General features: G+C 35.7%; 51 protein-coding genes, 3 pseudogenes, 2 riboswitches and 2 other annotated features (2 of these 58 running past the window's edge). Of the genes and pseudogenes, 20 read left to right on the forward strand and 34 right to left on the reverse strand.

Features of this window, described 5'->3' with window-relative positions; all coding sequences use genetic code 11:
- From MKY94_RS13675 to MKY94_RS13690, 4 genes are all read left to right on the forward strand, one after another.
- Positions 1-1,024 carry the 3' portion of an FtsK/SpoIIIE domain-containing protein gene (locus MKY94_RS13675; RefSeq protein WP_342577218.1) on the forward strand. The gene continues 284 nt to the left of window position 1, outside the view, so 1,024 of the gene's 1,308 nt are visible here — the last part of the coding sequence; the start codon falls outside the window, past its left edge; it ends in the stop codon at positions 1,022-1,024.
- The gene (locus tag MKY94_RS13680) at positions 954-1,556 is read left to right on the forward strand and encodes a replication-relaxation family protein (protein WP_342577219.1); all 603 of its coding nucleotides are present in this window, start codon (positions 954-956) and stop codon (positions 1,554-1,556) included. Before MKY94_RS13675 ends, MKY94_RS13680 begins: the two co-directional genes overlap by 71 nt.
- A 15-nt stretch (positions 1,557-1,571) precedes the next feature.
- On the forward strand, positions 1,572-2,114 hold the full coding sequence (locus MKY94_RS13685) for a hypothetical protein (protein ID WP_342577220.1): 543 nt from the start codon (positions 1,572-1,574) through the stop codon (positions 2,112-2,114).
- 136 nt (positions 2,115-2,250) lie between these two features.
- Positions 2,251-3,033 (forward strand): DUF559 domain-containing protein, encoded by a 783-nt coding sequence (locus tag MKY94_RS13690; protein ID WP_342577221.1) that lies wholly within the window; start codon positions 2,251-2,253, stop codon positions 3,031-3,033.
- Between the two features lie 564 nt (positions 3,034-3,597).
- Here the strand turns inward: MKY94_RS13690 and MKY94_RS13695 are convergent.
- From MKY94_RS13695 to MKY94_RS13710, 4 genes are all read right to left on the reverse strand, one after another.
- Entirely contained in the window at positions 3,598-4,797 is a 1,200-nt protein-coding gene (locus tag MKY94_RS13695; protein WP_342577222.1) for a hypothetical protein, read from the reverse strand.
- 13 nt (positions 4,798-4,810) lie between these two features.
- A complete protein-coding gene (locus MKY94_RS13700; protein ID WP_342577223.1) occupies positions 4,811-6,127 on the reverse strand; it encodes a hypothetical protein in 1,317 nt (438 codons plus the stop codon).
- Positions 6,128-6,319: 192 nt separating this feature from the next.
- The gene (locus MKY94_RS13705; RefSeq protein WP_342578688.1) at positions 6,320-6,919 is read right to left on the reverse strand and encodes a recombinase family protein; all 600 of its coding nucleotides are present in this window, start codon (positions 6,917-6,919) and stop codon (positions 6,320-6,322) included.
- Positions 6,920-7,292: 373 nt separating this feature from the next.
- Positions 7,293-9,953: a tetratricopeptide repeat protein gene (locus tag MKY94_RS13710; protein ID WP_342577224.1), complete on the reverse strand. Its 2,661-nt coding sequence runs from the start codon at positions 9,951-9,953 to the stop codon at positions 7,293-7,295.
- A gap of 119 nt (positions 9,954-10,072) precedes the next feature.
- On the opposite strand from MKY94_RS13710, the pseudogene MKY94_RS13715 reads away from it, so the two are divergent.
- Positions 10,073-10,329, forward strand: a pseudogene (locus MKY94_RS13715) (phage tail protein); the annotation flags it as partial.
- A gap of 478 nt (positions 10,330-10,807) precedes the next feature.
- On the opposite strand, the gene MKY94_RS13720 reads toward MKY94_RS13715, so the two are convergent.
- The 5 genes from MKY94_RS13720 to MKY94_RS13740 all read right to left on the reverse strand — a co-directional run bounded on the left by MKY94_RS13720 (position 10,808) and on the right by MKY94_RS13740 (position 13,922).
- On the reverse strand, positions 10,808-11,329 hold the full coding sequence (locus MKY94_RS13720) for a helix-turn-helix domain-containing protein (RefSeq protein ID WP_342577225.1): 522 nt from the start codon (positions 11,327-11,329) through the stop codon (positions 10,808-10,810).
- Positions 11,330-11,438: 109 nt separating this feature from the next.
- Complete coding sequence (locus MKY94_RS13725) at positions 11,439-12,179, reverse strand: hypothetical protein (RefSeq protein ID WP_342577226.1); 741 nt, start codon at positions 12,177-12,179, stop codon at positions 11,439-11,441.
- A 218-nt stretch (positions 12,180-12,397) separates the two neighbouring features.
- A complete protein-coding gene (locus MKY94_RS13730) occupies positions 12,398-13,063 on the reverse strand; it encodes a Rha family transcriptional regulator (RefSeq protein WP_342577227.1) in 666 nt (221 codons plus the stop codon).
- A 360-nt stretch (positions 13,064-13,423) separates the two neighbouring features.
- The gene (locus tag MKY94_RS13735; protein WP_342577228.1) at positions 13,424-13,693 is read right to left on the reverse strand and encodes a hypothetical protein; all 270 of its coding nucleotides are present in this window, start codon (positions 13,691-13,693) and stop codon (positions 13,424-13,426) included.
- Positions 13,668-13,922 (reverse strand): helix-turn-helix transcriptional regulator, encoded by a 255-nt coding sequence (locus MKY94_RS13740; protein WP_342577229.1) that lies wholly within the window; start codon positions 13,920-13,922, stop codon positions 13,668-13,670. The genes MKY94_RS13735 and MKY94_RS13740 overlap by 26 nt, the downstream gene beginning before the upstream one ends.
- Before the next feature lie 154 nt (positions 13,923-14,076).
- Here MKY94_RS13740 and MKY94_RS13745 point away from each other — a divergent pair, with 154 nt between their 5' ends.
- The 7 genes and pseudogenes from MKY94_RS13745 to MKY94_RS13775 all read left to right on the forward strand — a co-directional run.
- A complete protein-coding gene (locus MKY94_RS13745; protein WP_342577230.1) occupies positions 14,077-14,718 on the forward strand; it encodes a helix-turn-helix transcriptional regulator in 642 nt (213 codons plus the stop codon).
- An 82-nt stretch (positions 14,719-14,800) separates the two neighbouring features.
- Complete coding sequence (locus tag MKY94_RS13750) at positions 14,801-15,988, forward strand: tyrosine-type recombinase/integrase (protein ID WP_342577231.1); 1,188 nt, start codon at positions 14,801-14,803, stop codon at positions 15,986-15,988.
- A 357-nt stretch (positions 15,989-16,345) separates the two neighbouring features.
- Positions 16,346-17,020 carry a response regulator transcription factor gene (locus tag MKY94_RS13755; RefSeq protein WP_151113530.1) on the forward strand — a complete coding sequence of 225 codons (675 nt, stop codon included), beginning with the start codon at positions 16,346-16,348 and terminating at the stop codon, positions 17,018-17,020.
- Positions 17,017-18,387 (forward strand): HAMP domain-containing sensor histidine kinase, encoded by a 1,371-nt coding sequence (locus MKY94_RS13760; protein ID WP_151113528.1) that lies wholly within the window; start codon positions 17,017-17,019, stop codon positions 18,385-18,387. The genes MKY94_RS13755 and MKY94_RS13760 overlap by 4 nt, the downstream gene beginning before the upstream one ends.
- 219 nt (positions 18,388-18,606) lie before the next feature.
- Entirely contained in the window at positions 18,607-19,641 is a 1,035-nt protein-coding gene (locus MKY94_RS13765) for an ABC transporter permease (protein WP_151113526.1), read from the forward strand.
- A gap of 1 nt (position 19,642) precedes the next feature.
- Positions 19,643-20,317 (forward strand): ABC transporter ATP-binding protein, encoded by a 675-nt coding sequence (locus MKY94_RS13770; protein WP_342577232.1) that lies wholly within the window; start codon positions 19,643-19,645, stop codon positions 20,315-20,317.
- Positions 20,318-20,615: 298 nt separating this feature from the next.
- Positions 20,616-20,764, forward strand: a pseudogene (locus MKY94_RS13775) (transposase); the annotation flags it as partial.
- 311 nt (positions 20,765-21,075) lie between these two features.
- Here the strand turns inward: MKY94_RS13775 and MKY94_RS13780 are convergent.
- The 4 genes from MKY94_RS13780 to kdpA all read right to left on the reverse strand — a co-directional run bounded on the left by MKY94_RS13780 (position 21,076) and on the right by kdpA (position 25,937).
- On the reverse strand, positions 21,076-21,306 hold the full coding sequence (locus tag MKY94_RS13780) for a hypothetical protein (RefSeq protein WP_144535334.1): 231 nt from the start codon (positions 21,304-21,306) through the stop codon (positions 21,076-21,078).
- A 304-nt stretch (positions 21,307-21,610) separates the two neighbouring features.
- Positions 21,611-22,165, reverse strand: coding sequence for a potassium-transporting ATPase subunit KdpC (gene kdpC, locus MKY94_RS13785; RefSeq protein ID WP_151113522.1), 555 nt, complete (start codon positions 22,163-22,165; stop codon positions 21,611-21,613).
- Positions 22,166-22,190: 25 nt separating this feature from the next.
- Positions 22,191-24,230, reverse strand: a complete 2,040-nt coding sequence (gene kdpB, locus MKY94_RS13790) for a potassium-transporting ATPase subunit KdpB (protein WP_144535330.1) — start codon at positions 24,228-24,230, stop codon at positions 22,191-22,193.
- A 36-nt stretch (positions 24,231-24,266) separates the two neighbouring features.
- Positions 24,267-25,937 carry a potassium-transporting ATPase subunit KdpA gene (gene kdpA, locus MKY94_RS13795; RefSeq protein WP_151113518.1) on the reverse strand — a complete coding sequence of 557 codons (1,671 nt, stop codon included), beginning with the start codon at positions 25,935-25,937 and terminating at the stop codon, positions 24,267-24,269.
- Positions 25,938-26,584: 647 nt separating this feature from the next.
- Positions 26,585-26,726: riboswitch (cyclic di-AMP (ydaO/yuaA leader) on the reverse strand.
- Positions 26,727-26,978: 252 nt separating this feature from the next.
- Positions 26,979-27,120, forward strand: a riboswitch (cyclic di-AMP (ydaO/yuaA leader).
- A gap of 245 nt (positions 27,121-27,365) precedes the next feature.
- On the opposite strand from kdpA, the gene MKY94_RS13800 reads away from it, so the two are divergent.
- Positions 27,366-27,734, forward strand: a complete 369-nt coding sequence (locus MKY94_RS13800; protein ID WP_144535326.1) for a DUF2294 domain-containing protein — start codon at positions 27,366-27,368, stop codon at positions 27,732-27,734.
- Between the two features lie 261 nt (positions 27,735-27,995).
- Here MKY94_RS13800 and MKY94_RS13805 read toward each other — a convergent pair whose 3' ends face one another.
- From MKY94_RS13805 to MKY94_RS13820, 4 genes are all read right to left on the reverse strand, one after another.
- Complete coding sequence (locus MKY94_RS13805; protein WP_154310345.1) at positions 27,996-28,742, reverse strand: alpha/beta fold hydrolase; 747 nt, start codon at positions 28,740-28,742, stop codon at positions 27,996-27,998.
- Between the two features lie 105 nt (positions 28,743-28,847).
- Positions 28,848-29,456, reverse strand: coding sequence for a response regulator transcription factor (locus MKY94_RS13810; RefSeq protein ID WP_154310343.1), 609 nt, complete (start codon positions 29,454-29,456; stop codon positions 28,848-28,850).
- 12 nt (positions 29,457-29,468) lie between these two features.
- Positions 29,469-30,554: a sensor histidine kinase gene (locus MKY94_RS13815; RefSeq protein ID WP_342577233.1), complete on the reverse strand. Its 1,086-nt coding sequence runs from the start codon at positions 30,552-30,554 to the stop codon at positions 29,469-29,471.
- Positions 30,555-30,568: 14 nt separating this feature from the next.
- Positions 30,569-31,693, reverse strand: a complete 1,125-nt coding sequence (locus MKY94_RS13820; RefSeq protein ID WP_342577234.1) for a DUF418 domain-containing protein — start codon at positions 31,691-31,693, stop codon at positions 30,569-30,571.
- Positions 31,694-31,914: 221 nt separating this feature from the next.
- Here MKY94_RS13820 and MKY94_RS13825 point away from each other — a divergent pair, with 221 nt between their 5' ends.
- Positions 31,915-32,196 (forward strand): hypothetical protein, encoded by a 282-nt coding sequence (locus tag MKY94_RS13825; RefSeq protein WP_342577235.1) that lies wholly within the window; start codon positions 31,915-31,917, stop codon positions 32,194-32,196.
- A 313-nt stretch (positions 32,197-32,509) separates the two neighbouring features.
- Here MKY94_RS13825 and MKY94_RS13830 read toward each other — a convergent pair whose 3' ends face one another.
- From MKY94_RS13830 to MKY94_RS13840, 3 genes are read right to left on the reverse strand one after another with little or no spacing between them, the layout of a single operon-like run.
- Positions 32,510-33,322 (reverse strand): ABC transporter ATP-binding protein, encoded by an 813-nt coding sequence (locus MKY94_RS13830; RefSeq protein WP_151113506.1) that lies wholly within the window; start codon positions 33,320-33,322, stop codon positions 32,510-32,512.
- Positions 33,323-33,342: 20 nt separating this feature from the next.
- Complete coding sequence (locus MKY94_RS13835) at positions 33,343-34,398, reverse strand: iron ABC transporter permease (RefSeq protein WP_151113504.1); 1,056 nt, start codon at positions 34,396-34,398, stop codon at positions 33,343-33,345.
- A complete protein-coding gene (locus tag MKY94_RS13840; RefSeq protein WP_154310336.1) occupies positions 34,395-35,399 on the reverse strand; it encodes an iron ABC transporter permease in 1,005 nt (334 codons plus the stop codon). The genes MKY94_RS13835 and MKY94_RS13840 overlap by 4 nt, the downstream gene beginning before the upstream one ends.
- 187 nt (positions 35,400-35,586) lie before the next feature.
- Between MKY94_RS13840 and MKY94_RS13845 the strand changes: the two genes are divergently transcribed.
- Positions 35,587-36,561, forward strand: coding sequence for an iron-siderophore ABC transporter substrate-binding protein (locus MKY94_RS13845; RefSeq protein WP_191963838.1), 975 nt, complete (start codon positions 35,587-35,589; stop codon positions 36,559-36,561).
- Between the two features lie 106 nt (positions 36,562-36,667).
- On the opposite strand, the gene MKY94_RS13850 is transcribed toward MKY94_RS13845, so the two are convergent.
- The 6 genes from MKY94_RS13850 to tyrS form a co-directional block, all read right to left on the reverse strand.
- The gene (locus MKY94_RS13850; protein ID WP_151113501.1) at positions 36,668-37,261 is read right to left on the reverse strand and encodes a hypothetical protein; all 594 of its coding nucleotides are present in this window, start codon (positions 37,259-37,261) and stop codon (positions 36,668-36,670) included.
- A 96-nt stretch (positions 37,262-37,357) separates the two neighbouring features.
- The gene (locus MKY94_RS13855; RefSeq protein ID WP_342577236.1) at positions 37,358-37,621 is read right to left on the reverse strand and encodes a hypothetical protein; all 264 of its coding nucleotides are present in this window, start codon (positions 37,619-37,621) and stop codon (positions 37,358-37,360) included.
- A 90-nt stretch (positions 37,622-37,711) separates the two neighbouring features.
- Positions 37,712-38,527 (reverse strand): alpha/beta hydrolase, encoded by an 816-nt coding sequence (locus tag MKY94_RS13860; protein WP_342577237.1) that lies wholly within the window; start codon positions 38,525-38,527, stop codon positions 37,712-37,714.
- Between the two features lie 17 nt (positions 38,528-38,544).
- Entirely contained in the window at positions 38,545-38,922 is a 378-nt protein-coding gene (locus MKY94_RS13865) for a VOC family protein (RefSeq protein WP_151113496.1), read from the reverse strand.
- A gap of 170 nt (positions 38,923-39,092) precedes the next feature.
- Entirely contained in the window at positions 39,093-39,341 is a 249-nt protein-coding gene (locus tag MKY94_RS13870) for a DUF3006 family protein (RefSeq protein ID WP_144535304.1), read from the reverse strand.
- Between the two features lie 311 nt (positions 39,342-39,652).
- Complete coding sequence (gene tyrS, locus MKY94_RS13875) at positions 39,653-40,918, reverse strand: tyrosine--tRNA ligase (RefSeq protein WP_342577238.1); 1,266 nt, start codon at positions 40,916-40,918, stop codon at positions 39,653-39,655.
- A gap of 80 nt (positions 40,919-40,998) precedes the next feature.
- Positions 40,999-41,194, reverse strand: a binding site (T-box leader).
- Positions 41,195-41,292: 98 nt separating this feature from the next.
- On the opposite strand from tyrS, the gene MKY94_RS13880 reads away from it, so the two are divergent.
- Entirely contained in the window at positions 41,293-44,208 is a 2,916-nt protein-coding gene (locus tag MKY94_RS13880) for a transglycosylase domain-containing protein (protein WP_342577239.1), read from the forward strand.
- A 371-nt stretch (positions 44,209-44,579) separates the two neighbouring features.
- Here the strand turns inward: MKY94_RS13880 and MKY94_RS13885 are convergent, their stop codons facing one another.
- The 6 genes and pseudogenes from MKY94_RS13885 to MKY94_RS13910 all read right to left on the reverse strand — a co-directional run bounded on the left by MKY94_RS13885 (position 44,580) and on the right by MKY94_RS13910 (position 49,204).
- Positions 44,580-45,314: an amino acid ABC transporter ATP-binding protein gene (locus MKY94_RS13885; RefSeq protein WP_340844617.1), complete on the reverse strand. Its 735-nt coding sequence runs from the start codon at positions 45,312-45,314 to the stop codon at positions 44,580-44,582.
- A gap of 36 nt (positions 45,315-45,350) precedes the next feature.
- Positions 45,351-46,040, reverse strand: a complete 690-nt coding sequence (locus MKY94_RS13890) for an amino acid ABC transporter permease (protein WP_144535296.1) — start codon at positions 46,038-46,040, stop codon at positions 45,351-45,353.
- Positions 46,027-46,857, reverse strand: a complete 831-nt coding sequence (locus MKY94_RS13895) for an amino acid ABC transporter substrate-binding protein (RefSeq protein WP_154310324.1) — start codon at positions 46,855-46,857, stop codon at positions 46,027-46,029. Before MKY94_RS13895 ends, MKY94_RS13890 begins: the two co-directional genes overlap by 14 nt.
- Before the next feature lie 556 nt (positions 46,858-47,413).
- On the reverse strand, positions 47,414-47,851 hold the full coding sequence (locus MKY94_RS13900) for a VOC family protein (RefSeq protein ID WP_342577240.1): 438 nt from the start codon (positions 47,849-47,851) through the stop codon (positions 47,414-47,416).
- Between the two features lie 309 nt (positions 47,852-48,160).
- A complete protein-coding gene (locus tag MKY94_RS13905; RefSeq protein WP_154310322.1) occupies positions 48,161-48,586 on the reverse strand; it encodes a hypothetical protein in 426 nt (141 codons plus the stop codon).
- A gap of 207 nt (positions 48,587-48,793) precedes the next feature.
- A pseudogene (locus tag MKY94_RS13910) lies at positions 48,794-49,204 on the reverse strand (VOC family protein).
- A 397-nt stretch (positions 49,205-49,601) separates the two neighbouring features.
- Positions 49,602-49,853, forward strand: a binding site (T-box leader).
- Positions 49,854-49,936: 83 nt separating this feature from the next.
- Between MKY94_RS13910 and MKY94_RS13915 the strand changes: the two are divergent.
- The gene (locus MKY94_RS13915; RefSeq protein WP_342577241.1) at positions 49,937-51,331 is read left to right on the forward strand and encodes an amino acid permease; all 1,395 of its coding nucleotides are present in this window, start codon (positions 49,937-49,939) and stop codon (positions 51,329-51,331) included.
- Between the two features lie 862 nt (positions 51,332-52,193).
- On the opposite strand, the gene acsA is transcribed toward MKY94_RS13915, so the two are convergent.
- Complete coding sequence (gene acsA, locus MKY94_RS13920) at positions 52,194-53,912, reverse strand: acetate--CoA ligase (protein ID WP_144535283.1); 1,719 nt, start codon at positions 53,910-53,912, stop codon at positions 52,194-52,196.
- A 173-nt stretch (positions 53,913-54,085) separates the two neighbouring features.
- On the opposite strand from acsA, the gene MKY94_RS13925 reads away from it, so the two are divergent.
- The 3 genes from MKY94_RS13925 to MKY94_RS13935 are packed head-to-tail and all read left to right on the forward strand — an operon-like array spanning position 54,086 to position 56,577.
- Positions 54,086-54,718, forward strand: a complete 633-nt coding sequence (locus tag MKY94_RS13925; protein WP_144535281.1) for a GNAT family N-acetyltransferase — start codon at positions 54,086-54,088, stop codon at positions 54,716-54,718.
- Positions 54,719-54,757: 39 nt separating this feature from the next.
- Positions 54,758-55,405, forward strand: coding sequence for an acetoin utilization AcuB family protein (locus MKY94_RS13930; RefSeq protein ID WP_144535279.1), 648 nt, complete (start codon positions 54,758-54,760; stop codon positions 55,403-55,405).
- Positions 55,375-56,577: an acetoin utilization protein AcuC gene (locus tag MKY94_RS13935; RefSeq protein WP_144535277.1), complete on the forward strand. Its 1,203-nt coding sequence runs from the start codon at positions 55,375-55,377 to the stop codon at positions 56,575-56,577. The genes MKY94_RS13930 and MKY94_RS13935 overlap by 31 nt, the downstream gene beginning before the upstream one ends.
- 117 nt (positions 56,578-56,694) lie before the next feature.
- On the opposite strand, the gene MKY94_RS13940 is transcribed toward MKY94_RS13935, so the two are convergent.
- Positions 56,695-57,671, reverse strand: the 3' portion of a protein-coding gene (locus MKY94_RS13940) for an NPCBM/NEW2 domain-containing protein (RefSeq protein WP_342577242.1). Its footprint extends 4,813 nt past the window's final position; only the last 977 of its 5,790 coding nucleotides appear in the window; its start codon lies off the right edge, out of view; the stop codon is at positions 56,695-56,697.

Genomic DNA, 57,671 nt, shown 5'->3' on the forward strand with positions numbered 1-57,671 from the left:
GAAACGAATATCACTGGATGACCTAAAAGCGCTCCAAATCGATTCAAATGTCATCGACAATATAAAACAACTTTGGAAGAAAAAAGTCGCTGAAAAGAAAGAATTAGAATTGTCATTTGATGGTTTGCTATCCCTACGAGTTTATAATGAACCATTACCTACTGAAGTGCAATTTCATCCTGCCGACAGTTGGAAGATACCAGTAGGAATCACTCGAGAAAAAAATGCTTTTAAGTATCACGATTTCGAAAAAATCTCACATATGATCTTAGGTGGTGCGACTAGGTACGGTAAAAGTAATTTTATTAATTCCATGATTACTAGTCTGCTGTACAGTAAACCGGACCAGGTAAAGTTCTTTTTGGTTGATTTAAAGGGCGGAGTTGAGCTTTGTGATTATGAGAATATAAAACAAACGGTATCTATCGCATACGAACCAGAGGAAGCCTTGCAGACACTGCAACTCGCTTATGAACAAATGAGAAGTATACAAACTAAAATGCGTGCTTTAGGAAAGAAAAACGTCCAGGAAGCCAACATCAAAGAAAGATATTTCATCATCATAGATGAGGTTGGTGAATTGAATCCCACTGAAGCTGTCACAAGTGCTGAAAAAAAGTTAAAGCAAGAATGCCAAACGCTTATGAGCCAAATCGCAAGGCTTGGAGCTGGGTTAGGTTTTAGACAGATACTCGCTACGCAATATCCAACTGGGGACGTTATTCCAAGACAATGTAAACAAAATTCAGATGCAAAAATTTCATTTCGTGTACAATCCGCAACCGCTAGTCGTGTCATATTAGATGAAACTGGTGCCGAAAACCTTCCACAGATTAAAGGTAGAGCTATATACCAAACTGCAGATAAAAGAGAAATACTTCAAACACCACTTATTACAAGCAAAATTATTAAATGTTCTATTCTTCCTCATGTTATTGATAAGGGGGTGCAAAATGAATCTAATGAAGAAGAAACAATTAACGAGTCGAGAGGAACAAATCTTATTACTTTTGAAAGAGTTTGACTTTCTTACAAGAGATCAATTAAGCAGACATTTTAACTTAGGGAAAGTAAGAAATACGAATAGAGTTCTTTTCAACTTGTCTAATTATTTAATGACAGTAAAAGAAGGTCAACGGACAGTGTATTATCTTTCGAAGATTGGTCGTGATTATGTCGATTGTGACAAGATACGAAAAAAAGGAAATCATATTAAGCATTTCATTATGCGAAATCAATTTTGGTTATTTTGTAAATGTCCGAGAGATTGGAAAAATGAAATCAAAATTTCAAATGGAAAAACTTCAGTTATCACTGATGCAGTTTACACAAGAAATGGTTTCTATCACTTTTTAGAAGTCGACAATTTGCAAACGATGAAAGAAAACCAAGCGAAAATAATCCGTTATAAAAACCTTTTAGAAAGCCTTATACAGCAATATGGATATCATCCAACACTCATATGGGTAACTACGACAGAATACCGTAGAAGGCAATTAGAAAAGGCTTGTGAGGGCTTAAAGGTGAAAGTATATACTATTGATGACATTAAATAAGAGGAGGAAAAAAACTTGTTTAACATGAAGAATAAAATTGAGGTAGTTCCAGAATCCGAGTATACAGATTTTAATTACCGTATTCCTGGCGATGCTTATGCAACAAATAAAACAATTAGAGCGGCTTCATTAATACCAACATTGGCAGCCATCGGACTTTCAATATATTCGCTAAACACTCCCGAAACATACACTACAACAACTATCCCCGTAAACGCACCAGTAACTACACTAATCAGTGAACCGGTCAATGTACTGACACCATCAACTACTCTACCTGTTAACTTAGCTTCCACACCTGAAATAATTCCTACAGGTTTTCTCGCAGATACTTCACTTGAAATGTTAGCAAATGTACTAGATCCATTAGTTCAAATCATGGTAGCAATTAGCTTCCCAATAGCAAGCGTCATTATGATTGGTGGCTGTTTCTTCTTCATGATAGGTAACTCCGAAAAGGCCTGGCAAACTATCATGAATGCAGGCTTAGGATATGTATTAATTCAATTGTCTCCGCTATTCCTACAGATTCTACGGGAAGTCGGAGAAGCAGTTTAAAACAATCCCCTCCTTCCATACCACTGGTTATTGGGAAACAAGAAGGGTGTTTATTAATTTAGAACGATTACCTGGATTTACAAAAAAAGCACTAAAGACTTTTTAATATGAAAATACTTTGTGAAGGAGATGACAAATGACCATAACAAAACCTTGTGAAGTATGTGGTCTATTAGTAACTAGATCGCCAGCTCACATGAAAAAAGACAAAATTTATTGTAGTAAGAGTTGTTTTTATTCTCGTAATAGAGGTGGTCTACCTGATTCGAAAGCATGTCTATGGTGTGATAATATCTTTAAAAGAACGACAAGAGAATCATGGACAGAGTTTGAAAGAAAACAATACTGTTCTTATGAATGTTATTGGCAAGATTCTAATAATCACCACAGGCCAGGAGCTTCAAATGTTTTTAAACATAAATGGGCAAATGATAAAGTATTCATTGGAAAAATGAGTAAACGAGTATATGGTGTCAAACACTCAAAAGGGGTTTCTGATGGGCTTAAAGGTAGAAAGTTTACTGAGAAGGAAATAGAGAAAATACGAGAAACGACTAAAAGAACGTGGACAGATCAGGAAATTAGAACGAAAAGAATACAGGAAATGGCACGCAGTTTTAGAGGTTGCCGTAAAACCTCCATTGAAATTATAGTAGAGGAGATATTAGTTAAACTTAACGTAGAATTCGATATTCAAAAGCATATAAGTGGGTTTGTTGCAGATTTTTTCATTCAATCAGCTGGGGCAGTAATTGAAGCAGACGGAAATTATTGGCATTCTCGACCGGAAGTAATTGAGCGAGATAACCGAAAAAATAAAGCAATCCTTAGTGATGGGTATAAGCTTTTAAGATTAACGGAAACCGAAATAAAACAAGATCCAACTAATAAAATAAAGGAATTTTTAGGAATTGAATAGTCCCGTAGAATCAAGGAAACGTCATAATAAAACCACCTACAAATGAACTGACCAAATAAAGTTAGACAAATAATTTAGGCAGCATCTAAGATCTGCGTTCGGTATTCTACCGGGCACAGGTCTTTTAATTTCGCCTTCATTCTTAACACACTTTCTTGACCACCAAAATAACGTAAAATAATTCTAATTTTTCTTAAGTTGTAAATTTAGCCATAAAAAAAATCCCCGTAAAAGTTAGATTTTGTGACTAACTTTTACGAGGCAGTTCTCACATTACTGGTTGGTGGTTTTCATATTTTATCTATGTTTAGTTCCTTTATTCTTAAATATGAATGATGTTTCTACCCTGGCACCATTAATCTTTACTGATTCCGAAGTTATTACGTCCCTATTTGTTTTAAAACCTTGCATCCGACCATATTAAATACTTGTTTCTTGTATACCCATTTATGAAAGGCAAGCCAATATCCACAGGAGACTCTGTAAAAAAATTCCTTTGAGTGCATTTAACTAAAGACAGGAGATGAGATTTATAGATGGATCAGTGTTTCATTGAAATTCTATTTATTTAATCAATTGGAAGTCTGCCTTTGATATTCCTGTAACTTGACAAATAAAATTTAAAATTGTTTTTGCTCCTAATGTCAAATTATCTGGATTGGGAAAAATATCCTTCACTTTACTCTCGTCTATTTCAAGTGACTTGAAGTCAAATTCCATTAAAATATAGTCTAAATATCTTAATAAATCATAATACATATCCGGGTTACTATTCATTCTCATTATTAAATCTATAAATGCATCAGCGTATTTAGGAGGAGTCAAGTTAATATCAACGTTCTCTTCTGGTGCTATATAATCCGGTATTTGTTTTTGAACTAAGCTATAAGCTAACTTGAAAGCTGCCCCAAAAATCTCCGCTCTTTTTTTATTAGAAATTTCGCCAGAAGAAAGGGATTCAAGGATTATTTCTTTTTTTTCTGTTTCTTTTAAGTAGTATAGCTCTTTAGAAATATTCAAGGTAGATAACAAGAAAAGACCTATTAGCTCATACTTTGCCCATTTAATAGATAAAGTTTCTTCAGGTGATATTGATACCCCATCCATTTTAGATAGTTCTCTAAGAGCAGTAATAATTTTTTTTACGCTTGAGTAAGAATCCATTACCCAATAGTCAGAAACAATGAAGTTATATATCCTTTTATATAAATCGTTTGTTGGTACGTTAATTTTTGAAAATATTGTTCCTTGATAATATTGAGTCTTATAATCCCAAGACCCCGACCAATCATGTTGTAAAATTTTATAATCTTTTTCTAACTTATCTACCACATTTAATTCCATTATTTGTATATCTGTTTTTTGGGCGTATTTTTTTACTTCAGTTCTAATTCCTTGCTTTACAAAAATAGTATCATCAATGTTTAAAGTACTCATGATCCCCTTAATCCATGATATTCTTTCGTGGACTTTTGCTTTACCAGATTTACAGTCCGCCCAAATTGTTTTACTTGAAAAGTCTCTATGGACATAAACACCAAAAACATCTAAATCAGTGACTATAAGCGCATTTTCATCATTAGAAGTTTTCATTATTACCCCGTTCTTAACGAAGTAACCCATATGGAATAATAACCTCTTAATTCTATATTCCAAAATAAATCCTGGAGGAATAACATTTTTTTTAATTGACGGACTATTTTTTGGAAGTACGGTAGCTTCTTCACTTTGCATATTAGGTTTAATATTTCTTTCTTCTGTCAAGATTTTCACCCCTTTAAAGTAATTCTCCTCTAAGTAATCTTACAGCATATTCTTCTACTTCTCTTTGTGGTTCAGGCGAAATACCTAGTTGCAATCTAGACTCTTCTGGCGTAATAAAAGAACCTGTATTAGTAACTGAACTGAAATCGGTTAAATCTGTATTATAAGGTGAATTGTAATCAGGACTTTTTATAATCTTTAGCGCTTCCTCGGCAACATCTTTTCTAACTAATTCAAGGCATGCACCAGTTCTACTACCACCATAATAACTACTTTTGGTTTTAGTTACCACTTTAACAATTCCCTTTTTTTCTAAAAGAGTGTAGTCTGTATAGTTTGCATCATGTGGGCCTATATCACCAGAATTGATTAATTTTTCAAGAAATCTAACTGGGTCATTAATTGTAGTGTGTGGTGTGTAATTTTCACCAAATCTAATGGATGCTAATAAAAGTTTTACGTCATCTAAAATATCATCATTATAATTAAGCGTATTGAAAAGGTTTGAACTGAATCCAAACTCCTTTTGAATTCCTCTATTCGAAGAAATAATTGCAGGATTTATTATACCAACCTTTTTTGCTAATAATAATGCATCGTTGTTCAAACTTGAATGAAGCTTCTCTAAAGGAAATCCCTGCGAATTTTGGATTATTTCCATTACTTCTTTTAAGGTTTGTCTTCCGTCTATTTCGAGAGTTGATATTGCATAAGCCATTTTTTCACTATTGGCTCCCCATACATATTCATTACTAATAATAGGACTTGTTTGTCTATTTTTATCATATATTTGTATTAATCTAAATTGATTCAATAAACTATGTGCATATTTTACCTTTTCTTCAGAATAACCCTGGTTAATCAATAGTTCTGTAAGTTCATCTTGAAGGTATGGAATTTTCTTCGTTTCATCCATGGTCTCTATTGTTATTAATTCTACAGGATCTGGCGAAAGGTTATCTAAAACTTGTCCTGATATATGTAGTACACTAGTATTATCAAAAACATATTCTGCCAACCCTGTTATTGCACCAGTTGCATCTTTTATTAACTCTATTTTTTGATCAGAAGCATCTTCAATTAATGGTAGAATTATTTTTTCTAGTTCCAATCTTGAATTAATCCCCACACTATTAGCCATTTGTTCAATTTTCTTCATATTTCCAATTAAACTATTTCCCCTTATTACACCTAAAAATCTTCCTACTTTACCTGCGGTGTTAAGGTTTCCTAATTGTCCTATCCCTGGGCTATCAACAGTAAACTGTTTAAGGTGTTTTTGAGCTGAAATCGACCAATAACCTGCTTTTAACTTTTCGTTACTTGACATTTAATATCATCCTCCCTGTATTATATACATATATTAATATACCATAATTTTCTATAAATCTATTATTATATATAGTCAATAATAGTAAAAATTACCTATAAAATATTTTGCATTTAAGTTAAATAACCTAAAAATCACCCGATTCTTTAAGAATCCGGCGCCTTTGTCTTATTTGTGCTAAATATCTTATTTTTATTTCTTATTATAATTTTGGTCCTTAATTTTCAAATAAATAGTTGGTTTAGGTACTCCTGTTAGTTTAACAATATCTGCAACAGTCAAACCGTTAAGCTGACGATTAGCCATCAATTCTAAAGCTTGTATTATTTTCTTTTCTGGCTGCCCTACACGGCCCATATGTTTCCCTGCTGCCTTTGCACGTTTCCTACCTTCACTTGTTCTTTCTATAATAATATCTCGCTCAAATTGGGCAAAGCTCCCTAAGATATTAAACATCAACTGATTTAGGCTTGTGCTAACTTTGCCTACTCCAAACGTTATATTGTCTCGCAAAAAAATTACACTTACACCTTTTTCGTTCAACTCTTTAACAATTTTATTTAAATCGATAATACTTCGAGCCAGTCTATCAATCTTTGAAACAACAACAGTGTCTCCTTCACGGACATAATCAAGTAATTCTTTTAACTTAGTACGATTCTTAGTGCTTGTGCCTGTTACTTTTTCGACGAATAACTTTACACATCCTGCTTCTTGTAAAATTTCAATTTGTGCAGTTAATTCTTGGCCTTCACCAGAAACCCGACCATATCCAACTTTTTCACCCACAATTACACTCCTCTGTCTAATTATTAACAATGTTTTATACTAATAATTATATACATACTTTTAGACAGATATTCCTTGCATTAAGGGATATATTTCTAGTAAATTATCAATAGTCTATTTCTTAACACTTTTATACAATCGGATCTTAGTATATATGGGGTATTAAGTTTTTTTATCTTTGTTAATAATAAATGCAAAAAAAGTATAAATAGAGTGAGGCTTATTAAGCTGAATATTAATAATATCGAGATACTTTTCCATTATGATAGGTTCATAGCACTATTTGTAATCGCAAGTTTTTCGTCATAAAATAATGGGTCATTAGAAAGTTCTCATGACCCAAATACTTACAGACTCCCACAAATTTTCATTTATTCTAATTCTTATCCATACCATCTGCTTTATCCGCCGCAACTTCGTCCTGTTTGCTCAACTCGGCTATCGCAAGATGCAAGGAAAATAATTCCTCCAATTGAGGAGATCCTTTTTTCTGTCCGACCAGTTTTTCGTAAAACTCGAAAGATTCGCTAACTAGAGCAAGATGTTTCTTAAACAACTGAGCCAATTTATTAATGTACTTATCGTCATGCATAATGTATTCGGCCTGGATTAAGTCCTCAATGGAAGATTTCGGTTGACCTAATCGATCATAGCACAGGGATCTGTTCCAATAATAAATATTATCTCCGGGCTCTATCGTAATAGCTCGGCTAAAGTCCTCAATGGAAGCTTCTAAAAACTGGGTCTTCTTTTCCTGACTTTTCTCTAGTTTGCTTAATTGCACATAACATCTGCCTCTAGCATTATAGTCTCTTGCTAAATTTTTGAGAGAATGAGTTCTCGCAAATTCAAAGATCTGAGATAACCAGTCTATTGCTTCTTTAAATTTCTCCGCATTATCATTCAATTGTAAAGCAAGAAAGAAACTGCTACGTCCGGCATTTCTTAAATAAACTATTTTGGACCGCTCATTATCTGAACCTTTAATAGCCACCTCATACATTTCGATAGCAGCATTATATCTCTCTTGATAATGATAGCAATTCCCTAACAGAGTATAATGGTAAGCGGGGATATAACTTTTTTCCGCCCGCTTGAAACCATATTTGTAAAAGTCGATAGCTCTTTCTACATTGCCATTGCGTTTTCGATTGTCATAGTATACTTCGGCAATATTAAACAACCAATCGCAATCAACAATTTTCGATTGTAAGAGTATATCTTCCTTTTCCTTCAGTTTGTCGGCATCAGAATTTTCTTCATTGATCATGTCGATGATTTCTTCCGCTACAGCTAATAGCATGTCTTCGTGTTCTAATTCCGGAATCAGGTCTACCATACCGTCCTCGGATATGATAACGATGACACATTTTTTTTGTTCATCTTCTTTCAATTTGTGCAAATAGCGATGTGCGGAATTGTATCTTGCTCCGCGGCTGGCGTCTCCGATATCTTCCTTGGCTATGCCATCCAAAATAACCCCTATGGCATGGCAATTTCCGTCAGAATCGAAAAAGATGGCACCATCAATCGCGGTTAAAAATTTAATGTATTCCGTATTTATGATTCCTGGCTCAATAAGTGTTGACTGTTTACTAAGTTGTTTCATCTCGTGCTTGGCCGTCAACGGTTCGGTGATGACCACCATCGTCCCTTGCTTTTGCTCCCTTGCTTTACGGACAATCTGATCGAGCCTTTGCATTTTGTGCATAATTTGAGCGCGGTCTTCTTGATTTTCCCAGAATGTGTTTTTCAATAAGTTTGTGAATTTCTCGGAACTGTATCCTTCCTCTCCTAATCTTGGGTTTTTGAAGGTAACTGAAACGAGATTCGTTTCGATCAAGCTGAGATCCGAGCGATAGAATTTTCTCTCGTCTTCAACCAGCAGCTCGCCTCCACTAATAGACTCAGTCTCTGTTCGTACAAGAACTAAATTATATTTGGACAGCCCGGTGAAATCGAGTCTCAGAGCCAGTGCACCTTTTTGAACATTCCAATTCACCTCACCTAAGCCGTATATTTCTTTTTCGTCGGAAATGAGGTAAAGGTCCTTATCCACATTTGTAAGCTCTAGTAGCTTCCGTATTCGCTTGGCATCCTCTAATCGAATACGATCCTCTAGCGTGAATTTAACTGTGAAACGAATGATCGTTTGCTGAGCTATGACGTCTTTATTCATGAATAAGATTGAACCGAAAGGGCTGGCATTTTCATAGGTTAAAGCTGAAATATCGTCCATTTTCTCAAGCAAACTATTGACGTAATATTGGTTGTCCAACTCGTGCTCAAAATCAGCTCCAAATATATCGAACGTAGTATCATTCAGAAGATAATTTTGCATTTTTCCGAAAAATAGTCTTGTTAATCTTCTATTAAACTGGATGCAATCTTCGTTATATTTTCGAGTGATGGTATCGTCGGTGTTCATCTTAACATGGTTGTTGGTGAGAGCAAAAAAATCACTAAAGAAGTAGTCCAACTGCATTCTAAGGAAAGAAATTTCTGGTTTAGTATAAAAAAGCTGCCGAGCCTCATGCTCGACATTTCGCATCTCTATTATGTATACGACCGAAAAGGTGCTGTTATCGGCTTGAAAAGGGAATTTATTCGCGTACAGTATACGGGTTTCATTATTATAACTTTCCTCATTTACTGTGTGGACACCTTCGATGCCGAGTAATGGCATTGTTGATTTTTCGTCGTTACTTGTGTCTGTTTGAGGGTACTGCTTGTACCAAGTCCGATTCAGATATTCCTTGATATCCTCATAGGTATTTCCCTCATAAGCGGGATCAATCTTGAGCTCGGCATAAACGTTCGTTATGTTTTGTAGCACATCCTGAGAAATGGATGACGGATTTTCTAGCTTAACCACAGTTTTCTTCACACGGATAGTCTCGACAAGATTTTGTTCTTTGTCGTAAACAAGCGCATACAGCTTAACGTGAATACGTTTGTTCAACTTTTTTAAGATTCCCGCCAAATTGTCGTAAATGATCTCATTTAATAAATCTAAGTGATTCACTTTGGTTTTCAAAATATCACCTCGTCATTTATAGTAAAAATATCCAACTACCTACATAGTACTATAAGCACGTGCAAATATCACTATTGTATTTCATTTGTTTCTTATGATTGAATTGGCTCCTTCTATCATTGAACAAATGCAAGCATGAATTTACGGTTGTATCGGCCGGTGAAAGCCGGGAGACGCTTGATTGTGTGAACCGAATTTTGAAAGAAAAACTTAAGATTGAGTTTGCGGCCAAACCTTTACAAACGCCGAGTTTTCAAAAAGAAACAACAAATTTACCTATGTCTTTTATAAGGGAATGGAAGTACCAAAGGAGTTAAAAGGGAAGTCTAAGTTTGCTAGACAGAAGTCTAAAATAGCCGGAACAATTCAAGGCTAGTTTTTTGTGATTAGAGGAGAATATTAAATTTCAATAACAAACAGCACCTCTCCAACGAATAATATACTCGCCATTAGGTAGACAGATCAAAAATAGCAATTCTAAAAACTCTATCATGAAGAAAAATATTCATTTGTCTACTTAACTGGGAGCAGTTCAAAGTTAGAGGATGCTGTTGTTTTTTCGCAAAACCTCACTTACTTATGGTACGGTTCACCGAAACTAACGGATACAGAAAATAAAAGCGGGACAAGATATCACGGATAACATAAAGTTAACTAAAATGTTCAAAAGTAATTTCTTTCTTCTTTTTCTTTCCTATCTTTAATGACAAATCAAGGTAGGCATGTGTTATCCTAAGATCCTTATACTCATAAATTTTTTCTGCGAAATTCACCATATTTTCACTCTCTCCATTCGTTTTCTCTGTACTTTTTCATCAAGTAAATCGGTATAACCATATTTGGTCGTTCTACACTTATTTGCTCCACTTTTCTATTTCTCCCATTTCAACTGTAATTGTGCCTTCATGTTCATTTTTAACTTCAACCCTGTCTCTCCATCTTTCAGGATTGCGATTCTTCAACCAAAAGATTTGTGCAGTTACATCTGGGGCTTGCAACTTCACAACACGTTTTACTATAACCATTTCTCCATCATGATTCTTCCCCCATGTCTCCTCTTCATATTGGTATCCCATTGCCCTCTTTAGTAGCGAGCACTCTACTTGTTCATCCATTACTTTACGTCCATTCCTTATGGCTTCGGCTAATTCGGGAAATTTATTCATCCAGTCGTAAAGTGTTGTATGGTTGACCCCAATGTTCTGAGCGATTTGTTTACCTATCAAACCGTTTTCTGCCCATTTTTTTATCTGTTCCAAACCTTCTTCAGTTAACCACTCAGTGTAAAGGGGTTTGCGACCAACCTTCCCCATCTTTTTTAATTGCTTATCATAAAATTTATTAGTACCTATGAGTTTTTTTTCTTCTAATTGCATATTTTATGAACCCCCTGTTTAATGTAATTAGAACGTATACAGCACTTAGTTATAAGTCAACAAAACTAAGAATTTAGAACGGCAGGCATCAATTTTTATAATAGCGGTTTTACATGACTTCCCCTACCCCTGAACACATATAAATCCTTGGATAATGAACTTTAAAATCTTCTGCCGAACGAATAATGGTTTGTAAATAAGAATCCCTTTGTGAAAATTCAATTAGATACTTTATAGTGTTATCATCATGACCGTTATTACGGAGTATACGAAAATGATTCACCCATCTTTCAAAGTTGGGTTCTTCTAGATATTCATTTTCCTGTATTAATTGATATAGTAGATGAGCGTTTTCTAGATCAACGTCGGAAGTCGAAGACTGTCGACTATTATTTTTATTTACCTTTTTTAAATTCTCTACCTTATTAACATTATTGTTTGTGTTTAATAGGAATTCATTTGTTGCTAATTTGTTGTTCATCTGACTTTCATCTTCTTGTCCACTTATTTGGTAGATGTTCCAGTTAACTACGGTTATTACACTAAATTTAGTCGTAGATTTGATGCTTAACATTCCTTCTTTTTCAAGAAACTTCATCCAACGCCACAATGTTTGCTCTGACACTCTTTCAGTACCAATTACATCCCTGTTATAATCCATGGTAAGAGATACTCTACCAGTGACAAACTGACCCTTTTCTAAAATGATTACTTGATTCCCAACTACTTGTTTTCTTTCTGTATGTGATGCTTTTAAAAGACATAGCATCCAGAGTTTCAATTTTTTCGAATCCCCAAAAACTGGACTTAGTAAAGTTTTCCTGTGAAGCTTAATCCAACCATTATGCATTATACTTCACCTTCTATGCTCTCTGTATTTACTAGAGGTTTCAATACAGTATTTAAGGTTTAATACACTAGGTTTTATCACTTGTAAATTGTTCATGGATGACTAACTCCTTTAAGTTCGAATAAAGGTACAATTCTTTTATATTTGCCCATCCCCTCATTGGAGTGAGGGGATGGATTTTTAGATTGTACCTTCCATTTATATGAATTTTTTCTGCCTCAACCTAAATTTCTTTTTCTTGGAATCCATGCTTCTATATAACTGATAGCTCTTTGCAGCTCAATTCGTTTCACATCTTTGTATGAACTAACGCCAAAACGATCTTTAATTTCTCTATACAACTCTGCAAAAAGCACTCTCTTATGTTCGTTGGATAATGCAAGGTCGTAAACTTTTTTACTTATTAATTGCTGCAATAAGCGTTGTTCACCGTGATCTAACGTAATTTGGTTATCAATTTTTTCGTGTAGAACTTTAAAATTTGTCTTTATATCTTCCAGTTCCTGTGTCGTCTCTAACATTTTCTCTGTTAACTGTACGTTATCTAAGGGAATACCGGGCAGATGATTTTTTTTTTCCATCTCTTCAAATTTAGTAACGTATGCGGCTGTAAAAAGAATACCTTTTTCACCAGTCATCTTATTAGCTACCAAATGGCACCCTTTAAGTGTGAGCATGTAACAAGGTAATGTTCTCCCTGTTTGATCTTTATAGTTGCTTTCTAAAAAAAAATCACTGACGACAAAATTGTCTTGAGCTAAAAGTTTAATAAAACCACGAATAGTTCTTAATATAACCCCATGTTCACGTCCAATCATTTCAGCAACATCGCGACTTATTGTTACTAGTTGTCCATCGAAGGGTACTACTTTTAATTGATTCATCGCTCAACTTCCTTTCATTTATAAGGTTTAAACATCCTACTTTATGTCATCTTAGACATTAAACTTTCCTAAAACCAATCATACCACCCCCTACCCGTTTTTCTTGTCCGCACCTCGTACGGTAGGCTTGGCTTATACTCTTATAAAAGTAGTTCGCCCTAAGTGTTAGCTTGGTTTTAACAAATTGTATCCATTAATGCTTGGCTATATCTTTGATTTTTCATTTTTTCTCCTAGGATGTAGATAGGCTCCAAGTATAATTCTTATATATACCTGTTGTTCTTTCTTCTTCCCTAAACTTCTCCAGCTTTACTTATTGATTTTTATTTTCCATACGCCATGCCAAGCGTTTTTATTTTATTACCATTCTTCCAAAATCATTTGAATAACGTCAACTGCTTCTTTGTATAGCCACCATCTTTTACGATCTTTTCTTCTTTCAATTAACCTCATGCGTGGATCTCTTAATATCTCCTCTTCTAAATACCTGGGACTCATAGAAGTTATTTCAGCCATCTTCTTCAAGTCAATTAACAAAAGTGATTCATGTATTTGCTGATCCAACTGTTTATTGATGTATGCTCTTATCGCTGTTTCATCGATATTAACCGTTACTTGTGCAGGAATCATATTTTCCACCTCCAATCGGTTGTTCATCAACCACTTTTACCAAAAAAATATCTTCAATACGTTCGTTAATCCCTTTAGATAATTTCTTAGCAAAAGTTGCGGAAGGACTTTTTTTCCCTCCTAAAACCTGTGAAAGATAAGAATGAGAAACCCCTATTTCCAGTGATAAAGTTCGTAATGTCCATCCTTTTTTTGCTATTAACAGTCTTGTACTAGTAACATTTTTCATTTGAAATACCACCATTTTCAATCACCTCCATATGTTTCTATATTGATCATAACACTAAAATGGTTGTTAATCAACCAATAAAATACTTTTTTGTTTGACCAGCGACCATTTTTTATATAAACTATACAAATAGAGATTGAAATGGGGTAATATTATGAAGCAATTTAGATTAGGAGAAGTTATAGGAAAAGCTAGAACCAAAAAAGGTCTATCACTAAGAGAGCTCTCAAGAAGAACAGGTATATCACACCCCTACCTTTCACAAATTGAAAATGGAAAAAATGATAGTCCCTCTAAGGAATTTTTATTGAAACTTGCTGACGTATTAGATCTTCCATTTGCATTTTTAATTTCAATTTCTTCTACTGACATGGGTTTAACAAATGAAATAGCAAAAGATGTTATAGACACTTATAGGTACTACATTCCAAGTTTTATTGATAATATTCATACCGCTGAAGAATTTATAAACTTGATATTAAGAGGAGATATAGAGAAAAGACCTGACTATTATACTAATATGAAGATAATGGAAATTAAACATTTCTTTAATGAGGTAAAAACCATTGAAATTCTAACAAGAAGAAACTCTAATGCTAATAATCTGGAAATACTAAAGAAAGTACTAGGTAACTCAAATCCACATATAAAAAAAGATGTATTATCTGATTATGAACCAGCTATATCTTTGGAGGATTATCTTTTTTCAGAACGAAAAGTAATGGTAAATGGAAAAGCCCTGTCTGATGAGGATAAAACAAAACTAATAGAAATTGCTAATACTATTTTTAAATAAATTATAAATTATGGTAATTTAACTTTATACATACCTATTCCTGTGCATACGCCATGCCAAGCAATGAAAGGAATGGTATAAGTTGAAACTACACAAATCCAGTAAAGAACCTGAGATTTACTATTATTACAATGTAAATAAAGAAAAGATGTGGATGTATCGCCATAAATATTATGACAATACTGGAAAACGTAAAGAGAAAAAGAAAAGTGGGTTTACTTCTGAGAAAGCAGCTTTGAAGTCGCTACTCGAAGTAAAAACTGCAACACTACGTGGAGAATCGAAGCAGATTGAACATGACCAAATAACCGTCGGAGAATGGTTAGACATTTGGTACGAAACGAATAAAGATAGATGGAAAATTACTTCTTGTAAACAAAGAGAGATGGCTATACGCCTTCAAATGAAACCACTACTAGGCCATTATAAGTTACAAAAATTAGACAGGTCCACCTACACCAGGGAATACCTAAATGTATTGGAAAAGAAATACAAACCTAGTACTGTTGATTTATTTCATAGCTTGTTTAAAATTGCAATAAATGCAGCGGTTGAGGATGAAATTTTGTCACGAAACCGATTTACAAAAATCACTCTTACTCCGAGCAAAGACATTCAAGTAGAAAACGAAAATTTCCTGACACCTGCAGAATTGGTTCTTTTTCTAGAAGCTGCTAAACATCAAGAAAATATCACGAACTATACGTGCCTCTTAACCATCTCGTATACAGGTATTCGGAGAGGAGAAGCACTGGGTTTACAATGGAAAAACATAAGTTTTGACAACAAAACCATATCAATAGAAAGAACTCGTGATAATAAAGGTATACGGTCACCCAAAACAAAAAATAGTTATAGAACTATATTAATCGATGACGTCCTAGTAAATCAATTGAAGGCATACAAAAAATGGTGTAAAGAAGCCATGCTTTCGTTTGGATATAAAATACAAGCAGATTCTTTTGTATTTACATCATTTCAAACTGGTCAGCCTATCACAGATAACAGTATTTTATATGCTGTCAGAAGAATATTAAAAAATACTTCTCTTCCTCCAATCACTACACACGGATTAAGACATACACATTGTACAATTTTATTAAATCGTGGAGTTAATGTGAAAGTGATCGCAGAACGTCTAGGAAATACACCTCAAATGATTTTTGAAATATACGGACATGTATTGAAGGAATTAGAAACAGAGTCTGTTATGTTGTTTAGTAAAAGCTTAGAAGCTAATGGGGCTAAGTTTGGGGCTAGTAGCTCATAAATACCCTATAACCCCTAATATAATAAAGGTTTTTAATATTACTGAGTTCTACTCTCGTTAATCTTATTGCTCTGCAAAGAGTAATGATAAAAGCCTTCATAACCTTGTTAATACAGGGTTTGGAGGCTTTTTTATTTTGTCTATAATGAAAGATAAAACAAGTAATAGAAAGTAATCCTCCCTTTTACCCTACTTCCTAAACTAGGCCTCCGTGAAACCAATTGAAACATTAATAATCTTCTTTAGGCGCCTCTATAAATTACTTCTTCCTTTTTCTTCTCATTAATTGCTTCTTCGTTTATTAAGCCTTATAGTCTAATTATTGTTATTTTACAATGCATTGGAAGGAGGATTTAAGTGATTCGCATACTTGCAGTAGATGACGATATACATATGCTGAATTTTGTTTCAGCCGAACTTCGACAAAATGGCTATGAAGTAATTGAAGCGACTTCAGGCGAACAAGCTTTAATGTGCTTAAATTCTAAGGCAATGGATTTAGCAGTAGTTGATGTAATGATGCCAGGTATGGATGGGTTTGAACTTACAAAAATATTGCGTAAAGATTATGATCTTCCAGTCATCCTGCTTACTGCTCGACATCATATTGAAGACAAAGAGCGTGGATTCTTAGCCGGCTCTGACGATTATCTAGTTAAACCTTTCGAGTCTAAGGAGTTGTTATACCGGGTTAAGGCTATTTTGCGAAGATATAATTATCCCGAGAATGACACGTTGACTATCGGTTCCTTGACCATTGATTTCAAAAGCTACGAAGTAAGCTCGCAACAAGGAATATTGCTCATTCCCCTTAAAGAATTTGAATTGCTGACACTTCTTGCCTCGAGACCTAGACAAGTGCTGAGTCGAGATTTAATAATAGAACTAATATGGGGAATTGACTTTCAAGGCAATGAACAGACGGTGAATGTTCATATTAAACGTCTACGCCAACGTTTAGAGCGTTTCGCTCCAGATGTTCGGATCATAACTGTAAGAGGAGTAGGCTATAAACTTGAGGTGAACACATGAGCCTTTATGTCAAATTTATTTGGTTCACCTTTGCAACAATGCTCTTCAGCAGCGTTGTCTCCTTTTTCGCGATGAACACCTATTATCATCAATATTTAAAAGAAGAAAATAACGACAAAAATCTGGACGTTGCCACATCTATTATCGAATTCATGGATAACCTCCCCTCAGATCAAATTGAAAATGCTTTTAGTTTGCTAGGAGATGCCGGTTATCAGCTGTATGTCACAGATGGAAAGACTGTAAATCGCTTTGGCGGAAAGTTCCGGGACGAATCTATTGATGATGAGAACGTTCAACAAGTTCTGGACGGGGAAGTTTTTAATGGTATACGAGATTTTCCGCGAGAAACCTTCGTTACCGGTTTTTTTGCCAACGAGCTAGAAAATACAGTGGGTGTTCCTCTGGAACTTAATGGTGAAAACCACGCACTCTTCCTACGGCCGAATATTAAGCTTCTTTTCCAAGAACTTCACTTATTATTTGGTGGAATGGCAGCAGGTATCATTTTATTGAGTTTTATCGGAATGCTACTGGTCGCACGCTTATTGATTCAACCGATTACGAAATTAACGGAAGCGACAGAAAAAATGGGTACGGAAACCTTTGACGTACCTCTTTCCATTGATCGAAAAGATGAGATTGGCCGTTTGGCCGATCAATTTATCAAGATGCGTAATAGTATTGAACAATCCACCTTAAAACGTAAAGAATTCGTTCACAATGTGTCCCATGATATACAATCACCGCTTCATACAATACAAAGTTATTTGTCTCTTCTTCAAAAGAAAGAAAGCAGCGAGGAGGAAAAAAAACAATACGCTGCCATTATCCAAGAAGAAACGACTCGCCTATCTCTTTTAACTAAACAATTACTCACTTTAGCGTCATTTGATGTAGAAGCGACAGATTTAGTAGAGGAGATTTTCATTGACCAACAGATACGCGACATACTGTCTCATTTGCGGTACGCATTTGATGAAAAAGAGATTGGAATTTCAGCTAAATTGGTAGCTGTTAAAGTGAAAGGAAACGCAGTACTCCTTCGAACTGTTTGGGAGAATCTGTTGACCAATGCAATTAAATATAGTGAGCCTGGAGATTCCATTGAAGTCCAACTAAGCGTTACTTCTACTAATATGGTGTTAGAAGTTTTGGATGAAGGGATCGGTATGACAGCTGAAGAAGCCAGTCGTGCATTTGATCGCTTTTATCGGGCGGATCATGCACGAATACGTTCATTGAAAGGATCTGGTTTAGGATTGGCTATTGTAAAAGAGATTGTCGAATTGCATAAAGGGACTGTTGAAATAAAAAGTACTCCTAATATAGGCACGACAGTACAAATAAAACTGCCTCTTTTATAAATGAATGTTGAAATAACAAATGTAATGGAGTTTTTTGCTTTGCAGTGTTCCGTTTAATCTGTGCTTTTGATGTTGCTGACAACGTTCTGGATATGCTAAAAAGATAAGAAATGTGAAACGTTATTTTGGGACTTCCATCTCGAACTGTAATCTCTTGTTCATCTTCCATTCATCTAACGGATATAAACTGAGACTATAAACAAAATCGGAGGCATTCAAATGAACATTGCATGGAAAGAAATTAAAAAAAATAAAATAAGATTTATGATTTTGGGTTCGATTGTGTTTCTGGTCAGTTTGTTGACCTTCATTATTTCTGGTCTCGCTAATGGTTTGTCCCAAGACAACGCAGCTCTGATTAAAGAGTTGCCGGATGGACAATTTTATATGAATACAGACGCGGAAGAAACCTATAATCTTTCGCTGATAGATACCAGTGTCCAAGATACTGTTTTAAGTGAAAAAGAAGAGGCTGCTGCATTATCCATTCAAATGGGGTTTTTGAATGATGAAAAAGACAAGCAACGCAGTGTAGCATTTGTCACATCAACTGAATCGAAGTTGTTTGAAAACGTCAAAGAAGGCGAAATTGTCCTGGATCGCTCTCTGGAGGAAGAGGGATTAAAAGTCGGTGATACACTGACCAACAACCAATTCAGTGGCGAATTCATTGTTAAAGGATTTGTAGATCAACAAAAGTACAGTCACGCTCCTGTCGCATTTATCAATATGGAAAACTACAAAGAGATGTATCGGGTAAATGAAATGCAATTGATTTTTATACCTGGTGAAGAGAGTTTACTAGCAATCGAAGGGCTACAATCTTTTTCAAACACCGAATTCCTCAATACTATTCCCAGTTACAGTGCGGAACAATTGTCACTTAACATGATTGTCTGGTTTTTAGTCGTCATCAGCGGGCTGTTGTTCGCCATCTTCTTCTATATGATGAATGTACAAAAAATCGGATTGTATGGGATCTTAAAAGCAATCGGTGTAAAGACGAGTACACTGTTTAAAATGATGTGGGCTCAGATGCTCTTCATCACAGTCATTGCCCTCGGACTGTCAATTGCACTTAGCCAGAGTTTTAACTACATCGCACCTGAAGGAATGCCTTTTAGTTTAACTGCTGCCACTACGGTCCAATTGTCTATCGTTTTCCTCATTATTGGATTTGTTGGTGCAACACTTTCAGGTATCCAAATAAAAAAAGTCGAACCGCTGCAAGCGATTCAACAAGGAGAGGTTTAATATGGCAATTTTCACAATAAATGATGTGAGAAAAAAATTTACAAATGGCGAAGTAGTAGAAGAAATATTAAAGGGAATCGACCTTTCTCTTCAACAAGGCGAGATTACTGCGCTAGTAGGGGCCTCAGGTTCTGGTAAAAGTACTCTACTGACAATTGCAGCAGGGCTCCAACCGGCATCGGACGGCCAAATTATGTTCAATGGAAACAACATGACAGACATGGACCAAGAACAAATACGAAAAGTCCGGGCTAGTGAGTTTGGCTTTGTCTTTCAGTCTGCGCATCTTGTACCTTTCCTTACAGTAGAAGAACAGTTGATTCTAATGCTCGAGGTGTCGGAATCAAAATTAAAAAAAGAACAACTAAAAAAAGAAATTGCCCATATTTTAAAACTGATTGATATGGAACACCGAAAAAATGCCTATCCTGCATCTTTGTCTGGTGGGGAGAGACAAAGGGTAGCGATTGCCCGTGCCATCATTCATAAACCCAAAATACTTTTTGCAGACGAACCAACTGCCAGCTTGGATTCAAAACGTTCAAAAGATGTTATGGAGCTAATTCGCAATTTAACTAAAACACTTAATATTACAACCTTGATGGTGACTCATGACGAGGAAATGCTTGCATATGCTGATCATATCATTACGATGAAAGATGGCTTAATCAAATAATGAGAATAACATTGTATAAACTCGTCCCTATTCGGGGACGAGTCAGACTGTAGACAAACACCATGAATTTTGATGTTTTGCCTACAGTCTTTTTTCTTTTAAGGGATAAAGCTAGAAATGTCAATCTCCGCTGCGAACGGACGCTTTCCGCGGGCACGGCTTCAGCCGCTTCCCTCGCTACGCTCAGTCCAGGGTCTTCAGCTCGCGCTATTCCCGCTGGAGTCGCCGCTCTCCGCTCCAATCAACAGTGCTTCCTATTAAAGGAATGAGGAGATGGAGAATGTAGTTGAGGACTTGCGACACAACTATTAAAGTAATATATGAAAAAAGAAAAAAGCATGGTATGCGATGGACAACCCTAATGGAATAAAAAAATTGTCCATGCAGGCGATGCTTACTTTTGTTGACTTAAATCTTAAGAAACTAGCCAGATTCAACCTAGATTAATTGGAAAAGGGTTGGAAATAGAAATGATTTCCACCCCTTTTATCTACACTCTAACTCGTCCCTATGGGACGAGTTTTTTTGAAAAAATGGATGAGAAAGGAATAACTACTTTGACTTGGTTAATTACGCACTTTAATCTTGATTTTATGAATCTTTTGCTACTATTAAATCATTGAATAAAAAAGGGTTAACAAGCATAAAAAAAGCATATCTAAGAAAAATCTTGGATATGCTTTATTGTTAGGTAGTCAATAGTCTAGCAAAGTACGACTATCAGTTTATTTATTACCTACATTTTATATTGCTATTTGTTAGCTATAAAAATTTGACTCTTTGCTAAACTCCTTAAGTAAAACTCCTTCATTATAATCTAACCATTTTTTCATTTCTCGCTCTACCGCTTTGTTTTGCCATTCAAACCAAAAATTTATACACTCGCTGCAATGGCTATCTACACCTTTATTATTATTCAGATCCCTACAAGTAAATAAGGTTTTTCTACGGCAACTGTAGCAGTAGATTTCTTTTTCATCTAAAAGCATTTATAGTTCCCCTCCAGTTTAGATAAATTATTGTCCAATAAATGGATTTTTATACCTAAAATGAGGTCATTACTAGTTCCAAGCTTTGATAGTATCTATGTTATCTTGGCATGCTTTTGTTCTGCTACAACTAACACATCGAAATGCCACTCTGAAGGAACCTTTCTACAGGGCCCTCTACTAGTTCCTCCACTGCTCTATTGTTTCTTTACGCCAATGGGTTTCAAGTAAGCCAATTAAAATTTCGCTTCCTAAAGGTTGCCTCCTTCATCTTAGAAAAGAAGTCATAATTCTATCCTTATGCTTACAATTGATCTAGTGCAATATTCAATTTCAAGACATTTATTCTCTGCTCACCAATAAAATTAAATTGACGACTTTCTGTATTATCTTCTATTAAATTCATTAGTTTAGCTTCACTTAATCCACGCTCTTGTGCAATTCTAGGTACTTGAATTTGTGCAGCAAGCTTGGTTATATGTTGGTCAAGTCCCGAGCCAGAGTTAGTTAATAGATCATTGGGAATATCTTCTTGTCTTACTTCGGGATTGTTCTTTAAAAACAGTTTTAAATCGGTTTTCGTTCGTTCAACCATATCTTTATTTGTTGGTGCATAATTCATAGAGCCCGATCCGGAAGCATTATATTCTATAGATGATACTCGCCCATTAAAATAATGTGGTTCAGTAAATTTTTGGCCTATCAGTTCAGATCCAATAATATTACCCTCTGCATTAGTAATGATACTTCCTGCAGCCTTCTCGGGCATTAATAATTGTGAAATTCCAGTCATTACTAAAGGATATGCCAATCCACATATTAAGAGTAGCATAATACTAATACGTAAATTTTTTAACATTTATATCACCTTTCTTTTATATTACTTAAACAAGATTAATAGAAACTAACAATATATCGATTAGCTTAACTCCAATAAATGGAATAATGACTCCTCCCATTCCATATATCAATAAGTTACGACTTAAGAGTTTTGTAGATTTCATCGGCAAATATTTTACACCTCTCATTGCTAGTGGTATGAGTAGCGGAATGATTACTGCATTAAAAATTAATGCTGACAGAATGGCACTTTGTGGTGTAGCTAAATTCATAATGTTAAGAGTACTCATTTGAGGGATAGTTAACATAAACATAGCAGGGATAATTGCGAAGTATTTCGCGATATCATTAGCTATACTGAATGTCGTCAGTGCCCCCCTAGTCATTAATAATTGCTTACCAATACCTACAATTTCAATTATTTTGGTAGGATCTGAATCTAAGTCCACCATATTAGCAGCATCTTTAGCAGCTATAGTACCGCTATTCATAGCCATTCCTACATCCGCTTGTGCTAGTGCCGGCGCGTCATTTGTTCCGTCTCCAGTCATTGCTACAAGCTTCCCTTCTGCTTGTTCCCGTTTTATAACAGCAATTTTATCTTCAGGCTTTGCCTCTGCGATAAATTCATCAACTCCAGCCTCTTTAGCTATGGTTGCAGCAGTCAATGGGTTATCTCCTGTACACATAATTGTTTTAATCCCCATTTTTCGTAGTTGATCAAAGCGCTCCTTCAATCCAACCTTAACAGTATCCTTTAGGTATATTAAACCCATTATTTTATTGTCTACTACTACAGCAAGTGGTGTTCCACCTTTGGATGCTATCAATTTTGTTTTATCATCTAAATCAGATGGAATAACGCCACCTTGCATGATTACATATTCTTTTACTGCATCTACAGCACCTTTACGTACTTTAAGTCCATTTTGAAAGTCTGTTCCGCTCATTCGAGCTTGTGCATTAAATTCAACCCCGAAAGATTCTTTCATATTTTGCTCTATCTCGATAAGCTCCAATTCTTTTGTTAGTTCAACAATCGAACGTCCTTCAGGTGTCTCATCATATAAAGAGCTAAGTAATGCCGCTTTTGTTAGTTCAACTGATTTAACATCTTCAACGGTTATAAATTCGGAAGCCATTCTATTCCCATAAGTAATTGTTCCGGTTTTATCCAAAATAATTGTATTAATGTCCCCAGCAGCTTCCACCGCTTTTCCTGATTTAGCTATCACATTGAATTTAGTTACACGATCCATTCCTGCAATCCCTATTGCAGACAAGAGTCCACCTATCGTGGTAGGAATTAAACAAACAAGCAACGCTACCAAAGTAGCGATTGGAATAGTAACCCCTACATAGCCTGAGATAGGCACTAAGGTAACACAAACGATTAAAAATATTAATGTTAAGCTCACCAAAATTATATTAAGAGCAATTTCATTAGGAGTTTTTTGTCGCTTAGCACCTTCTACTAAACTAATCATTCGGTCTAGAAATGATTCACCTGGATTAGAGGTTATGCGTATTGTAAGTTGATCACTAATAACCTTAGTTCCTCCAGTAACAGAACTAAAATCTCCTCCAGACTCTTTAATAATGGTAGCTGATTCACCTGTAATAGCTGACTCATCGACAGATGCTAAACCCTTTATAACTTCCCCATCACTTGGAATCAACTCCCCAGCTTCTACAAAAATTATGTCTCCTTTTTTTAAATCCTTAGAGCAGACATAACTATAGCTTCCGTCTTCTAACAAAACTCTTGCTTGTAAATCTTTTTGGGTTTTCTTTAGACTTTCGGCTTGTGCCTTACCTCTCCCCTCCGCTATACTTTCCGCAAAGTTTGCAAATAAAATTGTAATAAGCAATATAATACTTACAAATCCGTTATAATAAAAATCTGATTCTGCTCCAAAGAAAGATGGAAAGAACGTCATTATTATTGTCACTAAAAATCCTATCTCTACAACAAACATGACAGGGTTTTTCCTCATTGTTTTTGGATTCAACTTTCTAAGTGATTCGACAAAAGCCAGTTTAATCATCTCGTTTGTGAGCGCCGTGTTCCGTTCTGAATTCATAATGATACTCCTTTAATCTCTTTTTTCATTTCAATTTCACATGGTTAGAGCTTCGGCAATTGGTCCTAATGCTAGTACTGGGAAGAATGTTAATGCTCCAACAACCAATACAGTAGCTATTAGGAAAACTAAAAACGTGCTATTGTCAGTCCTAATAGTTCCTATTGTTTCAGGCACAGGCTTTTTAACCATTAGAGACGCAGCAACAGCAAGCATAGCAATCATAGAAAAGTAGCGACCGAATAACATTACCAAACCTGTTGAGATATTCCAAAAATCTGTGTTATCTCCTAAACCTTCAAAACCCGATCCGTTGTTTGCTGCAGATGAAGTAAATTCATATATCACTTGAGATATTCCATGAAAACTAGCATTCGAGATCGCTGAATTGCCCATTTCAGTTGTTAGCGCAATCGCAGATGGGACTAGAATGATTAAAGGATGAATAAGAATGGTAATTGCAATTAGTTTCATTTCTTTTGCATCAATCTTTCTTCCCAAAAATTCTGGAGTCCTGCCTACCATTAAACCAGCAATAAAGACAGCTAAAATTGCATACATAATAATGTTTACAAAGCCCACTCCATCTCCCCCGAAGATATTGTTTAACATCATTAACACTAGTGGCACAAAGCCACCGAGAGGCGTTAATGTATCATGCATATTATTTACAGACCCTGTAGTGGCAGCTGTTGTTACAGTTGTAAATAAAACACTTTGGGCAATTCCAAATCTGACTTCTTTACCTTCCATACTTCCTGCATCTTGCGACAGACCTATATTAGCTAAATCTTGGTTTCCATTAGACTCTTGAACATAAATTGTTACTAGCATTGCTAAGAAAATAATACTCATAGCACCAGTAAGCATCCAGCTTAGCTTCCGTTTTTTTGTCATATATCCAAAGGTAAAAGGAATCGCCATAGGTATTAATAACATCGAAAGCATGTGTATTACATTTGAAAATGGTGTCGGATTTTCAAATGGGTGAGCAGCGTTAACACCAAAGAATCCGCCACCATTAGTTCCCAAATGTTTAATAGATTCTAAGGATGCAACTGGTCCTCGAGATATTTGCTGTTGTCCCCCTTCAAGAGTTGTTGCAATTGCAGTTGGATCCAAGGTTTGTGGAACTCCTTGGCCTACCAATAAGAGACCTACTACTATTGCACTTGGTATGAAAATACGGGTAAGCGAACGAACTAAATCCACGTAAAAGTTTCCTAAGCTCTTATGACCTGAAATTCCTCTGATGAACGCGATACATAGGGCAAGACCTGTTGCCGGTGTCGTCATCATTAAGAAAGTAATCACTGTCATTTGAGAAAAGTATGATAGCCCACTTTCACCACTATAGTGCTGCAGATTAGTATTTGTTAGAAAACTAGAAATCGTATTGAATGATAATAATGCTTCCATCCCCTCTATTTCACTTGGGTTAAAGGGCAGAATCCCCTGTAGCCTCACAATCAAGTAACAGAGACCAAACATTACAAAGTTACTAATAAGTAAAGCTGTTGCGTATTGCTTCCAATTCATATGTGATTGACTAATACCAGATAATTTATATATAAAGTTTTCTATAGGATTGAACACTCGATCCAGTCTTGTTCTTTCAAGTGAAAAGCTTAAAGCAATATATTTACCCATCGGTATTGCGATTAATAACGCAATAGCCAAGACTAATGCGATTTGAAATAAATCCATTTCATTACCTCCATATACTTGAAAATTTAATATCTCTCAGGACGAATCAATGCATCCAGCAAATAAATTGAAGTTGCAATAGAAAAAACAAGTAAAATAATCATCGCTTTTCCCTTCCTTTCTCTTCAATTACTTTGTTGCAAAATGCTGTAAATCCAAAAAAAAGAGAAAATGAGAATATTATTAGAAAAATAGATACGACATCCATATAATTCTTCCTTTCTATAATTGCTTGTAGCTCATCCTTTAACTAACCTTCTTAAAAATCACATCTTTAAATTTCCCCCTTAACGGAATCAAGAAATTTCCTTCAGATTAATGCCATTGCCGAAAAATAAAGACAAAAAAAGACCAATGACTACTTTTTCCCCGACATGCTACTGTGCAAATATTCTTCAGACAAAATAGTGAAGTACAATCACATATTCTGACTTAGAAAAGTTTGCAGCAGTATACATTTTTAATGGAGAAAAAGTATCACTGGTCTACTTAGCGCCTAGCAAGCAAAAAGCCCTCTCTGCGTTCTGTCTTCCATGAAACCTTTTCAGTTATTATAGGCATTATAAAAAGACCTACTATTTATCAAGCTGCTTTTCTGCTTTAAAATCCTACAAAAAAGCCCCGTGAATTAATAAGGTGGTCTCATTGACCTCCTTCGCTTTAGCCGACGAAGTTAGCTGACGGGTAGGATGGCGAAAGAGTATCTCATCCTTTCTACAACTTGTAGAATTAACCCCAAAAAATTGGTTCCTCCGTTCCTGATTGCTCAGGATTAGACCGATATTCAAATTGGTTATGTTTGGATTTTACGACGTTATTTTTCCGAAGTAAATAATCCTTAAGTACTATTTATATTATTCTTTTCAAAAATAAAAAAGGTGAATCTAGTTTAACAACTCATATCATTGCTATCTCAACAGTAAATTGATTTAGTGTATGGCTTTCAGAAAATATCAGTTCGATAAAAAGGATTAAAAAATTTTCTTTACTTATTTATCCTCTTTACAGAAATTTTCCCAAGTAGTATGATAGTTTCAATTTCAACCTAAATCGCTGAATTCATTATTGAATCGGGGGACCCACCTGTTATTATCTAAAACTGGGGTGAATCCTTTCAAAGGGTAGGGTGACTCTGACCATCCGAATCCGACAGCTAACCCCGTAAGCGTTGTTGGAGAAAGAAGGTGAATAGAAAGTTCTTAGAAGACTGAAAGAAACACTTACTTCTAACTACGAAAAGGCTAAACTGTTAATACTTTCACTTTTACTATTTCAAATAGCCCGACAAAAGAACTGAAGCTATCTCTTAAGCTATATTAAAATTAATAAATTTTGTGGAATTAGCAGAGATTTTTTCAAGTTTAATAACTGAGATACTTATTCTCTTTTAGTTAGATATTAAATCTTACAATTCCATTTGGAGGCATTATGTCAAAAAAGAAACTAGAGGCTGATATCAGTTCAGCATTCATTAAGCTACAGCTTGATTTGATTGGAAAGGGACCTCAAGAGGCTAAAACATATATTATTAATGATATGTTAATCACCCGTTTTAAAGGAGTTCTAACAGTAGAGGAAAAACACCTCGTCAATCATACTACTGGAAGACGTCTTGTCAAACAAATGCGTACATTACTTCGCGAACAGTATAGTAAGGAATATGAAAAAATTGTAGAAGAGTATACTGGCTGCAAGGTTCTTTCCTCTCATTCGGATATAAGCACTAAGACTGGTGAAAGAATCGAGGTATTTATCCTTGAAAAAGATTTAGAGCAATTCCTTTTGGTAAATGAATGACAACAACCTATTAAAGTGAATACGCAACATTGCCTATAGGTACTAATTTTCTACTTTTTGATACGATTTGGAACAATACATTATCTGAAAACTATAGAGAGATGGTCGTTTTTCACGTTGCGACCATTCTCCTTTTTATATTATCTTATGACTTTTACTTGGCGTCACCTTCCTCCAACTGCAAAGTTTAATGACGGAGATTAATGGGACGATTGTATTTCAAAAAAAGCCTCGAAACCAGTGGTTCCGAGACGTTCATCTTTATATTCGAGCATTTATAAACTGTATGCTTCTTTCTGCTATCAACTCTTTATCAGTATCAAGCGTAGCAACATGATAGCTATTTTCTAATTCCACTATTTCTTTTCCGACAGAGGAGATTGCCTCGAATATTTGATGTGAGTTATCAGGTGGCACGACATGATCTTCTGTAGATTTAAATATCAAAGCTGGTGCCGTAATTTTAGAAAGATTATCTCTTACTAATCTAGACAGCAAAATGATATCAGACATTGACTTCACTGGTGTCTTCGAATACGCTAGTTCTTGTATTCCCTCTAGCTTAATATCCGACCCAATTCCATCAACAAACCTAGTTTCCTCTTTTGAAAGGACTTCATAATTTTCTATCATTTCCGGCATATAAATTGCAGCATTAACAGGCATAATCCCTTTGATTTCCTTGTGATTTTCTGCCAGGTATAAAGTAAGAGTACCACCCATAGATAATCCACAAACAAAGATATCAGTACAAGTTTCTTTCAGCTTGTTCAATCCTCTTTCCACATCTTTTATCCAATCTTCGTAGCTTGCTTGTTCCATATCCTCAGGAGCCGTACCATGGCCAGTGAGCCTTGGTCCAACAACAGTAAAACCAGCTTCCGCAAACCTTTCTCCTAAAAAACGCATACTTTGAGTTGTACCTGTAAAGCCATGAATAACTAAAACTCCAACGTGATTTCCCTCGAAGTAAAATTCCTCTGCATCCTTCAACACTTCATAATTCACTTTCCCATCCCCTTTTAAATTGTCATATTTACAAAACTATGTTTTATGCCATTATTCCTCTACCACATTTGTATATACTATAAACAATAAAAAGAAAGGGGTCTTTCATTCAAGCCACCCGTTTTCATTTGCTTTGTTAACAGCCTGCTGCCTGCTTTCCACCTGTAGCTTTTGGATAGAGGAGGACAAATAATTACGGACGGTGCCCTTTGTTAAAAATAATCTCCTCGTGATTTCTGATGTAGTTAGACCTTCTCTTACAAGGCGTAATACATCTATTTCTCGATCATTAAGCGGATTCTCTACTTTCATGAATAGTGTAGCAGCTAAGTCTCTGCTCACAACTTTCTCACCAGCTGCCACCTTCCGTATTGAATCTATTAAATAATCGATTGGCTCATCCTTCAATAGATATCCTGTAACATCACTATCAATAGCTTTTTGCAAATATCCAACTCGTGAAAAAGTTGTCACAATCATTACTTTGCTCGGAATTTGTTCCTCTTTAATTTTTCGTGCAAGCTCCAGACCTGTCATATGTGGCATTTCAATATCCAAAATACATACATCAGGTATTTTCTCCACGATCAATTCCCAGGCTTTCTGACCATCTTGAGCTTCTCCAACGACCTCTATATCAGTTTCAAATGCTATTAATGAAGAAAATGCTCCTAGGAGCATTTTTTGATCCTCTGCAATTACCACTCTTATCACTATGTATCCCCCTTACAAATGAATAGGTAATGTGATCGTTACCAAAGTGCCTCCCGAGGGAGCACCGTCTATAAACACGTCCCCCTGTAAAGAATTCATACGTTCCTTCATCGATACTAGACCATTGCCAAATTTCTTCATCTCTATTCCTATTCCATCGTCCTTTATGTGTACGCAGAATAACCTATCATTTATGCTTGTATGTATCTCACAACGTTTCGCTTGACTATGTCTAAGAATATTAGTTGTCGCTTCTCTTAAACAAAGAGATATCATAGTTTCTTCTACACTCGATAACAACTGCTGGAAATTATTATTATAGTGAACGATAATACCAGCGGATTTTAGCAATTCCTGTGTATGTTCTAGCTCACTTTCTAGAGATACAAATTTCATATCCGTCACTAATTCTCTCACTTGCTTCATAGCAGTCCTTGTGGTTGCTAAGATGTCGTTTAGCTCTCCCTTTACCTTGGTTTGTTCCGGCTCTACTAATTTCGAAGCAAGCTCAGTCTTCAGCTTGATCATCGTCAAAGTATGGCCGATTGTATCATGAAGATCTCTTGCAATTCGTTGCCTTTCTTCTTGTTGAACGAGTTGTTTATTTACTTCATTTAATTTTGTTTGTAGATTCGTTGTTTTTAAAAGAAAATATCGAAGTATTGGCAAGGCAAGCTGAATAATCATGAATGCCACTAATACAGCGAAATCTATACCACTGAGCTGCTCCTTCCAGAGAATAAGAAGAAACAGGGAGGCAACTCCTACTATTCCAAGCCCTATGTGAAGTTTAGACTTAGCTCTCCCTAACAAATCTGCAAACAAAAAACCAAAAGTAATAATTACTGAGCCTTCGTAAAGGCTTAATATTATAAGGAGGAAGTAACCTGCTAGCACAGCACATAGAAGGCGCCAATCCTTATTCCACAATGCAATATAATAGGAACAAATAATCGATAGGAGAAGGATTAGCTTCACCCCGTTATGCAAGTATGAATCAGATAGCATTACTACGGTAAAAAGAAAAACTATTGAGGCCACATCTATGATCAAGTATTTGGCAGCTTGATCCTTTGGATAAAATTTTATATTGATCACCTCAATTATTTAAGTTATTTAGAGACTATCGCTACCGCTTTTCTTCTCATCCACTCTAACGGTCCAGTGTGTAGCTTCCTTATACAAAAATAGGCAAATAGAAATTGAAATAGAGTAATACTGAGCCAAATTGTAATGATAGATAAACTTCCTAATTTCCCGCCTAATCCTAGACCCCAGCCATAAAATACAATAGAAGCTATGAGATTCTGTGATACATAGCAGCTTAGTGACATTTTCCCAACCTCTTCAAATCGAGACCAAAGCCACTCAAACTTTCTATATTCTATTAATATACCAAATAATCCTATATAGCCAAGAGACATAATTGGTGCGAATAAATAACGAACAGGTAAATCAAATGCTCCTCCTGGTATAAAAATAAGAAGATTTAACGGAACACCTATATACATCCCTATTTGAAACAGTTTTTTACGCTGACTTTTGCCCTTCTCTGTTTTTGAAAATACTCCTGAACGCATAAGGAATACTCCTAATAAAAACAAGCATATGTTCATCGGTACTATCAAAATAGCTTCTAATCTATAATAAACAAAATTAAATAAACGATTTTCAACCTGTTTTAGCCATGTACCACTTTCATAGAGTGCAGCTCCTTCATATGAACCTAAGGACATGTTTACGACCCCTACTAGGGCTCCCACTAAGATCAATAGAACAATTATCGCATGAAAACTACCAACTCCAATCATTATTTTTTTTATAAAGGTATCTCCTCTTTTTAGAACAAAAGCAACGATTAATCCAGTTATCGCATAGCTCATCAAAATGTCATATTCCATTACTAGAGTAAAATGAATAAACCCTTCTAATAGTAAAAACAATAAAGTCCATATATATACACCAGGCCAGGCATTACCCTTCCTGATTGCCTGCTGATATTTCATCTCTAATCCCACTCCAAACATAATCGTAAGTAATCCGAGAAGCTTCCCATTAACAATAAAGAGCACTACCATTCGTAAAAAGTCCTCTAATACCCACCATTCGGAAAAGTTAGCAGTCGTTATATAAGATAGGTCTCCCAAATAAGCAAAAATCCAAATATTAGTTCCCAGCGTTCCAAGCACTGCAAAGCCTCGGAGAATATCGATTAAGCGCAGTCTTTCACTTGTCATCAGAAATCCCTCTTTCATTTTAAGTATGAGCTCATGCCCCTAGATAAAATATAAAGAAAAACGACAGTAACTAACATTCACAGCAGTCAGGAGTATAAGATGACACATGTCATAAGGAGGTTTTACATGAAATGTTGGTTATGACTATTTATTTTTAGTAACAAAATCAGCATATTATACCGATATAATTATTGATTTATATTGGAGGTAAGCGAATACATATGAAAAATCTAATAATAGCTGCTTTAATATTTCCAGCTTTGTTAATAACAACTGCAACATTAGCAGAAGCATCAACAAAAGTGATGTGGGGAAAAACTGAATCACGAAATGGACAAATTGGTAAAGTGACTGTGTTATGTACAACACAGCTTTATCAGAAGGATAATGAAGGGATACTGAGACACAGTAATAGGCCTTTATATAAAGGGGAAGAGTTTAGAGTTCTTAAGTATGAAACTCCATCCAAACTTAAACTTGCTTTGTTAAAAACAATACTGTAGACGAGAAATCTAGTCTACCTAAAACTAAAATTGAAAGACTCCCTGTAGCTGAAGATATGTCTAATGCTCCAATATCGAATGGTCAGACTTCACCAATTTCTAACGAATTCACCGATAAATAGTTATATCAACAGTAACCTTACCCTTGGACTGCTAAACAACCTCCCAGCTATACCTGTAAGTTTCCACGGGAGGGAAGAAGTAAGGAAGTCAACGTTAGTTGTTATCTTTAGTTTTAGGGAGTCAAATGTTTCATATAAAAAGATAAGAAAACATTGTTCTGAAGTTTATCGATATCGAGACTCAGATCCGATTAGACTTCTACTTCCTGTAGAATGCATCTTCCCTTACCAAATGGAATACATAATGGCGTACCAAACAGCGGATCTTTTGTAATCTGACAATCCATACCAAACACATTTTTTACTAAAGGACAGCTTATAATATGCTCTGGTTTACCCTGAGCATATATTTCCCGGTCCTTAATCGCTACTATATTATCCGCATATCTGCATGCCAAATTGATATCATGTAGTACCATTACAATCGTTCGTTTCTCGTTTTCATTTAGTTCATAAAGCAAATCAAGAATTTCAATTTGATGTGTCATATCAAGATAAGTAGTTGGCTCATCCAGTAGGATAATATCTGTATCTTGAGCTAAAGTCATGGCAATCCATGCTCTTTGCCGTTGTCCCCCGGATAAAGAATCCACCGGTCGATCTTTGAGGTCTTCAATACCAGTTGCTTTTAAAGCATTTTTTACTTTTTCTTCATCTTCCTCTGTCCATTGTTTTAACCATGTTTGGTAAGGATATCTTCCTTGCTTCACTAACTGTAGAACCGTTAATCCCTCAGGCGCAATTGGCGATTGTGGAAGAATAGACATTTGTTTAGCAACATCCTTAGTGGACATTTTAGATATTGCACTACCTTCAAGCAATACTGCGCCATTTTTTGGCTTTAACAAACGAGCAATTGAACGAAGAAGTGTTGATTTCCCACACCCGTTTCCACCGATGAAAACAGTAATTTCCCCTTTTGCTATTTGAAGATTTAAATCATCTATAATAATACTTTCCCCATAAGAAAGGGTTAAATTTTGTGTCTCAATCACTTGTTTCATTTCAATACACTCCTTCACATTTAAGCATTCCTAGTTTTAAACAATAAGTAAATAAAATAAGGTGCTCCTATTCCTGCCGTAAATACACCTGCAGGAATTTCCAAGGGAGAAAACATCGTTCTTCCAATCAGATCAGCCAGCATGACTAGGATTCCACCTATTAAAGCAGATACAGGCAAAAGTGCTCCAAATGAAGAGCCTACTAACCTTCTTGCCATATGTGGAGCCATCAAACCGACGAAACCAATACCACCTGCAAAAGCTACAGCCCCTCCTACAAGAGCAGTACTTATTAATAATAGAACGAAACGGTGGCGTTGAATGCGTCCCCCTACTCCAGTAGCTATGTCATCTCCAAGCTCTAAAATATTTATATTTTTAACCATAAAAAAAGCAATAGCTATAAAAATAATCGTCCATGGAACTAATATAGCAACATTATTCCAACTAGAACCATAAACTGTGCCAGTTATCCATATATTCGCCTGACTTGCTCTATAAATCGGTCCCATAATCATCATCAATGTAGTTAATGCTTGCATGAGCGCAGATATCCCTATACCGATAAGTACTATTCTTATAGGTGATACGCCATTTTTCCACGCAAGAAAATATACAAGTAGTGCAATGACCACTGCGCCAACAAACGCTGCGAGAGGTAACCATTTAATACTTACTGTCAGAGAATTATTTGTATCACTGAATAAAGTTAAAAAACTAACAACGGCCACAGATGCACCGCCTGTTATCCCTAAAATATCAGGCGATGCCAAAGGATTTCGAATCATCCCTTGAAGGATGCCACCAGCTACCGCTAAAGCAATCCCCACCATTAATGCGACAATAATTCTAGGCAAACGAAAGGATTGAACTACAAGTTGTTCCAAATCGCTTCCACCACCAAAAAAAACACTCAGAACGGTTAAGGGGCTTAATTTCATATCACCTAAACCTGTGCTTACGATAAAAACAATTCCTGTAATTACTAGGAGACTCATTAATATGAATATAGCTTTTTTATCTAATAGAAAGGATACTTTTCCTTTAAACACTCTAAAATTTTTATATTGATTCATCGTGCATTAAACCCCTTTCTTGCAATGTAAATGAAGAATGGAGTCCCTATGATAGCAGTCATAACTCCTACTGGAACTTCTTGAGGCATGATGATATATCTGGCGAATATATCTGCAACCAACAACAAAATTCCTCCTAGAAGACCTGAAAAAGGTATAAGCCAACGATGATCGATACCAACGATATATCTAGTTAGATGGGGAATAACAATTCCAATAAAGCCAATTGGTCCAGCGATAGCTACAGATCCTCCAGCTAAGAGTATAACGATAATAGCAACTATTATTTTTAAAAATCCAGTGTTTACTCCTAGACCTTTGGCAACATCTTCTCCCATAGATAAAACATTCATTTTAGAAGCTATAATAAAAGATCCTATCCAACCTAACAGTAAATATGGAAAAACATTTAATAAAATTTCCATCTTTCTACCTTCAACTGATCCAGCTAACCAAAATAACACCTGCTCAAAAGCAGCCTCATTAATGACAAGAAATCCTTGGGTAAAAGAAGCAAACATAGCTGACATAGCTGCTCCAGCTAAAGTTAACTTCATTGGTGTAAGTCCTTCTCTTCCTGCAGAACCGATTGTATATACTGCAATTGCTGCCACAGCAGCTCCTGAAAAAGAAATCCAAGCGAATGCTTGAAGATTAGTTACTGAGAAAAGAGTTACTGCTAAAACTACTGCAAACCCTGCTCCAGCGTTAATGCCAAAAATCCCAGGCGATGCAAGCGGATTTTTCGTTAGAGTTTGCATTAAAACGCCAGAAATAGCTAAGCTACTTCCAACAGCTGCAGCGATTAGAGCTCTTGGGAGTCTAACTGTTTCAATTACAATATGTTCGTTTGAACCATTATTATTTTGAAAAGCATCTAGCACCATTTTCCAAGATGTCTGTGTATATCCATAAATAACACTTGCACACATTAAGAAGACTAGTATAGAAATGACAATAATTAGTCCCACTAGTCTTTGTCCGTTCGTTTTTAATAACATAAAAGTAACCTTTCTATTATCCGTAAATTTACACTATTTACCTCTAGTCTATTGCATGTTATATAGAGTGTCAATGAGTTTGAGAATCATTTTCATTTTCATATTGACATAAGTTTACAAGAGAACTATTATAAGGTTTGTATTGAAAATGATTATCATTAATATTTAACTTTAGGAGGTAAGCTAATTGAATAAAATAAAACCTTTTTTCGCTATTATTTCTATATTTTCTTTATTGCTATTAGCAGCTTGTGGACAAAAAGAAGATACTACAACAGGTGAAAAACAAGACGACACTAGCTACACAGTAGAACATGCAATGGGTAGTACTACACTCAAAAAAACACCTGAAAAGATTGTAATTCTTACTAACGAAGGCACAGAAGCCCTGCTCTCTTTAGGAGTGAAACCAGTTGGCGCTGTTCAATCTTGGCTTGGAGATCCTTGGTACGACCACATCAGTGACGAGATGAAAGACGTAGAAGTTGTAGGAGTAGAGCAAGAGGTAAATTTAGAAAAGATAGCAGCATTAAAACCTGATTTAATTATAGGTACCAAAGTTCGTCAAGAAGCTGTATACGATCAACTAAGTGCAATTGCCCCAACTGTATTTTCTGATACATTACGAGGCGATTGGAAAGAAAACTTTAAATTATATGCTAAAGCGTTAAACCTTGAAGAAAAAGGAAATGAAGTATTAAGTCAATTTGACGCACATCTAGATGAAGTAAAACAGAGTCTTGGGGATAAAACTGATCAAGAAATTTCTATTGTACGCTTCATGGCTGGCCAATCTAGAATTTATTATACTGATTCTTTCTCCGGCGTAATTTTTGAAGATTTAGGATTTAAACGTGCTTCCCAGCAAACCGAACTTTTTACTACTGATAACAAGCTTGGGAATTTAGCTATAGAAGTAGGCAAAGAAGTTATTCCTAAAATGGATGGGGACGTATTATTCTACTTCACATATGCACCACAAGGTGATAAAGCTGCCCTAGATACCGCAAAGGAATGGACGAACGATCCCCTTTGGAAAAATTTAAATGCTGTTAAAAGCGGAAATGTTCATGAAGTAAGTGATGCTATTTGGAATACAGCAGGTGGAGTTTTAGCAGCTAATATTATGTTAGATGAAATCGAAGAGATTTTTAATAAATAAAAGAATATAAATGTAAAAAACTAGACAATCTTGGTTGTCTAGTTTTTTTTACAAAGCTTTACCACTTTAGTAGCTATTCTTGTGTTAGTGTCCTAGTGTCCTAAATTTATTCTTTAAACATCCCTTCAATATTATTAAGCTCTATTCGATCTTCCTCCCTTCGATAATCGCTATAATCATTTTCCTCCGTTATCTTTATCAAACCTTTTTGAAAAAAAGATAATAAACGCATAGCTTCATTAATAACCTTGGGCTTAATACTATTAAGTAGTTCTCTTTTACGGTCAAATTCATTTTTATCCCATTCATCTTTATGTTCTACCTTGGGAATGGCATCAATTCCAGTAATATAGGTAAGACCTAAATATCGTAGAAATGTGTATCCACTACAATAATCCTCATATAATTGTTCTAAAATATCTACTAAGTCATTCTTTTCTTTTATTATGCTTTCCAAGAGTGACATGATTCGTTCCTGTTCAAATGCATAAAACGGAATTTTCGTCTCGATAAGATTCATTAATTCATTTTTTATGTATTTCTTTCTATAATTCAAATCAAGTAAATTAAAGTAAAAATTAGAGCCATAAATACTTTCTATTTCTTTTGTTTTATAAAGCCATTCTTCAAATTCAGATACAGTAATATATCCTTTATAGATCCTATAAAACTGCTTTTGTATATTAAATTCATTATTCATTCTTAAACTTAAACTCCTTAATTTGCTGTAACCTCTTTAGTTAAGTTATAAAAAAGAGCAATATATAATAGCTCACAATATAAAGTTGCCCTTTCTTTAATAAATGGACGATATATTTCTACAGTGTTTTTCCAGCTCACTCAACGTGTATAGTGTAGTAATTGGGAATTCACTTGAAGTTTCTTTTGAATACGTTAAATGAATTACCGCATACTTATTTAGCTCATCTATCCAAAATATCACATCATCATTATCGGTTCTTCGAGCTACTGCTACAGCAAATTTTCCATAGAGTTGGTGGCTTGGCGAAAGTTCTTTTGTTAACTCCTTATTTAAATTTTCCGACATACTTTTTGGCATTAACCACCATGGGTCATCTATAAAACCTTTTAATAATTCATGCATATAAGTCAGTCACATCTTTCTGTAGCGTACTTATGTAACAAAAGATCATTTATTTTGTTCACAACGATTCAACCAATCGGTTAAATAAGCATTAAATAGAACAGGCCTTTCAATTTGTAAATTATGACCAGCCCCACTTAAAATTGCAAAGGATGCGCTAGGAAAATTTTCTTTTAAGTCTAGTGCATCCTGATAACCTACCACGTCATCCTGCCTTCCAAGTAAAAACACAGCAGGATTATTAAATTGTGGCTCTTCAAACCAATTACTAAAGGCATAGTTACCGGCGATTTTCTGTAAAAACGCTACATCCCCTCGCTTCATTCCTGCAATAACCTCTTCAGTCCATCGATTAAATGTTAGTTCGTTTAATACTACACAGTTATTCTCGAACTCTTTTTGTATATTACGAGACAATTTTTTAAAGAAACATTCGTCTCTTTCTGCTATATTTTTAACAGGAAGTGTCCTTTGATCATGGTTTGCATTAATAACAGGACAAATAAAGAAAGCACCTAGAATAGGAAACCTATTTTTGGCAATAACTCCACGAGCTAAATAGCCACCGTATGACTCCCCTGCAATTAAAAATGGCTCATTTTGCATTTCCTTCTCTATAAAACCAATAACTACTTCCATTAAATCATCTGTATTATTTAGATGAGCAAATTGTTTTGATTTTCCCATCCCCGGTAAATCTATGTATATTCTTTTATAAGATCTTCTAGTTTTTTGAAAAAACGGCTCCATGCAACCCTTCATCAGCTCCATATCTGGTGAAAATCCATGAAGCATTAAAATAGGAGTGCCTTCTCCGTATATTTCATAGTAAACTTCTACATCATTTACAGTTGTATACATTTAATTGTCCTCCTCTTTTACTGACAAGCACCAAGTGGATTACCATCCGGATCAAAAAACGTAAAGTATTTCTTTTCCTCATCACCTCCAAGGGGTTTTACTGCAATTCCTTTGTTTTTTAGCTCATCGTAAAGTTTCTCAATATTTTTTGGTATAAAGTTAACATATTTCCCCACTCCAAAATTATTGGAAGGAAATTTCATAGGCGTATAATTTTCTACTTTAACTAAACAAACGACAGTCGGTGAATTATTCGATATTTTCATGACAGCTGCTTCTTCTTCAATATAATTTAACTTAAATCCTAGAACGGTTTCATACCATTGTGCTGAAACAGCTGGATTCTTCACAGGAATAAAAATTCCCTCTACTCCATTTAATAACGATGTTCCCAATATGTGTCCTCCTACCTTTATATATTATGTATTTACTATTCGATGTCTTTCCAGATTTTCCTTTAATAATTAATAATTTCCCATTAACAAACTAAATTACTATTTTCATCTATTTCCCCAAAGATTATTTTCAAAAAGAAAACCTTGAAGCTAAATCAGCTTCAAGGTTTTTAGTTCTTTTCCATATTCTCGATTAAGTCCAATAATCTTTGTCTTTTATCATCGGCTTCCTCATGAATAATTTTAAAATCATATCCTGTCTTATCTTCGTTAATAGAAATCTCTAAAAGATCTCCTTCTTTTGCGTCGATTGTAAACTTCTCTTTTAAAATAACTAGCTTATCAGCTTTATCATTTTTCCCAAAAAGAATAACAAAAAAATCATCGAAATGATTTAGTATATATTTTTTCGCTTCCATGTTTACTAACCCCCTTTTTTAAAAGCTAATATATTCAAAAATAATAAGAATTTATTTTAATTATTTTAGGTGAAGTGTTCCTAAATCTTATTCTATACTATATAGTTACTTATTTTCACCTATTTTGTCCACTATTTATATAAACTTTTTAAAACGTTCAAAATTTAACCTTTTTAATGAAAAGCATGAAACTTTTTCTATATAACATAAATATTTGGCATGTTTTTAAAAAAGTTGAATAAAAATCGTATAAAAGGCTACTTTTTAACAAAAAAAATTGCTTCCCATTAGTATGAGAAGCAACTTAAATATTATACAAATTTAATCATTTTATAGTTTTTCTTACCTCTTCTAATAATCATAAATTCATCTTCTAATCTGTCCACTTGCCCTACAACATATCCAACTTCTGTAATTTTTTCACCATTTATAGAAATAGCACCATTAGTTACATCTTCACGTGCTTGTCTTTTAGAGGGAGATACAGTTGCTTCTACAATGAAATCAACTATATTTTTTTCATCCTTTGTCATTTCTACCGATGGAACATCCTTAAAAGCATCCTTCATTTCTTCCGCTGTAAGCGCCTTTAGGTTTCCACTAAACAATGCTTGAGAAATTCTCACCGCTTGATCCAACGCCTCTTGACCATGTATCAAGCGAGTCATTTCTTCTGCTAAAGTCATTTGAGCTTTACGTAAATGTGGCTCATTTTGTACAGTTACTTCTAATCCTTCGATTTCCTCTCTCTCAAGGAAAGTAAAAATTTTCAAGTATTTAATAACATCTGAATCGGCTGTATTTATCCAAAATTGGTAGAACTCATATGGAGATGTTTTTTGTGCATCTAACCATACTGAACCTGAAGCTGATTTACCAAATTTAGTACCATCTGCTTTAGTCACTAAAGGAATCGTAATACCAAATGCCTTTGTTTCTTCCTCATGTGTTTTACGAATTATTTCTAAACCAGTCGTAATATTGCCCCATTGATCTGATCCACCGACTTGAACTCGGCAGCCATAATGATTGAATAAGTGATTAAAATCGATTCCTTGAATTAATGTATAGGCAAACTCTGTAAAGGAAAGTCCTGAGTCTAAGCGTGAAGCAATAGAATCCTTCCCTAGCATATAATTGATATTAATAAGCTTTCCATAATCTCTTAAAAATTCGATAACAGACATAGGCCCAATCCATTCGCGATTGTTTACCATCTGTGCTCCATTTTCAGATTGGAAATCAAAAATACGTTCCATTTGCTTTTTAATCCCTTGAACATTTAAATCAATTTGTTCGGTAGTTTGTAGTTGTCTTTCTTCTGAACGACCAGACGGGTCACCAATCATTCCAGTAGCTCCGCCGACTAAAAGAATTGGACGATGACCATGCATTTGAAATCTGCGAAGTGTTAATAACGGAACAATGTGACCAATATGCATACTGTCTGCAGTTGGGTCAACTCCACAATATAAGGATACTTTTTCAGTGGATAGAAGCTCATCCATTCCTTCTGCATCAGTTTGCTGATACAAAAGTCCTCTCCATTGCAGGTCTTCAATTAATGAGTTTGTCATTTTTGTCTCCTCCTTATTATTGGAAAAGGCAGTACTGATTTATTGCCAAAAAACAAAAAGTCCCTGCATGATAAAAATCATGCAGGGACGCTTATTAGTTAGCGCGGTACCACCCAGCTTGAAGGAACAATCCTTCCGCTTTTTCACATGTAACGTTGTGACGACGTATAACTCCAAGCCTGTAATTCGCATCTTAACCACCGACTAACTTTCACCAACCGTTAGCTCTCTAAACAGTATGTATAAGCACTACTTCGGACTTTTCTTCGTTAAATGTTATACCTATTTTACCTAATTTGAATCGTATGTCAATAACTATCGTCTATAATATAGGACTATGATATAATATTGTTGATTTGGAGGTCGAGAAATTAATGAATAAATGGATGGAGAAATTCCACTTATATAAAGAGAAAGTAGATGCTTGGCAATCAACCAAATGGGCAAGAAGATTGCGTATATCTTCAAGTGTAGTGTGGAACTTATGCTTAATATTTTTAGTAGTTGGTCTAACACTTGGAATATTTGCCGCTTCTGTTGGTGCAGGTTATTTTACTTCTTTAATAAAGGATGAACCTTTACGAGAAAAAGAAAAAATGCGAGCTGCTGTGTTTAATTATGAAGAAACCTCAGAAATATACTTCGCTGGAGATGTCTACTTAGGGAAACTTAGAACAGATTTAGAAAGAACTGAAACAAAATTATCGAATGTCTCCCCATATGTCATTGATGCTGTCCTAGCTACAGAGGATGAATATTTTAAAGTTCATAATGGAATAGTTCCTAAAGCAATCATCCGTGGTCTATTACAAGACATGACAAACTCAGATACGCAAACAGGTGGTTCAACACTTACTCAACAGCTGATTAAAAATCAAATTTTAACAAACGAAGTTTCTTATGAAAGGAAAGCAAAAGAAATTCTCTTAGCCATGCGATTAGAGGAATTTATGTCTAAGGATGAAATATTAGAAGCCTATCTAAATATCATCCCTTATGGAAGAAACGCTAACGGTCGTAATATTGCTGGTATTGAAACTGCCGCACAGGGAATTTTTAATGTGAAGGCGAAAGACCTTACACTTCCTCAAGCTGCATACATTGCTGGGATTCCCCAAGCCCCATTCAAATATACGCCTTTTAGTAATGGTGGTGTTTTAAAAGAAGGAGAATCGTTACAGCATGGAATTGACCGTATGAAGGTTGTTTTATATCGTATGAAAGAAACAGGTTACATAACTGAAGCTGAATATGAAGCTTCTGTTAACTATGATATTACAAAAGATTTTAGAAGTAAGGAAGCTCTTCCAGAAGAAAAATATCCTTGGCTAACCTTTGAGATTGAAAAGAGAGTACGAGATATTTTAAGCGTTCAGCTAGCTGAAAAGGATGGTGTCGATTTAGAGGCCTTGGAAAACGGTGATCCTCTAATCGAGAAGTACAATATTATGGCTCAACGTGCTGCAAGCACTGGTGGATATCGTATTCATACTACTATCAACAAAGATATGTATGAGAAAATGCTTCAAGTAAGGGACGAATTTGAATCCTATGGTCATACTTATACTAATATTAGTGTGAAGGACCCTACTACTGGAGAAACAATTACAAAAGATTTTCCTGTCCAAGTCGGCAGTATGCTGATTGAAAACGGAACCGGTAGGATTCTTTCCTTCCTAGGTGGACGTGATTATAATGTAGAGCAATATAATCATGCTACTCAGGCTGTGCGCTCAATGGGTTCTACTATTAAACCATTGGTAGTATATGCACCTGCTCTTGAATACGGTGTTATCGGAGCCGGAAGCCCCCTTGCAGATGTTAAATTTAATATTAATGATAACGGAAACAAATGGGCACCAACTAACTATACAACTGCTCAGGAGTTAGGAATTATTTCAGCTCGACAAGCAGTTACTACCTCCCAAAACTTATCGACCATTAGACTTTACGATCAAATAAAGGATAAAAAGCCAACTGATTTCATGATGAAAATGGGCTTCAAAAGCATTGAAGAAGATGAATATGCTAACCTTGCACTTTCTATTGGTGGTATGAAAAAAGGAGCTTCTATAGAAGAAACTACAAATGCATATGGAACTTTTGCTAATAATGGTCAGTTCATTGATGCATATATGATTGAAAAGATAGAAGATGTTGAAGGGAATCTTATTTACCAGCACAAAGTAGAGCCTGTCGATGTTTTTAGTCCACAGACAGCTTACATTATGACTGATATTTTAAGAGATGTTATGACACAAGGTACAGCTAAATTAGCAAATTCTCGTCTAAAATTCCAATCAGATTTTGGAGCAAAAACTGGTACAACACAAGGACACAGTGATTCGTGGCTAATAGGCTATAACCCTAATGTTTCCTTAGGTGTCTGGCTAGGTTATGACGAGCAAAAGCTTACGCTATTCCATATGAACAACCGTTATGGACACCCAAGCGTTCGTATTAATACACTTTGGTCCAATATGATGAATGCAATGTACGATATCAACCCGGAGCTTGTGGATGCACCAAACGCTTTCAAAGCACCTGATGGTGTGGTATCTAGGTCATTCTGTGGTATTTCTGGTCTATCACCTTCTACTGCATGTGAACAAGCAGGTCTTGTGAAATCTGACTTATTTAATGCAAAGGTGATGTTGCCTACTCAGGCTGATGATAGTTTAGTATCATCGTCTTACGTAGTCATAAACGGTAGTAAGTACCGTTCATTGGACTCTACTCCAAGTGAATTTGTTGTTGCAGGTGGACATGGAGTAAGTGAGAGCTTTATAAAACGAATGCTTGGTCGCTTTGGTGGGGACGCTAGTAAGCTATTCCCGAACGACTCATCATTTGCTAGCAATGTCGTATCAGAAAAAGTATTTGAGGCAGACGGTGCTCCACCAGCTCCAGTTGTCACCTCTCTTTCAGGAAACACAATGACTTGGACGAAATCAGCTTCTAATGATGTAATTGGTTATCGTGTATATCAAGTGGTGAATGGAAACAGAGTTCTTATAACGACTAAGCTCGAGGCGGAAAACTATAGCCATCAAATTACTTCTCCTGGACAATATGTGGTAGTAACAGTAGATATCACTGGTCTACAGTCTGGCGCTTCTAATATAAGTACTTTGAATGCGCCAGACCCAGTAATCCCAGTTCTTCCTCCCGAGGAGCCAGTGGGAGAAGAGCCTGAACAGCCTGCCCCTGGTGATGGTAATGGTGGCGGAAGTGATGTAATTATCACTCCTCCAGTAGAGCCAACTACACCAGAAGAGTCTACTCCGTAACTAATAAAGAAGAAGGCGGTGACAAAAGTCACCGCCTTCTTTATATACTCACATCTTTAGAACGTTAAAAACGACGTGTGAGGATGGGGAAGTTCTATCTCTCCCCCTATTAAAAAATCGATTAATATTACTTTTTTATTTTTCTCCAAATCAATATTGCATTAAGTAGTATAATACCAATCGAAACCCCAAAATTTGGTCTAATAAAAGTTCACAAGTTCAAAATTAACCATATAACTACTCAACGCAAGAACCAGTTGATGCTCGATCGCTCTGTAGAAAGAACAGAACAGGAAAATAGACTTCCCATCACCTAATCATAATAAAAGCCCTACCTCAATAAATCACTGAATTGAGGAAAGGGCTTTTCATTATTGAATCAAATTCAGGAACTGTCGTGTCCGCTCTTCTTTAGGATTTGTGAACATCTCGGACGGCTGGCTTCGTTCGACGACCTTCCCTTGATCCATAAAGATAACTTCAGATGCTACATCGTTTGCAAACCGCATTTCATGGGTAACTACGACCATGGTAATGCCCGTCCCTGCGAGATCTTTCATGACCTGCAGTACTTCCCCTACGAGCTCGGGATCCAGTGCAGAAGTCGGTTCATCGAAAAGCATTACTTTTGGCTCCAACGCAAGAGCTCTGGCAATCCCTACACGCTGCTGCTGTCCGCCAGAAAGCTGATGAGGATAATAGTCAAGCTTGTCTCCAAGCCCTACTTTAGTCAATAGTTGTGCTGCTTTTTGGCGGGCTTCTTCTTTTGATTTCTGCTGCACGATCATCGGTCCTTCCATGACGTTCTGAAGTGCCGTCATATGAGGGAAAAGATTGTAGTGCTGGAAAACCATTGCTGATTTTCTTCTGAAAAAATCAACTTCTTTCTTAGGTACAGGTTTGGAAAAATCAATCGTTTGGCCGTCAATGGAAATGCTTCCAGCCGAAGGGACTTCCAGTATATTCAGACAGCGAAGCAAAGTCGTTTTTCCAGAACCTGAAGGTCCGATGACAACGACCACTTTACCTTGATCGATTTCCAGGTCGATTCCCTTCAAAACTTCAAGGTCGCCAAATCGTTTGTGCAGTCCATTAATTTTTATCAATCCTATTCTCCTTTCTACTTCATCCGTTAAATAGATTTATTTCATTACGTAGCGATCGAATCGATTTTCCAATCGACCTTGGACAAGCGAAAGTAAGAAACAGATGATCCAATACAGGATAGCAACCTCAGTATAAAGTAATAGGACCTCATAGTTGAATGCCGCAATCTCTTGCGCTCTTCTAAACATTTCGGTTACTAGAATAGCAGATGCCAAAGAAGTATCTTTCACCAGGCCGATGAATGTATTCGAAAGAGGCGGGATGGATACTCGTGTAGCCTGAGGCAAAATCACTCGGCGCAATGTCTGGGAATAAGTCATCCCTATCATTTGTGCAGCTTCCCACTGCCCTTTAGGGATAGATAGGATAGCCGCACGGATCACTTCAGAAGCGTATGCCCCCACATTCAATGAAAACCCAATAACAGCGGCTGGGAACGGGTCAATGACAACCCCAACTGATCCCAAACCATAAAATAGAATAAACAACTGTACCAATAAAGGCGTTCCCCGAATGGCGGAGACATAAATGCGTGCAATCCATTGGAACGGTTTGATGGTTGATATTCTAGCCAACGCTGTAAGAATTGCTAGTACAAGTCCACAAACGAATGTAATTAGCGTCAATGGGAGCGTATATACAACAGCACCCTCCAGCAGAGGGAGGAGAGAAGATTGAGCAATATCTATATAGCGCTCCACTTTATCAGGATCATTCCAAAACATTTTCGCCGAACCATTTCTCAGAAATTTCGTTGTACGTGCCATCTTCGATCATTTCGTTCAATGCTTTGTTTACAGCTTCCACTAGTGTTTCGCTTCCTTTACGGAACATCAAACCACTTTGTGCAGCATCGTCAGCTTCTGCTACAATCTTGATATTTGCTTCAGGTTTTTGTTTTTGGTAATCAAGTACAGTTAATTTATCGTTGATGGTTACATCTACACGGTTTGAATTCAACAATTCAATAGCTTGAATGAACCCGTCAATGCCAACTAATTCAGCCCCATATGACTTCGCTATTTCACCGTAGTTGCTTGTAAGGGATTGAGCAGATTTCAAGCCTTTAATATCTTCAAATGCTTTAACGTCATTGTTGTTTGCTTGTGTTACCAATACTGCAGATGATGAAATATATGGGTCAGAGAAATCATATTTTTCTTGGCGTTCTGGTTTAATTCCCACTTGGTTGGCAATCATATCGAAACGTTCTGAATCTAGACCCGGGAACATTGCATCCCACTGTGTTTCCATGAATTTTGCCTTTACGCCAAGGCGTGAAGCAATTTCTTCTACAATCTCAACGTCAAACCCAGTCAACTTACCAGACTCATCATGGAATGTGAAAGGTGCGTATGTTCCTTCAGTACCGACCAATAGCTCACTGCTGTTTTTTACCTTCGCTAGCAGATCCCCATCAGCATTGCCCGATTCGTTTTGATTTCCATTTCCGCCTTCGTTTCCGTTCTCTTTGCCGTTGCATGCCGCTAACACTAGCACAGCAGAAATAATCAATAATAGCAAATAGCTAAATTTTTTCATGTCATGATTCCTCCTAATTCAGATAAACATACTTGGTAATCATTATCTTAATACATGGATACCCACGAGTCAAAACAATTATCTCCAAGTATTAATACCCAAATCATTAAGAATTATCACATATATTTCAATCGTTTATAATATAGTAGAAGGTCTAATTATCGCAATAAATTTGAAAACATTGTTATTATAACCAAGACCACTAATTTCTGAACGTTTAATACTAAGCTTTCCTACCAGAGTACATCCTTATTTTCTTTAGTTGGGTAATTTCAAGAGATTGTTTTTTGATTTCGCGATGAGAGCACAAAATAAAAATTTTTGTTCAATAATTTACACATATTATTTATCACAATCGAAAAAAACTTCTTCAACTAAACTATCGCTTTAGTTTAAGTGTAACATTTCACAATGGATTTCTTCTGAGGTCCACTGGATGATTAGATAAAAAATAGACCCTCATAAAATGATGATCTTGTTTTGCTAAAGCACTCGTTAGCTTAAGTACATTTCTTCACAAACTAAAAAAATAGAAAGTAACAATTTTTTACACTGCTTATTTGATTTCTTCAGCCAACTCCAAAATAATTCCCTCTGGACCACGAACGTAGCATAATTTATAACTTTCTTCATATCGCTGTATCTCACTAAATATTTCCGTACCCTTCTTTTTCAATTTAGCAACAACAGCTTCAATATCTTCAACAGTAAATGCAATATGACGGATACCAAGGGTATTAGCAAAGGTTTGCTGAATATCTTTTTCATCTGACGGTGAATAAAATTTGATTAGCTCTATCCATGTCTGACCGTCTGATGTTCCCATGCCTACACACGCTACTTTAGCGTCATTAAGCCTAACTGCATATCCCATCAACTCTCCTTCCATTTCCCATTCCCCTTTCACCTCAAGTCCAAAATCGAGAAAAAACTCTTTAGTGGCAGAGAGATCATTTACGATTACACCAACATGATCTATTTTTTGGATTTTCAAATTTAATGCCTCCTAAATTCATGTTATCTTGCATGATCCTGTATTGAAATTCTAGTATTAACAAAGGGATGATTAAAATAGTAAGATACTAGCATTGCCCGTGATAAAAAGAATCATTTCACTAATTTTGCATTAAATTATTTTTATATTCTTACTCATCTCCCCAACAGTATCAACTGGGGCTATTCATCTACTTTTCACCTATTTTTAATAAATGTTTCTCTTTGATTATTGAACAATACTGACCGTTAGTACAATAAGAAAAAAGGCTTTACATTTCTTAAAGTAAAGCAATCGGTAGTTGAGTAATCAGGAGATTAAGTCAAATAACCTATTCAATGAGTTTAGAACAGGAAGAAGAGGTAACAAAACAGCAAAAACAATATTACTTTCTAAGACTGCTTTCCATAATTTTAATCCATTTAGAACCTTATAAATCAACAAAAATCCTGAAATAGTAACAAAAGAAAACAACAGCCATAAAAATTCCTTTTGTCTATTTACTGCATATTCAATTTCATCAATTTTCCAAGTGTCATCCTCAGAAAAGAGCAGAGTTATTATATGTTTTTCAACTCCTAAGAAATTGAATGATTTTAGCGAAACATAATCTTTTTTAATTTCTTCAATATCATATCCATTTGGTAAAAATGAAAGTTTATACACCATAAGATAGGAAACATAAAAAAGAGTACTTACAATTAATAAAAATGCTAAAATTTTTTTAATATTCATTGATCAACCACCTTAAATTCCTCCACATTACCATAAAAACCTGAATGTTAAAGGCAATAGCCTCTTCTTAAAGTAAAGCTCCCAATAGTTTAATAAGCAACTGTAACTCTGTTCCACATAATCTTCATTATGTACGACAAAAAAGCCAACACCATGTGCCAGCTTCCTCATTCGGTTTATTGTGAGTTACTTAATGTTTAGAATAAATTATTTTATTGCACTTTCATCCATGTAAAAAAGCTCCCAAAGATGACCGTCAATATCCTCAAAACTCCATCCATACATAAATTCATGGTCTTGTGGTTCCATTGAAATTTTCCCGCCTGCTTCTAATGCCTTGTTTACAATCGCAACGACTTTTTCTTTACTATCAACAGATAGTGCCAAGATTGCTTCATTACTTCTTGTAGAATCGGCGATTTCTTTTTTCGTAAAAGTCTTAAAATGTTCTTCAACTAACAACATAGCAAATATATTATCACTAATAATCATGCTTGCTGCAAATTCATTGGTAAACTGGGAATTGAATTCAAACCCCAATTTAGAAAAAAATTCCTTAGTCTATTTTAAATCTTTTACTGCTAAATTTACGAATATCTTATCAGCCTGAAACCCCATATTACTCACCTCTACTATAGTATTGTCATTCACACTATAGTTCTCTATTTCATAAATGAATTCCTTCAAAGAATAAAATTATTATACAGAATCTGTTAAGCAACATATGAAGCTGGATTTCTTTTATTCAACTGATTGCATATCTAACTCTAAATTCTTTTTCTGTATCTTTAAAGGAATAAAAGAAATAAACTTGCCTATCAGGCTAACAGTCTGATGGTAGTTAATATCTATATCAGGGCCCTATTCTTGAATAATATATTTAAAGAAAATCGTATTAAACTGAGGGAGTTGAAGCAGAACATTTTATATTGACAAAGTTAAATTAATCTATAATATAATATATAATTAATATTTGCATAACGAAGATTTGTTTAAAACATTTCGGGATATAAGAATAAAGGCTATGATAAGAAATAGTAGCAATCATGCAAACAGACAGAAAGTTACCGGTTGATGAGAGGTGCATGTTGAACGATTGTGAATTCATCTTGGAGCAGTGTACTGAATAGGATTCCTTAGTAGGCTACACCGGCTTAGCACCCGTAATCATGTGCTAAAGTATCGTCAGATGACTGTACTTACAAAGGTAAGCAATATGAGTTGCTTATGCATTAAAGGTGGTAACACGAGTTGAATCGTCCTTTTGGTTAATCCAAAAGGGCGTTTTTTTATACTTTGTTTTTTATATCCTTGCAATATTAGAAATAATATTTTAAGGAGGAATAATGATTGAGTAAAGGTAATCAAAATCAGAGACTTCAACGGGGTTTAGATAATAGGCATATCCAGTTAATTGCACTTGGAGGTGCAATTGGAGTTGGATTGTTCTATGGTTCGAGTGCAACCATTCAAATGGCTGGTCCATCCATTTTGTTCTCATATTTAGTCGGAGGCTTAGTTATTTTTACCATTATGAGAGCACTTGGGGAAATGGCTGTGGACGAACCGGTTTCTGGTTCATTTAGTTCATATGCACATCGATATTTAGGGGCGTTTGCAGGTTACTTAACTGGCTGGACCTATTGGTTTATGTGGGTTGTCGTTGGGATGGCAGAAATAACGGTGACTGGTGTTTATGTGAATTACTGGTTTCCTGATATTCCACAGTGGCTGGTAGCACTGGCTGTACTTATCGTAATTACACTGATAAACCTTGCTAATGTAAAAGCATATGGAGAGTTTGAATTCTGGTTTGCACTGATTAAAGTTGTAGCCATTATCGGAATGATTCTCCTTGGACTAGGAATCATCTTCCTGGGAATCGGGAACGGAGGACAGCCAATCGGTTTGGACAATCTTTGGATTCATGGAGGGTTCATGCCAAATGGAATCAACGGTATTGTAATGTCCTTGGTCCTCGTGATGTTTTCATTTGGAGGGGTAGAATTAGTTGGAATTACGGCAGGGGAAGCGAAAAATCCTCAAAAATCAATTCCGTTGGCCATCAACAATGTTATCTGGAGGATATTAATTTTTTATATTGGTGCATTAGGAGTCATGATGGCTATATATCCCTGGAATGAGGTAGGCACAAATGGGAGCCCATTTGTTTTAATTTTTGAAAAGGTAGGAATTCCTGGTGCTGCGCATATAATTAATTTTGTTGTCATAACAGCAGCATTATCTGCTTTTAATAGTGGGTTATTCGCTTCTGGCAGAATGTTACACAATTTATCAATGCAAAATAACGGTCCGAAATATTTCGGAAAGCTTAGCAAAAATGGTAGTCCAAGACGTGGAATCCTGTTCTCTTCATTGTTTTTATTAGTCGCAGTAGTTTTGAATTATATTGTTCCTGAAAAAGTGTTTTTGTATATTTCTGCTGTTGCCACGGTTGCGGTTATTACCAGCTGGACGATTATCCTGATTGCCCAACTAAAATTCAGACAATCAAAAACAAAAAAAGAAATAGAAAAACTAGCATTTAAAATGCCGTTATATCCAATTTCAACCTATCTAGCATTAACATTTTTAGCGCTTGTTATTGTCTTAATTGGATTTATTGAGGACATGCGAATAGCATTAGTTGTAGCACCTATATGGTTTTTGATTCTATATATAGGATATAAAATCAAAAAAAAAGATTTTACAGAAGGTTCCATTGAAAGTGAGATTGTTGAATAAACCTCTTTTCTAGAACTCAAAACCAAATAACACCCGTATGTGACTAAATATACATAAACAAACGGATGCATTAGTTCAACAAGAAGCAACTGATTTTATTAGGGCTTAGATCATATTTTGGTTATTCCACTAATGGGAGCGATTGTTGAGCAGCACATTTATAAAATGATTAAACTTTACTTATAATACAGATATTTAAAATATGCAAGAGAAGAATCTATTTTGATCAAACTTTCTTTCAAAATGGATTCTTCTTGTTTACAGTAAAATATGGGTTCGTGGATATTTTTGATTAAACTTTATTACAAAGTAACAGGTTTTGTTTTCGTATAATTCAGTCGTGATGTAAAAAAACTGTTTAGATTTCCTAACCATTTTTTATTTTGCTATTGAAATTTTGATGTACATTTTTTACTAAGCACCCCTTAGTAAAAGAAATTAGCATCAACTCTTGTTTTTATCATCTCTCTTTTTATATTTCTCAAGCACATCATCAATTGTTAAACTTTCATTTACTCTTTCATTTACCCTTTCCTCGTATTCTTTTTCAAGTAATTTCCCAATTATTGAACTGTTAATTCCTTTTGTAACTGCGGCCTGAATTACAAAATAAAGTATCGAAAATCCCTAGGGAAAACACAATTAACTCCATAACTGAAAACACCTTCCAAATAAATATATTAGATATTGAAGCTAAGCCATTCAACTAAACTTGCGTTAATTTCAGTGTAACATTTCACAAACTATACCACCCCACAAAAAATCAATCCTGACCTTTAACATAGCCATTTTTATGTAAATGTTATTTATATCATTCATAAAAAAAGCCGTAGCATTTTTTTCAATGCTACGACCTTTATTATCAATCTTCCATCGTAGATAAGTCGCCAGTCGGAAGTTGTAATTCCCAAGCCTTTAAAACTCGGCGCATTATCTTACCACTTCTAGTTTTAGGAAGCTTATCCTTAAACTCAATTTCTCTTGGAGCCGCATGAGCAGCAAGACCCTTCTTCACAAATTGTTGAATTTCTTCAATCAGTTCATCAGAAGGCTCATACCCTTCATTTAAAGCAACAAACGCTTTAATAATCTCTCCACGCACTGGATCTGGCTTACCTATTACACCTGCTTCTAGAATAGCAGGATGCTCTAATAATTTACTTTCCACTTCAAATGGCCCAACTCGCTCACCAGAAGTCATAATTACATCATCCACTCTACCTTGGAACCAAAAGTAGCCATCATCATCCATATAGGCAGAGTCACCTGAGAAGTACCACTCATCATTAATAAAGTAGGATTCAAATTTTTCTTGGTTTTTCCAAACTTGACGCATCATAGATGGCCAGCCTTTTTTGATAGCCAAGTTACCCATTGTAAATGGCGGAACTTCCACGCCATTGTTATCAATAATAGCAGCTTTTACACCTGGTAATGGTTTACCCATAGAGCCCGGCTTAATAGGAAGGCAGCCATAGTTACAAATCATTTGAGCACCTGTTTCTGTCATCCACCAAGTATCATGAATTCGCTTATTGAACACCTGCATGCCCCACTTAATAACTTCAGGGTTTAGTGGCTCACCAACCGATAATACATGGCGTAGGGAGGTAAGATCATACTTCTTCACGATACCATCCCCTGCCCCCATTAACATACGAAATGCAGTTGGAGCACTGTACCAAACAGTAATCTTATATTCTTCTATTGCTTTATACCAAGCATCTGGTGAAAAACGTCCACCTAAAATAAGTGAAGTTGTTCCTGCTAGCCAAGGGCCAAAAATTCCATAGGATGTTCCAGTAACCCACCCAGGGTCAGCTGTACACCAATATATATCATCATCTCTTATATCCATAACCCATTTCATGGATTGGTATTGTTGTACCATCGCATAATGAACGTGTAAAATTCCTTTTGGCTTCCCGGTGGAGCCAGAAGTATAATGTAAAATTAGTCCGTCTTCCTTATCTACCCACTCGATTTCAAAAGCATCAGATGCATTTTTTAGAGCCTTATTAAAATCTATAAACTTATCATCTTCTTTAATATTGTCTCCTACTAAGAAAACAGTTTCTAAATCTGGTAGGCGATCCAATGGTATTCTTCCTAGCAAGTCAGGTGTGGTTACAATGGCCTTTGCCTCACTATCAAGAAGACGATCATATACTGCCCCCTCCATAAAGGCTTCAAACAATGGGCCAACGATTGTTCCCATTTTTACTGCTCCTAACAACGCAAAATATAACTCCGGAGATCTTGGCATAAAGATGAAAAGACGATCTCCTTTTGCTAGGTTAGAGTGCTCTTTGTAAACGTTTGCAGCTTTATCAGTCCAAGTTTTCATATCACCGAAAGTATACGACTCCTTACGATCAGCATCTTGATAGTAAAGGGCAACTTTGTCCTTTTTATCTGATTTTGCGTGACGATCAATCGCTTCGTATGCCATATTTACCTTCCCTGTTTCATACCAAGTAAAAGTCTTTTCGGCTTCTTCCCATTGGAAATCTCGTGCAGTAGCATCATAGTCCTTTAATTGATACTCCTCTTGTACTACAGGTAGCGCTTCGATTTTCATCCCATTCACCCTTTCTATAAATATACACTCTTATATTCTACAATACTCTCATTAAATAATGCTAATGTTTTTACTTTTTAGAATCTTTTGTTACAGTTTTATAGAATTCCCTTTCTTCATAAAAAATCATGTATAATAGTGGCAACTGTTACTAAATTATAGGTGGTGAATATGTGGAACACAAAAAAGTTTTTAATTCGATAGAGAAAGAAACGAAACATGGCACTATCGTTATTGAAGGACCGGTACCATCTGAAGATTTAGCAAATCTGACTTTCCATGAAGAGTTAATAGCGTTCCGTAATCCTGCACAACAGCATAAGGCAATTATCGAAATTGCAAAATTACCCGAAGGCAGGATTATCATTGTCAGAGATAAGAATATGATTGTCGGATACTGTACGTTCCTCCATCCAGATCCACTAGAAAGATGGTCCCAAGGGAATATGGAAAATTTGATAGAATTAGGTGCTATTGAAGTCATTCCAAAATTTCGTGGAACCGGAGTTGGAAAAGAATTACTTCGTGTGTCAATGATGGATGACGCAATGGAGGATTACATTACGATCACGACTGAGTATTACTGGCATTGGGACTTAAAGGGAACTGGTTTAAATGTATGGGAGTATCGAAAGATGATGGAGAAAATGATGATGGCCGGAGGGCTTGAATATTACGCTACTGACGATCCAGAGATTAGCTCACATCCTGCCAATTGCTTGATGGCCAAAATTGGAAGTCGAGTTGACAATGAATCCATTCAGCAATTTGATCAGCTGCGCTTTATGAACCGTTTTATGTACTAACAAAGATGTTTTAAATTTCTTATAAAGGGGTTTGGTTTTATGCTTGTAGAAGAAATCATGAATACATCAGTACCTACTTTAACACCATCACATACAATAAATGATGCTTTAAAAGTTTTAAAAGAACAACGTATTAGGCATATACCAATTATTAACGAGGAACGTGAAGTACTAGGGGTGGTAACTGATCGTGACTTAAAGGAAGCAACCCCCTCCTCCCTTCAAGTTATACAAGATGCGGATGTTTTAAATATGCCATTAGAAAAAATTATGACTAAGAATCCTATAACAGGACATCCGCTAGATTTCGTGGAAGAAACCGCATGTATTTTTTACGACAATCGAATTGGCTGCCTGCCTATCACAAGCCAAGGAAAGTTAGTCGGCATGATTACAGAATCTGATCTTCTTTATAAATTTATAGAGTTAACTGGTGTCCACCAGCCGGGATCCCAAATGGAAATAAGAGTGCCCAACCGACCTGGCGTCTTATTTGAAATATCCAAAGTATTTTATGAGCAAAAAATGAATTTACTTAGTGTATTGGTATATCCTGATAAAAACGATAGTGAGTATAAAATTTTAGTACTACGCGTTAAAACGATGAATACTCTTAAATTAGTGCAGGCAGTAAAAGATGCTGGGTTTGAAGTTTTATGGCCAAGTCAACCGGGATTGATTGTATGAAAAAGAATGCCGTCTTTATCTTTTCAGAGAATCAGCTTGGTTATAAATTTTCCGATACACATCCCTTTAACCAAAAACGTCTGACACTTACTGTAGACCTTCTAAAGGAAATGAATGCATTATCATCTTCAGAGATCGTTGCACCTCGCATAGCCACTGATGAAGAACTGAGTCTAGTGCACGACCCTAGCTATATTGATATAGTAAAAAAAGCTAGCCTCGAAACTGGTGATACCTCTAAATACGAGAGTTATGGGATAGGTACGGAAGACACTCCCATTTTCCCTCATATGCATGAGGCAAGCGCTAGTTTAGTTGGGGGCACCTTAACTGCCGTTGATTATGTTATGGAGGGAAAATCGACGCATGCAATAAATTTAGGTGGTGGGTTACACCATGGCTTCAAAGGCAGAGCATCTGGGTTTTGTGTGTATAATGATAGTTCTGTTGCTATCAAGTATATGCAAGAAAAATTTAATGCTCGTGTTCTTTACATAGATACGGATGCTCACCACGGTGATGGAGTACAATGGAGCTTCTACGACGATCCAAATGTTTGCACTATTTCCATTCATGAAACTGGAAGATATCTCTTCCCCGGAACAGGTAATATTACTGAGAGAGGGACAGCAGAAGGTTATGGTACTTCTTTTAACTTTCCTATTGATGCCTTCACAGAGGATGAGTCGTTTCTAGATATATATCGTACTAGCTTTACTGAGATTGTAGAGTGGTTTAAGCCAGATGTCATTCTAAGTCAAAATGGTGCAGATGCCCATTATTTTGACCCTCTTACCCATCTGTATGGAACGATGAATATTTATCGGGAAATACCTAAGCTTGCTCATGAATTAGCACATAAATATTGTGATGGTCGATGGATTGCTGTAGGTGGAGGCGGATATGACATTTGGAGAGTTGTCCCAAGAGCCTGGTCTTTGCTTTGGATGGAGATGAATGATATCCAATCTCCAACAGGAGATCTACCAAAAACTTGGATAGAAAAATGGAGTCCAGAATCGCCGGTTCCCTTTATCCCAACTTGGATGGATCCTCATCCTCTCTACGAGCCTATACCTAGAAAAATAGAAATTATGGAAAAGAATAAACAAATGCTCGATAAAGCATTATATCAATTGCGAAGTCAAAAATCATACAAGGATATAGACTAGCTGCTCTTGCACTTGAAAGTCGTTGATCCGGATTTATAAATATTTAGGATAATAGAAGAAGCCCAGCTACCAAAAGGTAGCTGGGCTTCTAAAGTTTTGCCTCTGTAACTATGATTTTTATTTATTGTTGATTAGGTAGCGTAAGATTACAGTATTTTCTCCGACTTTATAAGAAAGACCTAACCAATAAAGTCCTTTCTCTTCCTCAGAAAGATCTATTGTAAACCTTTCTGGGTTATTCTCCCATGCATTTACATCTAACTGTATCTCTTTATTTGTAATAGTTTTGTTAAGTCCAGCTACATCAGGTCTTACTTTTTTACCATCGAACCCTGTAACAAGGTTTTCTACTTCCACTAGGGGACCTTTTAATTCTCCCACATCAACAAATTGAAGGTCAGCAATTAACGTTTTTAAATTTTTTAACTCATTTAATGGAGAAAAATCTGTTATTTCATTCCCAGAAATATCTAGCGTCTCTAAATTTTGTGCGTACTCTATACCTTCAAGAGAACGTACTCTTTTCGATTCACTTGTTAGTGATGTGAGCTTACGCATATCATTAAGCGTAATTTCCTCTTTTAAGCCTAATGTACTTTTAATAGATTCTCGTAAATAATCGTCTTTAATCGTAATTACTTGTGTTAATATTACTTCAACTAAACCTGCTTTTGCTGTTTCTAATGCATTTACCGCTTCATCGACTTCTGTTTGAGTAGCATTTGTATTAGCTAGAACTTCTTCTGCTTTTGCAAGGCTAGCTATTAGAGCATTCATGCTTTCTTTCGTATAGTCTTCTGCATTAATAGCTTTTGCAGTTTCAATAATCACCATTAAATCCTGCATATAAATTCTCTCACTATTAGCGAAATGTAATTTAGCATTACCCCATGTTGCATGATCAGATCCATTTCCATTCCCACCGTCAGTTACGACTAATTTTATTTCTTTTGCTCCAGCTAAATTAACTTCAACAAACTTTTGAGCATCTCTAGAATTCATGAGCCCACTGTCGAATCGCTTCTCACCATCGACAAATACTTGGAATATAACAGAGCCCACAGTGCCATACATTTGACGGTCTACCCCAACAA

It is taken from the genome of Psychrobacillus sp. FSL K6-2843, from assembly GCF_038626375.1.
GTDB lineage: Bacteria > Bacillota > Bacilli > Bacillales_A > Planococcaceae > Psychrobacillus > Psychrobacillus faecigallinarum.

What these genes read in the sequence shown, in the direction of transcription:
- MKY94_RS13680 (WP_342577219.1), top strand. Translation starts at nt 954, where the DNA reads ATGAATCTAATGAAGAAGAAACAATTAACGAGTCGAGAGGAACAAATC.
- MKY94_RS13690 (WP_342577221.1), top strand. Translation starts at nt 2,251, where the DNA reads ATGACCATAACAAAACCTTGTGAAGTATGTGGTCTATTAGTAACTAGA.
- MKY94_RS13700 (WP_342577223.1), bottom strand. Translation starts at nt 6,127, where the DNA reads ATGTCAAGTAACGAAAAGTTAAAAGCAGGTTATTGGTCGATTTCAGCT.
- MKY94_RS13720 (WP_342577225.1), bottom strand. Translation starts at nt 11,329, where the DNA reads ATGCAATTAGAAGAAAAAAAACTCATAGGTACTAATAAATTTTATGAT.
- MKY94_RS13725 (WP_342577226.1), bottom strand. Translation starts at nt 12,179, where the DNA reads ATGCATAATGGTTGGATTAAGCTTCACAGGAAAACTTTACTAAGTCCA.
- MKY94_RS13730 (WP_342577227.1), bottom strand. Translation starts at nt 13,063, where the DNA reads ATGAATCAATTAAAAGTAGTACCCTTCGATGGACAACTAGTAACAATA.
- MKY94_RS13735 (WP_342577228.1), bottom strand. Translation starts at nt 13,693, where the DNA reads ATGATTCCTGCACAAGTAACGGTTAATATCGATGAAACAGCGATAAGA.
- MKY94_RS13740 (WP_342577229.1), bottom strand. Translation starts at nt 13,922, where the DNA reads ATGAAAAATGTTACTAGTACAAGACTGTTAATAGCAAAAAAAGGATGG.
- MKY94_RS13745 (WP_342577230.1), top strand. Translation starts at nt 14,077, where the DNA reads ATGAAGCAATTTAGATTAGGAGAAGTTATAGGAAAAGCTAGAACCAAA.
- MKY94_RS13760 (WP_151113528.1), top strand. Translation starts at nt 17,017, where the DNA reads ATGAGCCTTTATGTCAAATTTATTTGGTTCACCTTTGCAACAATGCTC.
- MKY94_RS13765 (WP_151113526.1), top strand. Translation starts at nt 18,607, where the DNA reads ATGAACATTGCATGGAAAGAAATTAAAAAAAATAAAATAAGATTTATG.
- MKY94_RS13770 (WP_342577232.1), top strand. Translation starts at nt 19,643, where the DNA reads ATGGCAATTTTCACAATAAATGATGTGAGAAAAAAATTTACAAATGGC.
- MKY94_RS13780 (WP_144535334.1), bottom strand. Translation starts at nt 21,306, where the DNA reads ATGCTTTTAGATGAAAAAGAAATCTACTGCTACAGTTGCCGTAGAAAA.
- kdpC (WP_151113522.1), bottom strand. Translation starts at nt 22,165, where the DNA reads ATGTTAAAAAATTTACGTATTAGTATTATGCTACTCTTAATATGTGGA.
- kdpB (WP_144535330.1), bottom strand. Translation starts at nt 24,230, where the DNA reads ATGAATTCAGAACGGAACACGGCGCTCACAAACGAGATGATTAAACTG.
- kdpA (WP_151113518.1), bottom strand. Translation starts at nt 25,937, where the DNA reads ATGGATTTATTTCAAATCGCATTAGTCTTGGCTATTGCGTTATTAATC.
- MKY94_RS13800 (WP_144535326.1), top strand. Translation starts at nt 27,366, where the DNA reads ATGTCAAAAAAGAAACTAGAGGCTGATATCAGTTCAGCATTCATTAAG.
- MKY94_RS13820 (WP_342577234.1), bottom strand. Translation starts at nt 31,693, where the DNA reads ATGACAAGTGAAAGACTGCGCTTAATCGATATTCTCCGAGGCTTTGCA.
- MKY94_RS13825 (WP_342577235.1), top strand. Translation starts at nt 31,915, where the DNA reads ATGAAAAATCTAATAATAGCTGCTTTAATATTTCCAGCTTTGTTAATA.
- MKY94_RS13830 (WP_151113506.1), bottom strand. Translation starts at nt 33,322, where the DNA reads ATGAAACAAGTGATTGAGACACAAAATTTAACCCTTTCTTATGGGGAA.
- MKY94_RS13835 (WP_151113504.1), bottom strand. Translation starts at nt 34,398, where the DNA reads ATGAATCAATATAAAAATTTTAGAGTGTTTAAAGGAAAAGTATCCTTT.
- MKY94_RS13840 (WP_154310336.1), bottom strand. Translation starts at nt 35,399, where the DNA reads ATGTTATTAAAAACGAACGGACAAAGACTAGTGGGACTAATTATTGTC.
- MKY94_RS13850 (WP_151113501.1), bottom strand. Translation starts at nt 37,261, where the DNA reads ATGAATAATGAATTTAATATACAAAAGCAGTTTTATAGGATCTATAAA.
- MKY94_RS13855 (WP_342577236.1), bottom strand. Translation starts at nt 37,621, where the DNA reads ATGCCAAAAAGTATGTCGGAAAATTTAAATAAGGAGTTAACAAAAGAA.
- MKY94_RS13860 (WP_342577237.1), bottom strand. Translation starts at nt 38,527, where the DNA reads ATGTATACAACTGTAAATGATGTAGAAGTTTACTATGAAATATACGGA.
- MKY94_RS13870 (WP_144535304.1), bottom strand. Translation starts at nt 39,341, where the DNA reads ATGGAAGCGAAAAAATATATACTAAATCATTTCGATGATTTTTTTGTT.
- tyrS (WP_342577238.1), bottom strand. Translation starts at nt 40,918, where the DNA reads ATGACAAACTCATTAATTGAAGACCTGCAATGGAGAGGACTTTTGTAT.
- MKY94_RS13880 (WP_342577239.1), top strand. Translation starts at nt 41,293, where the DNA reads ATGAATAAATGGATGGAGAAATTCCACTTATATAAAGAGAAAGTAGAT.
- MKY94_RS13890 (WP_144535296.1), bottom strand. Translation starts at nt 46,040, where the DNA reads ATGTTTTGGAATGATCCTGATAAAGTGGAGCGCTATATAGATATTGCT.
- MKY94_RS13895 (WP_154310324.1), bottom strand. Translation starts at nt 46,857, where the DNA reads ATGAAAAAATTTAGCTATTTGCTATTATTGATTATTTCTGCTGTGCTA.
- MKY94_RS13905 (WP_154310322.1), bottom strand. Translation starts at nt 48,586, where the DNA reads ATGAATATTAAAAAAATTTTAGCATTTTTATTAATTGTAAGTACTCTT.
- acsA (WP_144535283.1), bottom strand. Translation starts at nt 53,912, where the DNA reads ATGAAAATCGAAGCGCTACCTGTAGTACAAGAGGAGTATCAATTAAAG.
- MKY94_RS13930 (WP_144535279.1), top strand. Translation starts at nt 54,758, where the DNA reads ATGCTTGTAGAAGAAATCATGAATACATCAGTACCTACTTTAACACCA.
- MKY94_RS13935 (WP_144535277.1), top strand. Translation starts at nt 55,375, where the DNA reads ATGGCCAAGTCAACCGGGATTGATTGTATGAAAAAGAATGCCGTCTTT.